The sequence below is a fragment of the Insulibacter thermoxylanivorax genome (assembly GCF_015472005.1).
GTDB classification, from domain to species: Bacteria; Bacillota; Bacilli; order Paenibacillales; family DA-C8; genus Insulibacter; species Insulibacter thermoxylanivorax.
This window is the reverse complement of record NZ_BMAQ01000014.1, coordinates 1-57671: the sequence shown is the minus strand read 5'-3', so window position 1 is coordinate 57671 and position 57671 is coordinate 1. Positions and strand designations below refer to the sequence as shown.

At 53.2% G+C, this 57671-nt stretch carries 58 protein-coding genes; 46 read left to right on the top strand and 12 right to left on the bottom strand.

What is annotated here, in order from left to right:
- Positions 1-206 precede the first annotated feature (206 nt).
- The 5 genes from PRECH8_RS07760 to rnz all read left to right on the top strand — a co-directional run bounded on the left by PRECH8_RS07760 (position 207) and on the right by rnz (position 6809).
- Positions 207-398 carry a DUF896 domain-containing protein gene (locus tag PRECH8_RS07760; protein WP_200966523.1) on the top strand — a complete coding sequence of 64 codons (192 nt, stop codon included), beginning with the start codon at positions 207-209 and terminating at the stop codon, positions 396-398.
- Positions 399-646: 248 nt separating this feature from the next.
- Positions 647-1159: a methyltransferase gene (locus PRECH8_RS07755; protein ID WP_200966522.1), complete on the top strand. Its 513-nt coding sequence runs from the start codon at positions 647-649 to the stop codon at positions 1157-1159.
- Between the two features lie 60 nt (positions 1160-1219).
- Positions 1220-2023, top strand: a complete 804-nt coding sequence (locus PRECH8_RS07750; protein WP_200966521.1) for an HAD family hydrolase — start codon at positions 1220-1222, stop codon at positions 2021-2023.
- A gap of 367 nt (positions 2024-2390) precedes the next feature.
- Entirely contained in the window at positions 2391-5840 is a 3450-nt protein-coding gene (gene metH, locus PRECH8_RS07745; protein ID WP_200966520.1) for a methionine synthase, read from the top strand.
- Between the two features lie 45 nt (positions 5841-5885).
- Positions 5886-6809, top strand: coding sequence for a ribonuclease Z (gene rnz / locus PRECH8_RS07740; RefSeq protein ID WP_200966519.1), 924 nt, complete (start codon positions 5886-5888; stop codon positions 6807-6809).
- Positions 6810-6879: 70 nt separating this feature from the next.
- On the opposite strand, the gene tlp is transcribed toward rnz, so the two are convergent.
- Positions 6880-7098: a small acid-soluble spore protein Tlp gene (tlp, locus tag PRECH8_RS07735; RefSeq protein ID WP_200966518.1), complete on the bottom strand. Its 219-nt coding sequence runs from the start codon at positions 7096-7098 to the stop codon at positions 6880-6882.
- Positions 7099-7315: 217 nt separating this feature from the next.
- Here tlp and PRECH8_RS07730 point away from each other — a divergent pair, with 217 nt between their 5' ends.
- The 4 genes from PRECH8_RS07730 to PRECH8_RS07715 are packed head-to-tail and all read left to right on the top strand — an operon-like array spanning position 7316 to position 9575.
- Positions 7316-7591 (top strand): DNA-formamidopyrimidine glycosylase family protein, encoded by a 276-nt coding sequence (locus tag PRECH8_RS07730; protein WP_242457489.1) that lies wholly within the window; start codon positions 7316-7318, stop codon positions 7589-7591.
- The gene (locus PRECH8_RS07725) at positions 7588-8427 is read left to right on the top strand and encodes a deoxyribonuclease IV (RefSeq protein ID WP_242457488.1); all 840 of its coding nucleotides are present in this window, start codon (positions 7588-7590) and stop codon (positions 8425-8427) included. Before PRECH8_RS07730 ends, PRECH8_RS07725 begins: the two co-directional genes overlap by 4 nt.
- A 45-nt stretch (positions 8428-8472) precedes the next feature.
- Positions 8473-8811 (top strand): cyclic-phosphate processing receiver domain-containing protein, encoded by a 339-nt coding sequence (locus tag PRECH8_RS07720; protein ID WP_200966517.1) that lies wholly within the window; start codon positions 8473-8475, stop codon positions 8809-8811.
- A gap of 2 nt (positions 8812-8813) precedes the next feature.
- A complete protein-coding gene (locus tag PRECH8_RS07715; RefSeq protein WP_200966516.1) occupies positions 8814-9575 on the top strand; it encodes an ABC transporter ATP-binding protein in 762 nt (253 codons plus the stop codon).
- A gap of 79 nt (positions 9576-9654) precedes the next feature.
- Here PRECH8_RS07715 and PRECH8_RS07710 read toward each other — a convergent pair whose 3' ends face one another.
- Positions 9655-9828: a hypothetical protein gene (locus tag PRECH8_RS07710; protein ID WP_200966515.1), complete on the bottom strand. Its 174-nt coding sequence runs from the start codon at positions 9826-9828 to the stop codon at positions 9655-9657.
- Positions 9829-10236: 408 nt separating this feature from the next.
- Here PRECH8_RS07710 and PRECH8_RS07705 point away from each other — a divergent pair, with 408 nt between their 5' ends.
- The 12 genes from PRECH8_RS07705 to PRECH8_RS07650 all read left to right on the top strand — a co-directional run bounded on the left by PRECH8_RS07705 (position 10237) and on the right by PRECH8_RS07650 (position 22094).
- Positions 10237-11844 (top strand): serine/threonine protein kinase, encoded by a 1608-nt coding sequence (locus tag PRECH8_RS07705; RefSeq protein ID WP_200966514.1) that lies wholly within the window; start codon positions 10237-10239, stop codon positions 11842-11844.
- Positions 11845-11987: 143 nt separating this feature from the next.
- A complete protein-coding gene (locus tag PRECH8_RS07700; RefSeq protein ID WP_200966513.1) occupies positions 11988-13169 on the top strand; it encodes a CpaE/TadZ family protein in 1182 nt (393 codons plus the stop codon).
- Entirely contained in the window at positions 13162-14415 is a 1254-nt protein-coding gene (locus tag PRECH8_RS07695) for a TadA family conjugal transfer-associated ATPase (RefSeq protein ID WP_200966512.1), read from the top strand. The genes PRECH8_RS07700 and PRECH8_RS07695 overlap by 8 nt, the downstream gene beginning before the upstream one ends.
- The gene (locus tag PRECH8_RS07690; RefSeq protein ID WP_200966511.1) at positions 14381-15133 is read left to right on the top strand and encodes a type II secretion system F family protein; all 753 of its coding nucleotides are present in this window, start codon (positions 14381-14383) and stop codon (positions 15131-15133) included. Before PRECH8_RS07695 ends, PRECH8_RS07690 begins: the two co-directional genes overlap by 35 nt.
- Positions 15130-15891, top strand: a complete 762-nt coding sequence (locus tag PRECH8_RS07685) for a type II secretion system F family protein (protein WP_200966510.1) — start codon at positions 15130-15132, stop codon at positions 15889-15891. The genes PRECH8_RS07690 and PRECH8_RS07685 overlap by 4 nt, the downstream gene beginning before the upstream one ends.
- A 128-nt stretch (positions 15892-16019) precedes the next feature.
- Positions 16020-16223: a Flp1 family type IVb pilin gene (locus PRECH8_RS07680; RefSeq protein ID WP_242457487.1), complete on the top strand. Its 204-nt coding sequence runs from the start codon at positions 16020-16022 to the stop codon at positions 16221-16223.
- A 26-nt stretch (positions 16224-16249) separates the two neighbouring features.
- Entirely contained in the window at positions 16250-17200 is a 951-nt protein-coding gene (locus tag PRECH8_RS07675) for a hypothetical protein (protein ID WP_200966509.1), read from the top strand.
- Positions 17091-19193 carry a hypothetical protein gene (locus PRECH8_RS07670; protein WP_200966508.1) on the top strand — a complete coding sequence of 701 codons (2103 nt, stop codon included), beginning with the start codon at positions 17091-17093 and terminating at the stop codon, positions 19191-19193. Before PRECH8_RS07675 ends, PRECH8_RS07670 begins: the two co-directional genes overlap by 110 nt.
- The gene (locus tag PRECH8_RS07665) at positions 19178-19840 is read left to right on the top strand and encodes a TadE/TadG family type IV pilus assembly protein (protein WP_200966507.1); all 663 of its coding nucleotides are present in this window, start codon (positions 19178-19180) and stop codon (positions 19838-19840) included. Before PRECH8_RS07670 ends, PRECH8_RS07665 begins: the two co-directional genes overlap by 16 nt.
- Before the next feature lie 86 nt (positions 19841-19926).
- Complete coding sequence (locus PRECH8_RS07660) at positions 19927-20364, top strand: A24 family peptidase (RefSeq protein ID WP_200966506.1); 438 nt, start codon at positions 19927-19929, stop codon at positions 20362-20364.
- Positions 20361-21485 carry a DUF6382 and FHA domain-containing protein gene (locus tag PRECH8_RS07655; protein ID WP_200966505.1) on the top strand — a complete coding sequence of 375 codons (1125 nt, stop codon included), beginning with the start codon at positions 20361-20363 and terminating at the stop codon, positions 21483-21485. The genes PRECH8_RS07660 and PRECH8_RS07655 overlap by 4 nt, the downstream gene beginning before the upstream one ends.
- Before the next feature lie 51 nt (positions 21486-21536).
- Positions 21537-22094 carry a thioredoxin family protein gene (locus PRECH8_RS07650; protein WP_200966504.1) on the top strand — a complete coding sequence of 186 codons (558 nt, stop codon included), beginning with the start codon at positions 21537-21539 and terminating at the stop codon, positions 22092-22094.
- A gap of 30 nt (positions 22095-22124) precedes the next feature.
- Here the strand turns inward: PRECH8_RS07650 and PRECH8_RS07645 are convergent, their stop codons facing one another.
- Positions 22125-22667 (bottom strand): hypothetical protein, encoded by a 543-nt coding sequence (locus PRECH8_RS07645; RefSeq protein ID WP_200966503.1) that lies wholly within the window; start codon positions 22665-22667, stop codon positions 22125-22127.
- A gap of 105 nt (positions 22668-22772) precedes the next feature.
- Between PRECH8_RS07645 and PRECH8_RS07640 the strand changes: the two genes are divergently transcribed.
- The 4 genes from PRECH8_RS07640 to PRECH8_RS07625 all read left to right on the top strand — a co-directional run bounded on the left by PRECH8_RS07640 (position 22773) and on the right by PRECH8_RS07625 (position 26157).
- On the top strand, positions 22773-23108 hold the full coding sequence (locus PRECH8_RS07640; RefSeq protein WP_308808474.1) for a thioredoxin family protein: 336 nt from the start codon (positions 22773-22775) through the stop codon (positions 23106-23108).
- Between the two features lie 145 nt (positions 23109-23253).
- Positions 23254-24048, top strand: a complete 795-nt coding sequence (gene thyA / locus PRECH8_RS07635; RefSeq protein WP_200966502.1) for a thymidylate synthase — start codon at positions 23254-23256, stop codon at positions 24046-24048.
- A gap of 37 nt (positions 24049-24085) precedes the next feature.
- On the top strand, positions 24086-24598 hold the full coding sequence (locus PRECH8_RS07630; protein WP_276569100.1) for a dihydrofolate reductase: 513 nt from the start codon (positions 24086-24088) through the stop codon (positions 24596-24598).
- A 35-nt stretch (positions 24599-24633) separates the two neighbouring features.
- The gene (locus PRECH8_RS07625; protein WP_242457486.1) at positions 24634-26157 is read left to right on the top strand and encodes a gluconokinase; all 1524 of its coding nucleotides are present in this window, start codon (positions 24634-24636) and stop codon (positions 26155-26157) included.
- A 65-nt stretch (positions 26158-26222) separates the two neighbouring features.
- Here the strand turns inward: PRECH8_RS07625 and PRECH8_RS07620 are convergent, their stop codons facing one another.
- Entirely contained in the window at positions 26223-26969 is a 747-nt protein-coding gene (locus PRECH8_RS07620) for an HAD family hydrolase (RefSeq protein WP_200966563.1), read from the bottom strand.
- Between the two features lie 76 nt (positions 26970-27045).
- Between PRECH8_RS07620 and PRECH8_RS07615 the strand changes: the two genes are divergently transcribed.
- Positions 27046-27537, top strand: coding sequence for a low molecular weight protein-tyrosine-phosphatase (locus tag PRECH8_RS07615; protein WP_200966501.1), 492 nt, complete (start codon positions 27046-27048; stop codon positions 27535-27537).
- Between the two features lie 60 nt (positions 27538-27597).
- Here the strand turns inward: PRECH8_RS07615 and PRECH8_RS07610 are convergent, their stop codons facing one another.
- From PRECH8_RS07610 to PRECH8_RS07600, 3 genes are read right to left on the bottom strand one after another with little or no spacing between them, the layout of a single operon-like run.
- Positions 27598-28119, bottom strand: a complete 522-nt coding sequence (locus tag PRECH8_RS07610) for an ADP-heptose synthase (protein WP_200966500.1) — start codon at positions 28117-28119, stop codon at positions 27598-27600.
- 35 nt (positions 28120-28154) lie between these two features.
- The gene (locus PRECH8_RS07605; protein WP_242457485.1) at positions 28155-29072 is read right to left on the bottom strand and encodes an RluA family pseudouridine synthase; all 918 of its coding nucleotides are present in this window, start codon (positions 29070-29072) and stop codon (positions 28155-28157) included.
- On the bottom strand, positions 29069-30052 hold the full coding sequence (locus tag PRECH8_RS07600) for a YpdA family putative bacillithiol disulfide reductase (RefSeq protein WP_200966499.1): 984 nt from the start codon (positions 30050-30052) through the stop codon (positions 29069-29071). Before PRECH8_RS07600 ends, PRECH8_RS07605 begins: the two co-directional genes overlap by 4 nt.
- A 248-nt stretch (positions 30053-30300) precedes the next feature.
- Between PRECH8_RS07600 and PRECH8_RS07595 the strand changes: the two genes are divergently transcribed.
- From PRECH8_RS07595 to PRECH8_RS07580, 4 genes are all read left to right on the top strand, one after another.
- The gene (locus PRECH8_RS07595) at positions 30301-31251 is read left to right on the top strand and encodes a peptidylprolyl isomerase (protein WP_200966498.1); all 951 of its coding nucleotides are present in this window, start codon (positions 30301-30303) and stop codon (positions 31249-31251) included.
- 80 nt (positions 31252-31331) lie between these two features.
- Positions 31332-32258: an EamA family transporter gene (locus tag PRECH8_RS07590; protein ID WP_200966497.1), complete on the top strand. Its 927-nt coding sequence runs from the start codon at positions 31332-31334 to the stop codon at positions 32256-32258.
- A 73-nt stretch (positions 32259-32331) separates the two neighbouring features.
- Positions 32332-32787 carry a Dps family protein gene (locus PRECH8_RS07585; protein ID WP_200966496.1) on the top strand — a complete coding sequence of 152 codons (456 nt, stop codon included), beginning with the start codon at positions 32332-32334 and terminating at the stop codon, positions 32785-32787.
- Positions 32784-33164 (top strand): hypothetical protein, encoded by a 381-nt coding sequence (locus PRECH8_RS07580; protein ID WP_242457484.1) that lies wholly within the window; start codon positions 32784-32786, stop codon positions 33162-33164. Before PRECH8_RS07585 ends, PRECH8_RS07580 begins: the two co-directional genes overlap by 4 nt.
- Before the next feature lie 101 nt (positions 33165-33265).
- Here PRECH8_RS07580 and uraA read toward each other — a convergent pair whose 3' ends face one another.
- Complete coding sequence (gene uraA, locus PRECH8_RS07575; RefSeq protein ID WP_200966495.1) at positions 33266-34582, bottom strand: uracil permease; 1317 nt, start codon at positions 34580-34582, stop codon at positions 33266-33268.
- Between the two features lie 344 nt (positions 34583-34926).
- On the opposite strand from uraA, the gene PRECH8_RS07570 reads away from it, so the two are divergent.
- Positions 34927-36261, top strand: coding sequence for a PDZ domain-containing protein (locus PRECH8_RS07570; RefSeq protein ID WP_207161780.1), 1335 nt, complete (start codon positions 34927-34929; stop codon positions 36259-36261).
- 47 nt (positions 36262-36308) lie between these two features.
- A complete protein-coding gene (locus PRECH8_RS07565; RefSeq protein WP_200966493.1) occupies positions 36309-36608 on the top strand; it encodes a hypothetical protein in 300 nt (99 codons plus the stop codon).
- Between the two features lie 81 nt (positions 36609-36689).
- Here the strand turns inward: PRECH8_RS07565 and PRECH8_RS07560 are convergent, their stop codons facing one another.
- Positions 36690-36983, bottom strand: coding sequence for a hypothetical protein (locus PRECH8_RS07560; RefSeq protein ID WP_200966492.1), 294 nt, complete (start codon positions 36981-36983; stop codon positions 36690-36692).
- Between the two features lie 160 nt (positions 36984-37143).
- Between PRECH8_RS07560 and PRECH8_RS07555 the strand changes: the two genes are divergently transcribed.
- The 12 genes from PRECH8_RS07555 to PRECH8_RS07505 all read left to right on the top strand — a co-directional run bounded on the left by PRECH8_RS07555 (position 37144) and on the right by PRECH8_RS07505 (position 50626).
- Complete coding sequence (locus PRECH8_RS07555) at positions 37144-38076, top strand: AEC family transporter (protein WP_200966491.1); 933 nt, start codon at positions 37144-37146, stop codon at positions 38074-38076.
- Positions 38077-38232: 156 nt separating this feature from the next.
- The gene (locus PRECH8_RS07550; RefSeq protein ID WP_200966490.1) at positions 38233-38502 is read left to right on the top strand and encodes a hypothetical protein; all 270 of its coding nucleotides are present in this window, start codon (positions 38233-38235) and stop codon (positions 38500-38502) included.
- Positions 38503-38674: 172 nt separating this feature from the next.
- Complete coding sequence (locus tag PRECH8_RS07545; RefSeq protein WP_200966489.1) at positions 38675-39769, top strand: BMP family lipoprotein; 1095 nt, start codon at positions 38675-38677, stop codon at positions 39767-39769.
- A 398-nt stretch (positions 39770-40167) separates the two neighbouring features.
- Positions 40168-40323 (top strand): hypothetical protein, encoded by a 156-nt coding sequence (locus tag PRECH8_RS07540; RefSeq protein ID WP_200966488.1) that lies wholly within the window; start codon positions 40168-40170, stop codon positions 40321-40323.
- 447 nt (positions 40324-40770) lie between these two features.
- Entirely contained in the window at positions 40771-42315 is a 1545-nt protein-coding gene (locus PRECH8_RS07535) for an ABC transporter ATP-binding protein (protein ID WP_200966487.1), read from the top strand.
- Positions 42308-43339, top strand: a complete 1032-nt coding sequence (locus tag PRECH8_RS07530; protein WP_200966486.1) for an ABC transporter permease — start codon at positions 42308-42310, stop codon at positions 43337-43339. Before PRECH8_RS07535 ends, PRECH8_RS07530 begins: the two co-directional genes overlap by 8 nt.
- A complete protein-coding gene (locus PRECH8_RS07525; protein ID WP_200966485.1) occupies positions 43329-44258 on the top strand; it encodes an ABC transporter permease in 930 nt (309 codons plus the stop codon). Before PRECH8_RS07530 ends, PRECH8_RS07525 begins: the two co-directional genes overlap by 11 nt.
- Positions 44259-44426: 168 nt before the next feature.
- Positions 44427-44561, top strand: a complete 135-nt coding sequence (locus PRECH8_RS14620) for a hypothetical protein (protein WP_276569099.1) — start codon at positions 44427-44429, stop codon at positions 44559-44561.
- Between the two features lie 130 nt (positions 44562-44691).
- A complete protein-coding gene (glsA, locus tag PRECH8_RS07520; RefSeq protein ID WP_200966484.1) occupies positions 44692-45651 on the top strand; it encodes a glutaminase A in 960 nt (319 codons plus the stop codon).
- Between the two features lie 193 nt (positions 45652-45844).
- Entirely contained in the window at positions 45845-46042 is a 198-nt protein-coding gene (locus PRECH8_RS07515; protein WP_200966483.1) for a hypothetical protein, read from the top strand.
- A gap of 76 nt (positions 46043-46118) precedes the next feature.
- Complete coding sequence (locus tag PRECH8_RS07510; RefSeq protein WP_200966482.1) at positions 46119-47750, top strand: SWIM zinc finger family protein; 1632 nt, start codon at positions 46119-46121, stop codon at positions 47748-47750.
- Positions 47747-50626 carry a DEAD/DEAH box helicase gene (locus PRECH8_RS07505; RefSeq protein ID WP_200966481.1) on the top strand — a complete coding sequence of 960 codons (2880 nt, stop codon included), beginning with the start codon at positions 47747-47749 and terminating at the stop codon, positions 50624-50626. The genes PRECH8_RS07510 and PRECH8_RS07505 overlap by 4 nt, the downstream gene beginning before the upstream one ends.
- Positions 50627-50916: 290 nt before the next feature.
- Here PRECH8_RS07505 and PRECH8_RS07500 read toward each other — a convergent pair whose 3' ends face one another.
- Positions 50917-52779: an LTA synthase family protein gene (locus tag PRECH8_RS07500; RefSeq protein ID WP_200966480.1), complete on the bottom strand. Its 1863-nt coding sequence runs from the start codon at positions 52777-52779 to the stop codon at positions 50917-50919.
- Between the two features lie 383 nt (positions 52780-53162).
- Between PRECH8_RS07500 and gdhA the strand changes: the two genes are divergently transcribed.
- Entirely contained in the window at positions 53163-54539 is a 1377-nt protein-coding gene (gene gdhA, locus PRECH8_RS07495) for an NADP-specific glutamate dehydrogenase (RefSeq protein WP_200966479.1), read from the top strand.
- A 94-nt stretch (positions 54540-54633) separates the two neighbouring features.
- On the opposite strand, the gene PRECH8_RS07490 is transcribed toward gdhA, so the two are convergent.
- On the bottom strand, positions 54634-55083 hold the full coding sequence (locus PRECH8_RS07490; RefSeq protein WP_200966478.1) for a cupin domain-containing protein: 450 nt from the start codon (positions 55081-55083) through the stop codon (positions 54634-54636).
- A 142-nt stretch (positions 55084-55225) separates the two neighbouring features.
- Positions 55226-56140 (bottom strand): C40 family peptidase, encoded by a 915-nt coding sequence (locus tag PRECH8_RS07485; protein WP_200966477.1) that lies wholly within the window; start codon positions 56138-56140, stop codon positions 55226-55228.
- A gap of 185 nt (positions 56141-56325) precedes the next feature.
- On the opposite strand from PRECH8_RS07485, the gene ilvA reads away from it, so the two are divergent.
- On the top strand, positions 56326-57603 hold the full coding sequence (gene ilvA, locus PRECH8_RS07480; RefSeq protein WP_200966476.1) for a threonine ammonia-lyase IlvA: 1278 nt from the start codon (positions 56326-56328) through the stop codon (positions 57601-57603).
- Positions 57604-57671 lie beyond the last annotated feature (68 nt).

The window sequence follows — 57671 nt, the reverse complement described above, 5'->3', positions numbered from 1 at the left end:
CGAACGTTCAGCATTGCTTTTTTTGAAGCATCGAGGAGTAAGAGGAGCCATCCTCTGGGATCATGATCAACTAACGAATAATCGCGACACAACCGCCTCTCAGCAAGGCGGTTTTTCTATGGCTAATGCCTGCTGTGCGGGTTCTCTTGACTTTCCCCATGGCGGATGTCAAAGTATTGATATGTACACAGGAGGGAGCCAAGACGATGATCACAGACGAGCAGATTAGACGCATTAATGAACTATTCAAGAAACAGAAGACCGTTGGACTGACCACTGAGGAGCTTGTCGAACAGAAGAAGCTTCGCAAGCTGTATCTTGAAGGGATCCGCGCTTCGCTGCGCGGGCATCTGGAGAACATTCGTTTCGTGGATTCGGATGATCAGCTCAAGCATTAACGGATCATACGCTTCCTATTGGATCACAGGGATCTATGATCCATGGTTTGAACCGGTTAAAGATCGAACAGACTCACGGTTCTGGATTAAACCGTTTCATCTGGATCAATCACGTAACGTGAAACTTTCTATCTTTGAAGACGGCGCTTGGACGCTTATATAATCTTCCTATTGTCCTATGATTTTATTTTAGAGGTTTGATCTTTTATAATAGAGAATATGGAATTCTACGATCAGGGGGCATAAGGATGTCATCGCGCAAATGGGAACGCATGGTCTATCGCAACCAGCAGAAAGTAAATGAATATCGCAAACGTGCCGGGCGTACAACGGTGAACAGCAAAGTGAATTATGATCTCTATACGGGACGGAGCATTTTGCTGCCGGTATTATTTATCGGCGTAGGGCTGTTATACGGCATCTTGTACTACGGCGTGCAGTCATCTGAAACGATGTATTGGATTACTTTTATCGCGTATTTGTTGTTAGGGATCTGGTTCTTCGCTTTCCGCAAGCCTTACTTGAAGGTCAGCAAGACGGATCTTGCCACACGCAAATGGGGACGAGAACGAGTGCTGAATGCGAAGGACATCGAGTTCATCCAAGTTGAGAAGCACAATATCGTGATCAAACAACGTTCATCCGACAAGCTCTGGGTGTTCAGCAAGGTGATCAATCTCTTCGATATACCGGCGATGGCTGATCGTCTGAGGGAGTTTGCCCTCAAGAATCAGATCAAATATATCAATCTGACGAAATAACGGCAGGCATCATCGCGATCGCGCCGGGGATTTCGTTAAGGTGGAGGGAGCTGGAGAACCATGACGGTGAAAGCTGTATTGTTCGACCTGGATGATACGCTGCTTTGGGATGAGCGCAGCGTCGACGAAGCATTTCAAGCGACATGCCAGGTTGCTGCCCAGGAGGCAGGCGTGGATCCTGCGAGGCTTGAGGAGGTTGTGCGCAGGGAAGCACGAGCATTGTACGAATCCTATGAGACCTATCCGTTCACGGTGAACATCGGGATCAACCCATTCGAAGGATTGTGGGGGAAGTTTGAGGCAGGCGAGGATGAGCATTTCCGCCGGCTGCAGCGCATCGTTCCGCAGTACCGCGCCGATGCATGGACGAAGGGGCTCCGCGCTCTGGGCGTCGATGATCCGGACTTAGGGAAGAAGCTAGGGGAACGGTTCCCGGAAGAACGGCGCAAACGCTCCTATGTCTATGAAGAAACCTTCGAAGTGCTGGATCAGCTCAAGCAGCGCTATAAACTGCTCCTGCTTACGAATGGTTCACCGGATCTGCAGCAGGAGAAGCTGAACGGTGTGCCTGAGCTTCCGCCGTACTTCGACCATATCATGATCAGCGGCAACTACGGATACGGCAAGCCGGATGAGCGGCTATTCCAAGAAGCGCTTCGCTTGCTTGGAGTTGAACCTCAGGAAGCCGTGATGGTCGGGGACAAACTGACGACGGACATCCTGGGAGCGAATCGGACAGGGATCGCTTCAGTATGGATCAATCGCCGCGGTATGAGCGCGGACGGGGAGATTCAGCCGCGGTATGAGATCACTACCTTGCGTGACTTACAGCGCGTGATCGATGAGATCGACAAGGCCGGATGAGGCACATAGACCTCTAGAAGACCTCCAATGTATGCACTGCATTGGGGGTCTTCTGTCTATCCGGCATGGCGAAAGTTTGGTGAAACCTGCAAATTCAGGGCTTTGCCACCATAAATCCACCTTTATCGATATGATTAATAATAGATTAATGGTATAATTGACCTATCGTTCTACGTGATCTACTTCTCACAAGAATCTACATCTGTTAAACTATAGGCTACAAGATGATCGATTGGGATGGATTTGACTGGTGCGTTCCTATGACAATGTGTGATGAATGATGCTTGTTCCATGTTCGGTACGGAACTGATGAGATGCATCATTTTATGTTAATAAACCCGTGGGTAGGAGAAGGGGAGATGATCACATGATCAAACCAGATATTCGAGAACAGTTAAAGAGAAAAATATTGATCCTCGACGGCGCGATGGGAACGATGATCCAACAGCAGAATCTATCCGCTGAAGATTTCGGCGGTGAAGCATACGACGGTTGCAATGAGCTGCTGAATGTGACGCGGCCCGATGTCATCCGCATGATTCACGAGGCTTATCTCGAGGCCGGTGCGGATATCATCGAGACCAACACCTTCGGCGCGACATCCATCGTCCTGGCGGAGTATGAGATCGCCGACCGGGCGCGTGAGCTGAATCTGGCTGCGGCGCGCTTGGCTGTGGAGGCAGCGAACAAATATTCCACAGAGGAATGGCCGAGATACGTCGCAGGCGCCGTCGGTCCGACGACGAAGACGCTCTCGGTTACAGGCGGCGTGACCTTCGATCAGCTGGTCGATTCATACTATGAGCAGACGCTGGCATTGATCGAAGGCGGGGTAGATCTCATCTTGCTCGAGACGTGCCAGGATACGCTGAATGTGAAGGCGGCGAGCATCGGCATAAGACAAGCCTTCGCAGAGTCAGGCAAGACGCTGCCGATCATGATCTCGGGAACGATCGAGCCGATGGGCACGACGTTGGCTGGTCAGAATATCGAATCTTTCTATATCTCGTTAGAGCATCTCGAACCGATCTCCATCGGTTTGAACTGCGCAACGGGTCCAGAGTTCATGCGCGACCATATCCGTACGCTGTCCACCATCGCCGGCACGGCGATCAGCTGCTATCCGAATGCCGGATTGCCGGATGAGAACGGGCATTACCATGAGTCTCCGGAATCCCTGGCAGCGAAGATGGCGGGCTTTGCAGAGCAGGGCTGGCTCAATATCGCCGGCGGCTGCTGCGGCACGACGCCGGAGCATATCCGCGTGCTGGCAGAGACGATGAAGCAGTACGAGCCGCGCAGAACCTTCGGCCAGCATCCGCCGGCCGTCTCCGGCATCGAGGCCATCTATGTGGAGCCGGAGAACAAGCCGCTCTTGGTCGGCGAGCGCACGAATGTGCTGGGATCGCGGAAATTCAAACGGCTGATCGCTGAAGGAAAGTTCGACGAAGCCTCGGAGATCGCCAGAGCGCAGGTCAAGGGCGGCGCTCATGTCATCGATATCTGTCTGCAGGATTCCGAGCGCGATGAGAAAGCCGATATGGAGAAGTTCCTGCAGTATGTGACGAAGAAGGTGAAGGTTCCCCTCGTCATCGATACGACGGATCCAGAGGTTATTGAACTTGGTCTGAAGTACTCGCAGGGCAAAGCGATCATCAACTCGATTAACCTGGAAGACGGGGAGGAGAAATTCCAGCGGGTCGTTCCGCTCATCCATCGCTACGGCGCTGCCGTTGTCGTCGGCACGATCGACGAGCAAGGCATGGCGGTGACGCGCCATGATAAACTGCGGATCGCGAAGCGTTCCTATGATCTGCTGGTGAACCGATACGGCATCAAACCGCAGGACATCATCTTCGATCCGCTGGTGTTCCCGGTAGGAACGGGGGACGAGCAGTATATCGGCGCGGCCGAGGAGACGATCGAAGGCATCCGCATGATCAAGGAAGCGATGCCCGAATGCCATACGATCCTCGGGATCAGCAATGTCTCCTTCGGGCTTCCTGAGGCGGGCAGAGAAGTGCTGAATGCCGTCTTCCTCTATCACTGCACGAAGGCCGGGCTCGATTATGCGATCGTCAATACGGAGAAGCTGGAGCGCTATGCTTCGATTCCTGAGCAGGAGCGGAAGCTTGCGGAAGCCCTCATCTTCAACACCAATGATGAGACGCTTGGGGCATTTGTTGCATACTTCAGAGAGCGCAAGGCGAAGGTAAGAGAGAATGACAAGGCGAATATGACCTTGGAAGAGAGACTGGCTTCCTATGTTGTAGAGGGCAGCAAAGACGGTCTGATCGAAGATCTGACGGAAGCGTTGAAACACTATGCTCCCCTCGATATCATCAATGGGCCGCTGATGGCGGGCATGGATGAAGTGGGCCGGCTGTTTAACAACAATGAGCTGATCGTTGCAGAAGTTCTCCAATCGGCAGAAGTGATGAAGGCATCCGTTGCCTTCTTGGAACCGTACATGGAGAAGACGGAGACGGCGACCAAGGGAAAGATGCTGCTCGCAACGGTCAAGGGCGATGTCCATGATATCGGGAAGAATCTCGTGGAGATTATCCTCTCTAATAACGGCTATGAAGTCGTGAATCTCGGGATCAAAGTCCCGCCGGAACAGCTCATTGAAGCGTATCACAAGGAGAAACCCGATATGATCGGGCTCTCCGGCCTGCTGGTGAAGTCTGCGCAGCAGATGGTGCTGACTGCCCAGGATCTCAAACAGGCGGGCATCGATATCCCGATTCTCGTCGGCGGAGCTGCCCTGACCCGCAAATTTACGAACACCCGCATCGCACCGGAATACGACGGTTTGGTGCTGTATGCGAAGGATGCGATGAACGGACTGGAACTGGCGAATCGCTTGATGAATCCGGAGGAGCGTCAGCAACTGGTGGACGAGCTGCGCAAGGTGAAGGAATCGGATGTCCAAGGTTCCGGCCGCGCGGCAGCCGCAGCAAAATCCGCCGCACCTGTCCGATCGAATGTCAGCCAGGATGTCGAAGTGATGGTACCGCCGGATCTGGAGCGCCATATCCTGCGCGACTATCCAGTGGAGTATCTGCGTCCTTATGTGAATATGCAGATGCTTCTCGGACATCACCTCGGTTTGAAGGGCAAGGTGTCGCGGCTCCTCGAGGAAGGGGACGAGAAAGCTCTGCAGTTGAAGCAGCTCGTAGATGGGATCTATGAAGAAGCGACCCGGCTGGGCGTCCTAAAACCGCAGGGAATGTATCAGTTTTTCCCGGCCCAATCGGAGGGCAACACCATCTACATCTATGATCCGGCGGATCACAGCAAGGTACTGCAGACCTTTACCTTCCCGCGTCAGCAAGTGGAGCCCTATCTCTGCCTGGCCGATTTCATCAGATCGCGGGAAAGCGGCGAGATGGATTACGTCGGTTTCCTCGTCGTTACCTGCGGTCACGGCATCATGGAACTGGCTGAACAGTGGAAGGAGCAGGGGGATTATCTCAAATCCCATGCTCTGCAGTCCATCGCCTTGGAAACGGCGGAAGCCTTTGCCGAGCGCCTCCACCATATCATGCGCGATGTATGGGGAATCCCGGATCCCGTCGATATGACGATGCAGCAGCGCTTCGCAGCGCGGTACCGGGGGATTCGCGTATCCTTCGGGTATCCAGCTTGTCCGAATCTAGAGGATCAAGCCCAATTATTCGCGCTCATGAAACCTGAGGATATCGGCGTTCATCTGACCGAAGGTTTCATGATGGATCCGGAGGCATCGGTCTCGGCGATGGTCTTCGCACATCCAGAGGCACGCTATTTTAATGTAGACAAAATCGAACGATAAATCCTGGGCATAACTGCTCGAATGGTAAAGGCAGGAGGCGCAACAATGGAACTTATCTTCCTTGGAACGGGGGCGGGAATCCCTTCACCTGAGCGGAATGTAACGGCCGTGGCCCTGGCCCTGAACGAAGAGCGGGGAACGTTCTGGCTGTTCGACTGCGGCGAGGCGACGCAGCACCAGATCATGCGTTCTCCGCTGAAGCTGAGCCGTTTGGAATATATCTTCATCACTCATCTGCACGGGGATCACATCTACGGTTTACCGGGGCTCTTGTCCAGCCGCTCGTATCACGGAGGCACAACGCCGCTTACGATCTTCGGTCCTGCGGGGCTGGCAAGATTCATCGAGACCTCTCTGCAGGTCAGCGGCTCGCATCTGGATTACGAATTGCGCATTGAGGAGCTGCAAGAAGGTGTCATCTTCGAGGACGAGCAGTTTACGATCAGCTGCGCCAGATTGGAACACCGCATCGACAGCTACGGTTATCGCATCGTCGAACACGATCTGCCGGGAAGATTGGATCGGGACCGCCTCATCGCGGATGGTATTCTGCCGGGACCGATCTACCAACAGATCAAGCTTAGCAAGGAACCGATCGCGTATGAAGGCCGTCTATTGGATCCCAAGCGGTATGTAGGACCGGATATCCCCGGCCGCAAGCTGGCGATCCTCGGTGATACCCGTCCCGCGCCGAATGCCTTGCAGCTGGCGCAAACTGTGGATGTATTGGTTCATGAAGCCACCTTTGCAGAGGCTGAGGCAGAGCTTGCCCGGCGATATTATCACACGACGACACGGCAAGCTGCGGAGATCGCAGCGCAAGCGGGGGCGGGAGAACTGATCCTGACGCATTTCAGCTCCCGTTACAACAGAGAAGATCTGGCATGGCTGATCCAGGAAGCTTCCCGTTATCATAAGCCTGTATATGCTGCTTATGATGGTTATCAGCACCCGATTCCTCGAAAGTAATATATAGAGGCGAACGATCTATAGCAATAAGGACTCCCGCTGCACGTCCAGCGGGAGTTTATTTGGCCTTTTAGTGGTCGCTTACCTCATCTTTGATCTCTTCTCGGAATCCGCGAACGCTTTCGAGCCGCCGCTCATTCTTGGCTTGCATCTGCTCGACTTGTTCCGGGTTCATCTCATCGGCATGCAGTTCCAGGTATTCCTCTGCCTCGTGGAAACGTTTCAGCGTATTTTGCGTCATCTCCTGCAGTTTCTCCACATTGTCACTTCGATCGTCAGGTTTTGTCATGGGATCGCCTCCTTGTGAATTCAATGATGGATCACCCACCTCTAAATTGCCCATCTCTCCGGAACTTATGCCGCGATCCTGCTCACATCCTCTTCCAAGAGATGACATAGATCCCCATATCCGTTGGAAGTTGCAGGAACTGGACATAATGTAGGATGGACTTTGTTATACGCTCTAACTTCACGCTCTAACTTCAGACAAGATAAGGAGGGAGACCATGCCCGAACTGCCGGAGATGGAAACTTACCGCCGCTTACTGCTGCCTCTAATTGTGTATCGCCCGATCGCTTCCGTCGAGATCCAGCGGGAACGCTCGATTAATATTCCCGTCGAACAATTCCGCGCCAAACGCACGCTGCTAAAGCCTGCACTGGTTGAGCAAAGCCGTGTCTATGATCGGGAAGGCGAGCCCTGCCCGCGCTGCGGTCAGCCCATCAATCTTGCAACCTTACGCTCACGAAAAACGTATTATTGTAGGAACTGTCAAAGGTGAGCGCGGTGTATATCGGAATCCATCTCAGCATTCGGCATGGTTATCTGGCTGCTGCGAAGACGGCGGTAAGGCTTGGTCTGAAAGCCTATCAATTCTTCGCCAAAAACCCGCGTTCCCTCACAGTCAAAGCCTATTCGGCTAAGGATGCGGAAGCCTGCCGTCAGTTCATCCGTGAGTACGATATCCGCAGCATCATCCACTCCCCCTATCCGACGAACTTAGCTGCAGAAGATGAAGAGGTGAGACAGCTTACGATTCGCTCGATCCTAAATGATCTGGAGATCTGTGATGCATGCGGCGCCTATGGACTGGTTGTCCATTTTGGCAAGTACAAGGGCGTGGACCCGCTTCGCGGCTATCAGCTCATCATCCGCAATCTGAACGAGGTCCTTGCTTCTTGGTCCGGTGAAGCGCTCATCCTCCTTGAGAACCAAGCGGGGGACAGCCGGCGCATGGGGACGACCCTGGAGGAGTTGACACAGATTCGCAAGTTATGCGCTGCACCGGAGCGCATCGGGTTCTGCTTTGACACCTGCCATGCCTTTGCGAGCGGCATCTGGAATGGTGCGAACAGCGCCGAGCTTCTCAGCCGCGGGGAAGAACTCGGCTACTGGGAACATGTTCATGCGATTCATCTGAATGATTCGGTGTATGCAAGCGGCATGCTCAAAGACCGCCATGCCCCCCTTGGCAAAGGGAGAATCGGCTGGGAAGGATTTGCATCACTTCTGTCCGATCGGAAATTTCAACAAATTCCGCACATTTTAGAAACGCCGGCACAAAATATGGATGACCACACGAAACAAATTTACCAATATCTGAGTATGATTAGATGATAAAGAAAAAGGGGTCAGAATACGGAATAAAGGAGAAAGATTTGCATGATTAATGTGTATCTGGATGATTTTCGCCCCTGCCCGCAAGGATTTGTACTCGCGCGTAATGTTGAGGAATGCATCGAGCTGCTAAAAAATTACGATGTCAATATCCTGTCGCTCGATCATGATCTGGGTTTCGGTCAACCGACGGGATATGATCTTGTCGTGCAAATGGTTGAAAACGGATACTATGCAAACGAGATTTATTTACATTCGTCCAGTGCATCGGGTAGAATGAGTATGTATCGACTTCTGCAGGCACATAAGCCGGATCATGTTGTGGTTTATGAACACCCGATGCCGGCAGAGGTGCTGAAGCGGGTATCTACAGGAGGCAGTTAGGTTTGATCAGCTTAGAGAACATTCGATTGATCCGCGAGGAGCGAGTGATCCTCGATGATGTAACCCTTCATATGAAGCCGGGGGAACACTGGGTGATCCTCGGGCGGAATGGTTCGGGCAAGTCCACGATGCTCGAGATGATGAACGGCTATCTATTCCCGACGAGCGGGAAGATTACCGTACTCGGCCATGTGTACGGACAAGTGGATGTACGGGAGATTCGCCGCTCGATCGGCTATATGAGCCAATCCCTGATCGAGAAATTCTCCCTTCGTGATCCTGTCTGGGAGATCGTGGCGTCGGGCAAACACGGCTTCTTGCGGGTCTATCAGAAGCTGCCAAGCGACACGATCGAGCAGGCGATGGAATGGATGGAACGGCTGCAGATCAGCTATCTGAAGGATCAGCCGTTGGGGACATTGTCGCAAGGGGAGCGGAAGAAAGTGCTGCTTGCCCGTTCTATGATGCAGGAGCCGCGGATCCTGCTGATGGACGAGCCCTGTGCCGGACTCGATCTCTATGAACGGGAGAAATTCCTGGCGGATATTCAGCAGCTACAGGACCGTGATTTCCAGATGGTATATGTGACGCACCACAGCGAAGAGATCATCCCCGTCTTTACCCACGCGGCATTGATTCGAGGCGGACGCATCCTTGCCGCCGGTCCCAAGGAAGAGATACTGACATCGTCTTATCTATCCGAGGTATATGATATGAACGTTACCGTGGATTGGGATCGCGGGCGTCCGTGGCTGAAGGTATAATTGATGATTCATCCTAAACAAAGGCTGTCTCTGCTGTGGCAGTAACCCATGGTTCTGCCGCAGCAGGGACAGCCTTTGCTCATCGATGGGACTGATGGTTCAGCATGGTGTAAAGCTGTTTAATCGCCGCGCGTTTGATGTAGATTTCGTTGCTGTCGAGCCCCTTGGTATATTCCTTCAGGAGCATCGAGGAGATCCGTTTCTTCAGGATCTCGTTCTGTCTGGTAAAGTTCGCATGATCATAAGATGCCATATGGTTTCCGCCCTCTCCCATTTATTAGCTTTTTGTTTTACTGGATTATTATATAACGTCTCTTATCATGTAGTAAATGGTAATTGACACCTAATAACGCAGAAGAATCGTGATGAAAATACATGATGATGGAACAAGCTAGTCCGTTGAAGTATCATATGATAAGATTGGCAAAAAACGGATCGACTGATCAAGGAGGAACTCTATCTACAGCTTCTTCATGAAAGAGGGGCGCATGATCTAATCAGATTTCTGCAAGATTTATATCAGGAACGGATGAATGCATGTTGAAATTTACTAAAATTAAGACTTGATTTCCTGGATGTGGAATGTTATTATTACCCATAAGCGGAAGCACCGCAATCCAATTTAGGGATTGTGCGTGCTTTTTTGTTTTGTTCATCGATTTTGCGACAGGGGGGAGCGGGACTGAGGAACCGATTAGCACCCGGCGATGTGCTGGCGCATCGCTACCGGGTGATCGAATGCATCGGGCAAGGCGGGATGGCTGCGGTCTATTCGGCTGAGGATTTGCGGCTTGCCGGCAAGCGATGGGCGGTCAAGGAAGTGCATTATGAATCCGCTGATGTCAAGCAGCATACGCATGAACTCCAGATGCTGCTGAAGCTGGATCATCCACGGCTGCCGAAAATCGTGGATTACTATCGGTTCGCTGAACGCGGGGTATCCTACCTGATCATGGAACTGGTACCCGGCCGGACGATCAAGCAGCTTGTGGACGAGCGAGGGCCATTAAGGCTTCGTGAAGTGATCACGTTCGGCGTAGAGCTTTGCGATGTGCTCGATTATCTGCATTGCCAGCCCGCACCAATCATCCACCGCGATCTGAAACCGGATAATGTCATCATGGATGATGAAGGGCATGCGCACTTGATCGATTTCGGCATCTCTCGAATATACCAAGAGCACAAAGTACAAGATACCATGCTGCTGGGAAGTCCAGGGTTCCTGGCTCCGGAACAGCTGCAAGGACGGCAGAGCGATGTGCGCACGGATCTGTATCAGCTGGGCGCTCTGTTATTCTACATGGCAACCGGCGGAAGAACGTTGACTTACGGCGAAGATCTCTTTTCCTATTTGTCCGAAGAGAGCTATGAGCTCGGCGTGCTGTTGGCTCATTGCATGCATAAACTTCCGGAAGAACGGCCGGCTTCTGCAGCAGAGGTGAAAGCGGCGCTTGAAGGATTACGGGGGAAGGAGCCGGATCCGAAAGAGGCGATGTCTCAGCTTGCACCAGAAGATGGAGGGGATCTGCCGCTTGCTGCAAGACGCGGTGCTTGCGTCATCGTCGGATCCTTGTACCAAGGGGCAGGTGCTACGCGCACCGCTTTAGGCATCGCTGGTGCGTTGCAAGCGGCCGGCATCTCCTGTGCCCTTGTTGAATACTCCCATGTCCCGGAATATGTCCATATGATGGGCGGCGAGGTGACAGCTCCAGACTCATATACCTATCTATTGGACCGGTCCGGAAGAGAATCGCAGGGTCACAAGGCGGCGGAATGGATGCTGGGAGACGTTGAACTGTATCCGTTGTCACCGGAAACTTCAGCACCGCGCTTCTCCCTGGAACAATGGTACCGCTCCTTGCTGTATATACGAGCAGATACGCTGATCATCGAGATCGGCTGCCATTGGCAGGATGAGTTTGCTCAGGAGATGCTGCGGCGGGCGGAATATATCGTCTGCGCGATTGATTCCCGGCAGCACAAGTGGGTTCGCCGGGATACAGAGAAGACCTTAGAGCTGATCATGCAGATGCAGCAACACCGTCCCAATATCTATATCACTGCCTATCAGCATAGTCAGGCGCGGCGGGTGCCGTGGGGGATGTTTCCGCTGCGCATCGATCTGAAGATCACCGAGAGTTGCGATCATGAACTTCAAGACGTTTACAAACGCCTCACAGCACGCTGGGGAATTCCGTATCCGAAGAGATGGAAGCGCAGATCAAGGCGGATCCGTCTGCTGCATCCGGGCCGGGGGAGACGATCGTAGTTGGTTACATGAGACGTTTGCCAACAAGATACGGCTGTCTATCATATAAGATCATCTAACATATAGAATATTTGAAAACGGAAGCACCGTCGACGTTCATCGGTTGGCGTGTGCTTTTTTTGATGGGGAGGGGGCGTTGTGTTGTGTTGGAACTGGCATTTTTGACGAGGGATCAGGAGTATGCTGAGAGATTCATTAGGTATATACAGAACAGTCCTTGGCAGGAACGGGTGCTCATCCATCGCTTCTCCGATGTGCAGAGTCTTCTTGTGTTCAGCGAGGAATTTGATTCGGAAGCGGTCTTCCTGCTCGATGAGGAAGCGGCGGAACTTCAGGAGAAGAACGATGATTCTAAGCTGGGCAAGCTTCTTCTTACCGATATGCCGGCAACCGATAAACGCGAAACCGATCAGTCTCCATCCGATAAGTCTGAACATAAGCGTGCCCGCTGGTTCGTTCTGACAGAGCGCCAAGATCCCGCTTCACCGAACCGACTATTCCGGTATCAACCGGTGTCCGAACTGCTGCAGCATCTGTACAGGGTTGGCAGGCCGAACCATTCGGCGCATCTGGAAGGCGTAACCTCTCGCAGCGGAGAGAAGCCTCAGCCGCGGCCTGCCGCCGTCATCGGCATCGTCTCTCCCTATGGCGGCAGCGGCGTGACAACCGTTTCCTGTCAGCTTGCAGGCATGCTGGCGTTGCGTCAGGAGAAGGTGCTCTATATGCATCTGGATCTGTACCCGGAACCTTCCTTAACCGCGAATGTGGAATATGATTTTTCACGATTCCTGTATGCATTAACGACCAGACCTGAGGAACTGGAAGGTTCATGGCATCGCTACTGCGGAAGGCATGCGGCGTCGGGGGTGTATTGTTTTCGGGCGCCCGCTGTACGCCGGGATCTTCGGGATGTGGAGACCGCCCATCTCAACGAAGCTTGCCGGCTGTTCGCCGGCTTGGGATTCGAGACGATCGTGCTCGATCTGGATGCCTATTTTCTCGATGATCTGCTCGAAGGACGTCTTGCCCACGATGAATGCTGGATGATCCTGCCTTGGTCCAAGCGGGATTTGCAAGGTTTTCCTGCGCTTAAGGTGTTCGCGGAGAGAAGCAGCGTCCGATGTCTCCTAAATCACGTGCACGCTCCTGCTGGCATCGGTGTCGATCCGCTGCCCGAATATGCGGAGGCTGTGCTGCCACATGTGCCCTCACTTAGGGAGCAGGAGGATCCAGCAAAGATGCCGGATGCAAGATACAGCAGCGTCCTGCAGCGCCTCATCCGGGAATCCGCCGTGTTACGCGGAGGTGCGGAGATTCATGGATGAAGCAGCGGTGATTCCATATATTCGCTCCCGCGTTCAGGAGCGGGCGGCCAGCATAGCGGAGATCGGGGACGATCAGGTGAGGCAGTGGATCGAGGATGAGGTTTTCCTCTATGCCCGGGAGCATTACCTGAACCTGGAGGATAAGCGCAGCCTCATCGAACGGATCTTCCATGCGATGCGCGGCTATGATGTCCTGCAGCCTCTGCTGGATGACGAGACGATCACGGAGGTGATGGTGAACCGCTTCGATGAGATTTTCATCGAACGTCATGGGAAGATCGAGAAGTCAGAGGTGCGGTTTGCACGTCCTGAAGATCTCGACGACTGCATACAGCTCATCGCTTCGGAGGTGAACCGCATCGTCAATACGTCTTCGCCGATCGTTGACGCCCGGCTGCGCGACGGATCGCGGGTCAATATCGTCCTGCCGCCGGTCAGCCTGGGCGGACCCACGCTGACCATTCGCAAGTTTCCAGCGTCGACGCCGGATCTCGATGAACTTGCAGCAAGGGGGATGTTGTCGCAGGAAGCGGCCGGCTTCCTCTCACAGATCGTGGCTGCCGGATATAACATCTTCATCAGCGGAGGGACGGGCACCGGCAAGACGACGCTGCTGAATGCGCTGTCCGGCTGCATCCCCAAGGATGAACGGGTCATCACCATCGAGGATTCGGCGGAACTGAGACTGCTTCATCTGGATAATCTCGTCCGTCTTGAAGCGCGCAATGCGAATATGGAGGGCAAGGGTGAGATCACGATCCGGCAGCTGATTCGGACCTCTCTTCGGATGCGGCCCGATCGCATCATCGTCGGCGAGATCCGCGGCAGCGAAGCGATTGATATGCTGCAAGCGATGAACACAGGCCATGATGGATCCATCTCCACCGGCCACAGCAACTCGATCGCGGATATGTTCTCCCGTCTAGAGACGATGGTATTGTCCGATACCGCCTTGCCGCTTCCCGTCATACGCAAGCAGATCTGCTCAGCGATCGATATCATGATTCATATCGAACGGCTTAGGGACTATTCCAGACGTGTGGTAGAGATCAGCGAAGTGGCGGGCTTAGCAGGCGATGAGATTCAACTGAATCCGCTGTTCCGCTTTCAGGAATGTGGGACGGCAGAGGACGGCCGGATCTTGGGCGGGCTGAAGCCTACGGGGAATCGGTTGATCAGACGAGCAAAATGGAACAAGGCAGGTGGTCAGGATGAAGCGCATCTGGAAGCGGCTGGCTTGGATTAGATGGTCCCGGCTGGATGTCGTACTTGCGGCCGGCGGCGGGGCAGCTGCCTATGGGATCGGTTGGATGTTCTATCAACATCCTCTCATTCCGCTGCTGCTCGTCCCCGGAGGGTGGTTTGTCGTCCCTCTGGTTCGAAGTGTTCTAGAGCGCCGCAGATATGCCCTGCAGCAATTGGAGTTTTCGCGTTTCCTGCAAGCGTTAATCTCGGCGCTCTATGCCGGGCATTCCCTGGAGTCCGCATTTCGTGAGATCGAGGGGGACCTGCGTCGGGAACATGTGCAGGAGAGAAGCGGGCTGCTGGCGATGCTAACCAAGGTGAATCAGCGGGTTATGCTGGGTGAACCATTGGAACGCGCGTTAGCGGATACCGCTGAGCTTTGGGTGACGGAGGACTGGGTGCTGTTTACCGAGACGCTGGCGGTATACCGCCGCAATGGAGGCAATCTGCTGCTGCATCTGCGCAAGACGGCGGAGCTCATCGCTGCGAAGATCCAAGCGGACCAAGATGTGCAGGTGATTATGGCGCAGAAGCAGACGGAAGGGATCATGATGAATCTCGCGCCTTATGCGATGGTCGGGCTGATCCTCATCGGTTCGCCCGAATATGCGGCGCCGCTCTACAGCGGCAGCGGGCGGCTCGTCATCACCTGCGCGCTGGCGCTGATCCTCGCAGGACATATCTGGACCTTCTTTCTGCTGCGGAGGAAACGGCTGTGACGCGGCAGAGACTTCATCTTGTGAAGGCTGCTCAGCCGGCTGCGCGGTTTATGGTACGCCGCTTCCCGGTGATCTCCTATCGGCTGACCCATGCATATCGCTTGCACAGCACTAAGCGTCAAGAAGAAGCAGCATACGCAGCGGATTGGTGGAGCCGGGTGTTGACCGTCGGGAGCATGAGCTTCCTTCTCTGCCTGCTTATCATGCTGCTTACGGGAGATGTCGTCTGGCTCTTGCTTGGATTCGTCACATTCCTCGGCTGCCCCATCCTACGCTATCGCATGGTGATTGATGCTGCCGAAGCATACCGCGAGCAGATCACTTATGAACTCCCCGAATGGCTGCAGATCTTGGTCATCTATCTCTATGCCGGTTATCCTGTGCCAGCAGCCCTTCAGCAGATGGCCAAGAAGTGGCAACACCGAACAGGTCCGCTTGCAGCTGCCCTCCATCAAGCGGCTGCGAAGCTGTCCTATCAAGCATCGCTGTCGCAAGTGCTTCATGAGTTGGCAGAACAGGCGGATACGAATGAGATGCGGTCCATCGTCACGATCCTGCTGTCGCACACCTTGCGGGGAGGTGATTCAACCCTCGATACCTTGCTCGATATCTCACGGCAGATGTGGGATAAGCGCCTTGCCTTGGTGCGCAAGCGGGCGGAGGAGACGACGGTGAAGATGATATTCCCGCTGATCGTCATCTTCATCGCAGTCTTAATCATCGTTGCCGCGCCGGCCGTGATGTTCCTGGGTTCCTAAGGGGACTGATCAGCATTAGGTCAGGCATCATTCACGGGATATTGTCTATTGTTTTCTAAGCTGCCTGCTTGCAGGCGAATGTTCTAAACCAGAGGAGATTCTGAATCGAAGGAAGTGAGGTGACATGCATGACTACGATGTTGCGGCGTTTGTGGCACAGCGAGAAGGGAATCGGCACTTTGGAGATTATCATCATCATCGCGGTTCTCGTCCTGGTCGCCTTTGCCTTCCGGCAATGGATTCTCGAATGGGTCACAGGGCTGTTCAGCGATACGGACACGACGATCAACAACATCCAGAACGATGCTCCGCCCCGCGGCTTATTCCCGTGATCAGCGGCCGCAGCGGTGCTTTCACCATGGAAGCAGCGATCGGCATGCCGATCTTGCTCCTCCTGATGATCATCGGGCTCTATGCGGGGCTGATCATCTATCAACACGCGGTGTTATTCAGCCTTGCCCAGGAGATGGCTGAACGAGCGGCCTATATATGGGATAACAGCTACAAGGAACCGGTCAGCGGCTTCGTAGAGCAGGGCAGGGACGATGGCTTGTACTGGCGGTTGACATCGGACGGCAGCCTGCCGTTCTTAACGGGAGGAATAGGTTCGCATATCATACATCTGATTCCAAGTCAAGAAGATGAAGAACCCGGGTCCCTTCCCATGCGCAAACTCAGGCGGACTGCCGTTGTTCCTTCTGGAATCCGCGGCGAGATCCGCTACGAGAACCGGATCGCTGAGAAAGTGATCACCGTGGAACTGGTTAAGCCCCTTCGCCTGCCGCTCTGGCTGCAGCAGTTATTCACAAGTGAACGGCGGGTGACAGCGGTGTATACGATCAGCGATCCAGCTGAATATCTGCGCGGCATTAATCTTATCAGAACCTATACGGGTATCGGCCGTGCGGCGATGTCGCCGGAAGAAGCAAGGTCTCTGTTTGCAGAACCTGCGGCGGACGGCAAGACCGCAAAGGTCGCCTCCCACGAGGAAGCGGCGCGATGGCTGAGGCTTCATACCGGGGGTGTGGAGAAGCGGTATACAACCTCGCATGGGGATCGCTTGATTGATAGTTATGTATCCGGGACAGCGCACCAGGCGTTTTATACCTATCGGGAAAGCCAGATTCTCTTGCAGGCGGACAAGGATGCCGAACTGCTTAAGGAAGGCGTGTTGGAGCGGGTGGTCTGGCATTTCTTCCTTGGCACCGATAACCGCAATCCGCCGCCGTCGCAGCATCTGCTGGAACAGCTGGCCGCACGGGGAATTCAAGCGGAGATCCATCTGGGAGGTGATCCTTATACGCAGTGAACGCGGTGCTGTCACCGTCTTCATCGTCGTTCTTATCGTACCCATTTATTTGTTTCAAGCGGTGTTGATCGAATTTGCCCGTTCCAAGCTGGCTCATCAGCAGATGGAATATGCGGCGAAAGCTGCATTAAGATCTGTTGGAGGTGCATATAACAATGACTTGCAGAGGTATGGGTTATTTGGCGCCGCTGACGGGCCGGAGACCCATGCGATCTTCTCACATGTATTAGAACGTAACACGGGACATGGCTGGGCATATGCGGATCAAGTCCATGGCGAGCTGAAGTTCGAGCGAAGTCTAGCCGACCTGGAAGTGTTTCGCGAGCAGATCTTAGAAGAGATGAAGTATCGGGCGCCGATCGAATATGCCGCGCAGGTCGCAAACAAGTTCCAGAAGACAGGGATCAGCAAGGCTATGCAGGACTTGGCTTCCTTCGCTGGTGAGGCCAAGGAGATGCATCGCCTCATGAATCGGCGGGAGGAGGGAATGATGAAGGTCTGGCGTGCTTATCACGAGTGGGACAACTGGATATCAGGCGATCTGGACGAACTGGCGGGTGAGATTCGCGCCCTTGAACCGGGCCACCGGGAGATGATGCGGATGGATCCCTCAGCGTTGCGGGATCAGATCAGACAATGGGAAGCAGAGCGTTCTCTGATTATGCAGCAAGCTTCACTAAGCGAGGGAGATCTCATGCTGCTGGCGCAGCTGGATCAAGCCATCGCCGCGAACCAAGCGAAGCTTGCCGATTATGAGGCTTGGCTGCAGCGGCTGAGAGACATCCGTCAGCGCTATGAGGCCATCCGCTCTCAGGTGATTCCAATCAGCGCTGAACTGCTTTCCGCGCTTGGAGATGCCGAGAAGGCAAATCGTCAGCTTCATCATCTAATCGACAGCTGGGAGATGGATCTTGGGGAAGAGATCATGCAATCCGTTGACCTCATGGCTGATGAAGATTTTGATCGGATCAGGACACGCGTCGATGTCGATCTGCGGCGATTGGATGAGCTGCGTTCGGATGTGGTCCATCTTCGCGATCAACTTCCCGAACCGGCCGCCAGTCGGATCGCGCAGTTGGTTAACGATTGGCGGACATGGTTGAAGCAGATTGCAGCCTCTGAGTCCGAGCGAAGAAGGAAGCAAGCGGAGCTCACGGCAGAGATCGAAGATGCACAAGGGCGTTTGGAAGAACAAGCGGATAAGGTGCGGAGCAGCTTAACGGGCTGTGATCCTGACCGCCGACAAACGGAACGCGAGCTGTATCAGCAATTGCAAACCAAGACCGAGACAGCGGCAGGAGGATACGGGGATCGGCCCTATGGCGAGGGGCGGGATGCACAAGCGGATGCCGTCGGCATGGCACAGATGATCGGATATCTGCTGCAACAGGTCTCAGAATCGATCTATGTGAATGAGTATGCGCTGACGACTTTTAATTATCGAACGTATCAGGCTGAGGAAAGGGGAGAAGCCCTCTCGATTCCGTCCAGTCATGCGCTGTATAACCAGGAAGCGGAATATATCCTGTACGGGTTTCATTCCTGTGCGGCGAACTATTCCGCTGCTTACTGGGAGATCTTCGCTTTTCGCTTAGCCGTACGAACCCTCGAAGCCCTGATGTCGCCTGATAAGAGCTGGCGCTTTCTGGGATCGCCGTTTCTCGCTTTGCTGCTGGCCTTTGTCGAAGGTGCGGTTAAGGCCTATCAAGATACGAAGCGAATCGCTGCCGGCGAAGAACTGCCCATCTCCAGCAAGATCGCACCTTCACTGACATGGCATTACAAAGATTATCTGCGGTTGTTCTTTCTGCTGCACAGCGCCCAGCCTAACAAATTAAAAAGGATGCAGGCGCTGATCGAAGTGAACACGGGTGTGAGATTGGCACAACATTATACCTATTGGCATACCGCGGCCGAGGGAAAGCTGCGTTCCCTGTTTCTTGGCAGGTATGTCTATCATCCGCAGGTGAAGGCGGCATGGGGATATTACTGAACCAGTTGCGCTTTCCGGATCTGGATCGATATGGGCGAACCGGCCGGGTTTGGCGGGATGACACGGGCAGCATCACCTTGGAAGCTGCGATTGCGGTGCCGCTGCTGCTTACATTCCTGCTCACGATGATCAGCTTCGTACAGCTGTCCCTCTATGAAGCCGGTCTTCGTTCAGCAGCCGCGCAAGCAGCGCACCAGCTCGCAGTACAAGCTTATCCGCTCCGCCTCCTGGGAATGTCCGCAGGCGTGGATGAACTGGCCGCTCAATTGGAAGAGTGGATGAACGAAGCGGAGGAAGGCAGGCGGGGCTTGGAGGAATGGATCGAAGAATACGGCCCGCTCATTCCGAAACCGATTCGTCAAGCCGTTGCTGAAGTTTTGAATGCTGCCGATGACATCGAACAGCAGCTGAGCGAACCGGTGAGGCGTGCTTTCGTACCGTTTGTCGCCCGCTATTTGCCCGCACATATGTCCAGTGAGCAGTTACACGTAAGGGCGATTCGCTATCCGTTTCTTAGCCGCAGCGCAGAGCCGTATGTGCTGCTGGAGCTCGAATATACCGTGCCGCTGCGCATTCCCTTCGCACGACGCAGCATCACCGTAAAGGCGGCCGCATGGGAACGCCTGTGGATCGGAAGCGGAGAATAACCATGTAGAGAATACACGACGATTGACAGAGGTGAACGTTAAGAAGTATGGCAGCAGAATTGAAATTCATTACTTGGAGCTTAATCATGCTCCTAACAATCACGGCCTTCTATACGGATCACAGGAAGATGATCATTCCGAACCGGCTGACCTTCGGCGGGATCATCATCGGTTTGGCTTGGCATGGAGTCAGCTCGGGATGGGCAGGACTGCAGTATGCATTGCTCGGGATGTTGGCATCCATGGGCTTCATGCTGCTGATCTATCTGTGCCGCGGCGTAGAAGCCGGTGATGTCAAATTCTTCGCCGCACTGGGGGCGATCGGCGGTTTCGAAATCGGAGCAGCGGGCATGTTCTATTCGCTCATCATCGCGGGCGCAGCAGGGATCATCCTCTTGCTGCATCGCCGTTTGCGAACAGGAAGAGGCAAGGGATCAGGGCATGAGCGCGTGCAGTTTCCCTTTATGTATGCCGTTCTCCCCGGCATGATCTGCAGCTTCATCATGTTGGAGGTGCCGTTATGAACGCTGTGAAGATGCTTCCATCTGCAAAAGAACGCCTGCCCTTGCAATATCGCCGGGCGGGAGAGCAGACGGTCCTGCAGGGCGAGCTTCCCATCCCGCGTGTCGACAGGATTGATGAAGCCGTACTGTCCCGCTGTCCGCCGCCGTATCTTGTCTCCCTCCGTATGCAGGTCCATGGTTCCTCCATGGAACTGGAATATCGAACGGGAATGCGCAAACCCTTAAATGAATGGCTTCGTTTCCATGAGGTGACAGAAGCAGAAGGACTGCAATTCCTGCTTCATGTGACGCATACCTTAAATCTTCTGCGCGACCATTGGCTCATCGAAAACCGCTGCCTCCTTAGCCCGGAGCAGATCTATGTGCAAGAACAACTGCTTGATGCCCGATTCATATACTGGCCGGACAGCGAAGTCCCATCTTCTGAATCCGCACTGGCACTCGGCCTGCAGAAGCTTGGCATGGAAGTGGTCAGAACCAATCGGGAAGCCCGGTTCATCCGCAAATTCATTCACTATTGCGATGATCCCATGTTCACTTTAGCCGGTTTGCGGCGCCGTCTCATCGCTTGGAACGATCAGATCCAGCATAAAGTTTCAGAGATGTCCCCTCCTCAGTCTGCAGCCCGTCCAGGCCGGATGAGTGCACGCAAGATGCTGCATCATCTGCTGGAAAGCTTATCGAACAAGAGAGGTTCAGCAGCATCCAACGCAAAGTCCAGCCCAGCTTTGAGCCGTGACGAGATCCCTCATTCGATTGCGGCAGCCAGCCATACAAGGCCGCTTACTTCTGCAGGGGAGGCGATGGGCGGGGGAAGAAAACACGCGGCACTCATCATCGAGCATGACCATAAGGCGGATCAAAGGATCGAGATTACCTCCAATCCATTCCTGATCGGCCGCGATCGCCGGGCGGTCAACGGATGCTGTGATCATCCCCTGATGTCTCGCATTCATGCGGAAATCAAATGCATCGATGGAGAGTGGTTCCTTCGCGATCTGGGGTCGAGCAACGGCACTTATGTGAACGGCCAACCGCTTGTCCCTTACACGCCGGTAAGGCTCCAGCATCATGACCGGATAACTTTCGCCGATCTAAGCGGGTATATCGTGATGGAATAAGCTGCACCTGTGGTATAATAGATACGGTAAATTACAGAGGAGGGAGATAAGATGGCTCAGACACCGTCCAATATGATTCCGCTTGGAACGCAGGCGCCTGATTTTACGCTTAAGGATGTCGTTTCGGGGGAGAAGAAGTCGCTCAGCGAACTGAAGTCCGATCGCGCGACGGTCATCATGTTCATCTGCAATCATTGCCCGTTCGTAAAACATGTGCTGGATGGGCTGTTGCAGCTGGCGAATGACTACATACCGCGGGGGATTTCCTTTATCGCGATCAACTCCAACGATGTGGAAGCGTATCCCGACGATTCTCCGGAGAACATGAAGAAATTAGCCGAGGAGAAGAAATTCCCCTTCGTTTATCTCTTTGATGAGACGCAGGAAGTGGCCAAAGCTTATCAAGCGGCATGCACGCCGGATTTCTATATCTTCGATGGCAGCATGAAGCTCGTGTATCGCGGACAGCTGGATGATTCTCGTCCAGGCAATGAGATCCCGGTAACCGGCAAGGATATCCGTGCTGCTCTTGATGCAATCCTCGCAGGCGAGCCGGTTTCTGAAGACCAGAAGCCCAGCATCGGCTGCAATATCAAGTGGAAAGCCTAATGAAAAAGGTGCCTAAACGGCACCTTTTCCTTATGGCTTCATGTTCTGATCCAGGGATTGCAGTTTCTCGGCCATTCGCTGATTGGATTGCTGGAGGCGCTTTAGCATTGCATTCAGTGCAGCAGCGATCTCATGCTCATTTTGTTCCGCAAGGGCTTGTTCCAATTGCTGCTGCAGCTTGCTGCCTTCTTCTTTCCAGGCGCGGTGTTTCTCAGCGAATTCCTTCTTTTTCTGTTGAATCATCTTCTTGAGATCTTCCTGCGTCATCTCGCCGCTGTCCAGCTTTTGCTTCAGTTCCTGCTTCATCTTTTCCTGCTTCTTGCGGTACTTACTTGAGTTTTTGTACTTGTGAAGCTGTTCTCGCAGCACAGTGCGTTTGGCCAATTCTTCCTTCCACTTCGCCGCTTGTTCCGGAGTGTACTGCTCGGCAAGCTCGAGGATTCGCATCCCCTGTTCCTGCGCTTGTCCATCTTGCTTCTCCGGCTTCATAAAGGACGCTTCAGCAGCCGCAGCCGGCGTTGTAAGCATGAGGATCAGCAATGCCGCCGCCGTCATCTGTAACCATCTTTTCATCGAATAGTCCTCCTTGACAAGAAATTTTCATTTAACATTGTGCGATATTAGGGATAAATTGATACAATAAACATTGGAATTTCTACAGGAAGGGATGAACAGACGGTGCAGGAGATCAACGAACAACAAGCGCTGGCCTTGATGACGTTTGAACATGCGGGGTGCGCGGTTTTTCTCTATACGCCGCTGTGCGGCACCTGCATGGCTGCCCGCAAGATGCTGGAAGTGCTGTATGCGATGGATGACCAATTGCCGCTTTATACCTGCAATATGAATCTGGCACCGGAACTTGCGAAGGTTTGGAAGATCGAGAGCGTTCCATGCATCGTCGTGCTGAAGCAGGGACGGATCGTTGAGAAGATCTATGCCATGGGATCCGTGCCCGCGTTATATGAACGCTTCGTCAACCATGGTCTGATGAAGGCCGGAACGCAGGCTTAAATCTTATCCCTGCGGCGCGGTTCTCTGAAGGAAATATAACGAAGTGCTGGGGACTCGGCTGAACAGCTGGAACCAATATCGGCTGTCGAAGGGAAAGCAAATTTGCTATAATAGGACCAATGACTACGTAAATTCGAGGTGTACGATGGAAGCTTATCTGAATCTCTTACAAGATATCTTGGATAATGGCACGGCGAAGGAAGACCGGACAGGCACCGGTACCATATCGGTGTTCGGCAGACAGATGCGGTTCAATCTGTCCGAAGGTTTCCCGCTTATTACGACGAAGCGGATCCATATCCGTTCTGTAGTCCATGAGCTGCTCTGGTTTCTGAGCGGCAGCACGAATATCCAATACCTGCATGATAACGGCGTGACGATCTGGGATGAGTGGGCCGACGAAGAGGGGAATCTAGGCCGCGTATACGGGGCGCAATGGCGCACGTGGCGCGCGCCGAACGGTGAGACGATTGATCAGATCTCCAAGGTGATCGAACAGATCAAGCGTGATCCGGACTCCCGCCGCCATCTGGTGAGCGCCTGGAACCCTGCGGAGATCGAGGACATGGCGCTGCCGCCGTGCCACTATGCTTTCCAGTTCTATGTGGCGAACGGCAAGCTGTCCTGCATGTTCCAGATGCGATCGGTGGATACCTTCCTGGGACTGCCCTTCAACATCGCTTCTTACGCCTTGCTTACACATATGGTGGCGCAGCAGTGTGATCTGGATGTCGGCGAACTGATCTGGACCGGCGGCGATGTTCACATCTATTCCAATCACATCGAACAGGTGAAGCTGCAGCTGTCGCGCAAACCGTATCCGCTCCCTAGATTGGTCATCAAGCGCAAGCCGGACTCCATCTTCGACTACCGTTTTGAAGATTTCGAGTTTGAAGGCTACCAGCATCACCCGGGGATCAAAGCGCCGATCGCGGTTTAACCGGGCTATCCTTTCATAAGATAAGGAAGTGAATGAATTGACGAGATTATCGATTATCGTTGCCATGGGCAAGGATCGCACGATCGGCAAGAATAACGATCTGCCGTGGCATCTTCCCGATGATTTGAAACGATTCCGCAAGATCACCATGGGCCATCCGATCATCATGGGCAGGAAAACCCATGAATCGATCGGAAAGGCCTTGGACGGGCGTCACAATATCGTCCTGACGCGCGATCCCGAATATCGGGCGGAAGGCTGCACCGTCACGCACAGCGTTGAGGAAACCCTGCAAGCGGTCCAGGATGCCGATGAAGCATTCGTCATCGGCGGAGCAGAGATCATCCGTTTATTCTTAGCGCAGACGGACCGTATCTATCTGACTTATATCGATCAAGATTTTGCAGGTGATGTGTTCCTGCCGGAACTTGCGGAAGAGGAGTGGCAGCTTGTGTCGGTGACGCCGGGAGTGACCGACGAACGCAATCCTTACCGTTTCGAATACCGCATCTATGAACGAATCCGAGCAAGCGAAGATCGGAGATCATAACCATTCCACTAGCTGCGAAAGAGGAGAGAATAACTGTGTCCCATAATACCAACGTTGTTATCGGCATTGATCTAGGTACAACCGGTGCCAAATGCGTGATCTGGTCCACCGATACGAAGGAGATTGCGGCGGAGGCGTCGAAGACCTATCCTCTCTTAAAGCCGAATCCCGGATGGGCGGAACAGGATCCGCAGGAACTGTTCGAGGCATTCATGTATTGCCTCCGTACGGCGATTGAGGAGGGCGGCATCGATCCGAAGCGGATCATCGGTGTCGGCATCAGCACGGCGATGCACACGCTGCTTGCCGTAGATGAGCAAGGGAAGCCGCTTACCAACTGCATCACTTGGGCAGATGGACGCAGCAGCGATCAAGCTGACCGGATCAAGCAAGCGTTCGACGGATTGGCGATCTACCGTAGAACCGGCACGCCGATTCATCCGATGTCGCCGCTGGCGAAATTATTGTGGATGAAAGATGAAAGACCGGACTTGTATGCCCAAGCAGCCAAGTTCGTCTCGATCAAGGAATACATCCTCTATCATCTGTATGGGGAATGGGTGGTTGACGTCTCCATCGCCTCAGCGACGGGGCTGTTCAATCTGACAACGATGGATTGGGATGAAGAGGTCCTTCGCTTGCTGGAATTGGATGCGGAGCGTCTGTCCAAACCGGTCCCTGTCACCTATGCGCTAAGAGGACTAAGGGAGGAGTTTGTACAGCAGCTTGGCATCGACCGCGACACGCCGATGGTGATCGGCAGCAGCGACGGTGTTCTGGCGAATCTAGGCGTCGGTGCCGTGCTGCCTGGGGATATCGCGGTGACCGTGGGGACCAGCGGTGCGATCCGCACGATGATGGATCAGCCGCTTACAGATGCAGCGGGTCGAACCTTCTGCTATGCGCTGGCTGAGGACCGCTTCGCAATCGGCGGCGCCACGAACAATGCCGGGATCGTCTTGCAGTGGTTGATTGAAGAGATGATGCGCGGGGATCTGACCATGGAGGAGGTGCTCCGGGAAGCAGGGGAAGCGGCGCCGGGTGCGGACGGACTGCTATTCCTGCCGTATCTGAACGGTGAGCGCGCTCCGTATTGGAATGCGAATGCCCGGGCAACCTTCTTCGGATTGTCCATCCGGCATCAGCGCAAGCATATGTTCAGAGCAGCGCTGGAAGGCATCGTCTTCTCCTTATATGGCGTGAAGAACGTCTTAGCAGAACGGCCGAGCGATGCACCGATTCACGCCTCGGGCGGTTTGGCCCGTTCCGAGTTGTGGTTGCAGATCTTGGCCGATGTCTTCGGACGCCGCGTTGTTGTGCCTAGGAGTGTAGAGGCTTCCTGTCTGGGAGCAGCCCTTGTCGTGCTGAAGAGTGCAGGCCGCATCGAGCAGTGGGAAGAGGCCAAGTCCTGGGCAGAAGCTGCTTACTCCTATGAGCCGAATATGGGCAATCACGCGAGATATGCGAAACTGTTCGACATCTACCAACAAGTGGCCGATAAACTGCAACCGGACTTCGAACGAATCACGGAGTTCCAAGTGAGCCATTCGAACGATTGATACGCTGAACTACGGGCCGCAGCCCGGCAATCGACGGGCCGCTTGGCTTTCAAGCTTGTACAATTTTAACGCGGGCGCATCGTCGACCAGTATTCTTCAATCGCCGCGGGGATCTCACGCAGTTGTCTGACGGACAGATAAGCTCCCTTTGGCTCCACATTTACCGGAATGATGTTAAAGGCCCATTCTTTCTCAGCAGGAATATGAATAGCATGGAGGCCGTTCTCAAGCGCTGGTACGATATCCGTTCGTACGGAGTTGCCGATCATCCACGTGGATGTTCGCTCGAATCCTTCCCGTTCGATGATTCGTGCCAGCGTTTCGCTGTTTTTGTGCTGTTCGATGAAGATGCGGTCTTCAAAAAACTCCGCAAGTCCCATCTGTTCGATTTTCTTCTGCTGGATCAGCACATCGCCGCCCGTGTACAGGCAGAGGAGATGGCCCTCATCTTTGAGCTGCAGCAGGGTCTCATTCATATGGGGATAGCTTTCGATCTCCTTCTCGTAGACGCTCATTCCGAGGCGCATGAGTTCCTCTACGCAGTCTTCTTCGACGTTTCTGGCAAACTTCGCAGCGAAGTACTCATAGGTATCGATCAGCGATTGCCGGAAGTGGGTGGACACGAATCCTTCCTCCTCCGTATAACGAAGGTCGATCTCCAACTGCTTGTCCATGATCTCTTCAGCGGTGAGCGGGCAGCCCTTGAGCCGATCCAGCAGCATCTCTGTGAATACTTCGATCGCTTCGTTGAAATATTTGTTGCAGTGAATCAGTGTATCGTCCATATCGAACAGCAAAGTCTGGTGCTTCATGTTGATCACCTCGCGGACTCCTAGTATCATATAGGATGGTTTCATCTTCCGAAAAATGAAGCAGAAGGGGATAGGCATGATTAAGGTTTTGTTCGTATGTCTTGGCAATATCTGTCGTTCGCCCATGGCGGAAGCGATCTTCCGTCAGAAAGTGAAGGAAGCAGGCTTCGAGGATCAGATCGTCGTCGATTCTGCCGGGACGGGGGATTGGCATATCGGCAATCCGCCGCATCACGGCACACGCCGCATCCTGGATCAGTACAAGATCAGTTATGAAGGGATTCGCGCGCGGCAGGTGGCTGAAGATGATTTCAGAGACAGCCGCTACATCATCGTCATGGACAACCAGAATATGCAAGATCTCAAGCGTTTCCAGCCAAAGGGTCTGGGGGAAGAAGCACCGTTCATCGGCAAGATGCTGGATTTTGCTTCTTCGGCTGAGCTCAAGGATGTACCGGATCCTTACTACACTGGAAATTTCGAAGAAGTATATGAGCTTCTCCAAGATTCCTGCCAGGGGCTGCTGCAGTTTATCATCGAACGGGAAGGCTTGACTGCGCGTTCATGATAAACGGTCAGCGATCGACGAATGATGGTCTGATGATCGGCTCATGATCGCCGCTTCGCTTTATCGATCATCAACATCCAGCATCTTTTCATCGAATTCGAGGGCATAGGCAAAGTCTTCGATATCATATACCTGGATCGGAATCTCCGCTTCGATAACCCGGTCGATAAAGTCGATCTGATCTGTGATCAGCGGCACCTTCTCCGTAAGTCCGCTCAGGATTAATTCCGTCTCGATCGGATCGAATTGATCGCCGTACTGGGCATTGTCCAGAGCATAGATCACCTGGAAAGTCACATGTTCATTCACGAGTATGGAGGCCTTGCGCCAAGGAACGGTCAAGGCCTTTTCTATTTTCTTGCGATTCAACGGCTCCTCGAAGAAACGGATCATCTCCTCGATCTTAGCTCGCACATGCTGCTCCTCATAGGCGTCCGGCATAAGAGGCTGCTGCTCGTCCTTGAGTTCGTATAACTCTAAGATCGTCGAGTAGGGGATGATGTATTCGACAGGTCGGTCTGGGACGAGTAATTGACCGTAGATCGCGAACATCACCGCCTCTATGGCAAAGCGCTTATGCATCTGTCATAGTGCCTCCATCTCACATAGTAATGAAGTTATGTTCGACTTCCCATCGCTTTCAGACCAGCAATCAGCTGCTGCAGGTCGTCCGGCAGCGGTGCTGTGACGGTTAAACGCTCACCAGTCCATGGGTGGGTGAATAGCAGCTGTTCACCATGCAGCGCTTGCCTTGCGATGCGGGTCTGTCTGCCGCCATACAGCGTATCTCCGGCCAAGGGATGTCCGAAAGACGAGAGGTGGACACGGATCTGATGGGTGCGTCCTGTCTCCAGACGCAGGCGAAGCAAGGTATGATCCTGATACCGCTCGATGACCTCATAATGGGTCACGGCATGCGCACCGGTCCGGCTGACCCGCCGCCGCTGCGGATGATGGCGATCGCGTCCGATGGGCCGATCGATGGTCCCCTGATCCTGTGCAACGATGCCTTCTACTACGGCAGCATAGATCCGCTCGATCTTCTTCTCGCGCATCTCCTGGTCGAACACCGCATGGGCAAATTCATTCTTGGCATACAGCACTGCACCTGTTGTGTCCTTGTCTAAGCGATGGATATGCCTGACACGGCATTCTTGCCCGGTACCCAGATAATAGGCAGCGACTTGGTTAGCCAGCGTTCCGCTTCCCTCCCGGCTGTTGGGATGAACCCCGAGCCCCGCCGGCTTGTTCACGACCATGGCAAAGTCATCCTCATACAAAATATTCAATGCTGTCCACTCTGCCACGAAATCGGGCTCTTCATAAGGGAACAGCCGCAGGTTGAGGCGGTCCCGCTGCTTCACGATGCCGTCTTCGCGAAGCAGCTTGTCCGCAATCTTCGCAGGTAAGGGAAGGATGCCTGCCAGTTCCTTAACCGACGCATCCCTAAGTGCTTCTGGAAGCTTCAATACATACCATTCTGCGGCCCGGTGACCGATAGGAGCAAGCGGCTCATGAGGCATGCGACGGGTCATGGCTGCCGGATTGCACGGATATGTTCGGCGATGAGATCGCCGTGGAATCTGCCGCTCTCGATGAAGATCTCGTTTGCGTTGCGCCCGGAAGCGACGACACCGGCGACATAGAGTCCGCGAACATTCGTCTCCATCGTCTCAGGGTTGTAAACCGGGCGATCGGATTCGGCATCCATCTCGACACCGGTCTTCTCGAGGAACTTGCGATCAGGGCGGAAGCCCGTCAGTGCAAGGACGAAGTCGTTGTCCATCTCAAGCTGGTCCTCCGGCATGCGGATGGTCACCGAATCCGGCTGGATGCTGATGACTTGCGAACGGAACATCATATGGATGACGCCTTGTTCGACAAGGCTCTTGAAGGTAGGGAGCACCCAGGGTTTGATATTGTCCGAATACTTCTCGCCGCGATAGACGACGGTGACTTCTGCGCCGACGCGCGCAAGTTCAAGGGCAGCATCGATCGCCGAGTTGTTGCCGCCGATGATCACCGTCTTCGTCCCCGTATACGGGTGAGCTTCGCGGAAGAAGTGGCTCACCTTCGGCAGTTCCTCGCCGGGGATACCGAGCATGTTCGGATTATCAAAATAGCCCGTTGCAACCACCACGCGTTCCGCTTTGTACACCCTGGGCGCACGGTTCATCGGTTGTGTCTCTAAGATAAAACAGCCGTCCTTCGGTTCGATGCTGGTTACTTCTTCGTATTGATGAACGCGAAGCTCATGTTTCTGAGCGACTTTGCGGTAGTAATGGAGCGCTTCGATGCGCGTCGGCTTATCCTGCGGTGTGGTGAAAGGAACGCCGCCGATCTCAAGTTTCTCCGCTGTGCTGAAGAACTGCATATAGGTTGGATATTGATAGATCGAATGGACGATGCTCGCCTTCTCTATGATCAGCGGATTGATTCCGATCTTCTTCAGTGCGATGGCAGCGGCAAGACCGCAAGGACCTGCGCCGACGATGATCACCTGTTCTTGTTGCATGTTGAACCCTCCGATTTTTATCAGTACTGCATCCTAATTTAATTTATATGATATTTGTCATTACAGCCTACATTGTAACACAACCGGCGATGGAGTAACATCTTTCCTGAAACGGCGTTTCAGGCAGGGACCAAGTTTGCTTTCTGAGCGAAGTCGATAAAATCGGTTTGTTGTTGATTTTTTAATGTATCTTTAATAAATTTCTGATATAGTGAGTGATGTTGGGCTTGCAAAGCTGACGAGAATCTATGAAGAAAGGAATCAAACTTATGAATGATTTCAACACCGCAAAAGGAATTCGCACGTACAAAGCCGCTCTGTTCTGGATGGGGACATCGATCGTACTGCTGATCTTGCTCATCATCGTCGCCGTCTGGAACCCATTTGCTAAAGCATCTGCCGCATCGGAGACAATCGTCACGGTGAACGGCGAGAAGATCACGAAAGATCAACTGTATGATGAGATGTATTCACAAGGGGGAAGCGCGCTCATCGAAGGGCTGATTAACAAAGAGTTGATCCGCCAAGAAGCGAAAGCGAAGAAGATCTCCGTGACCGACGAAGATATCGAGGCGGAGCTCGAGAGACAAGCAGCGAACTTCGATATGAGCGTAGAAGAGATGATGTCGATGTTCGAGATCTATGGATTCTCCTCAGAACGCTTGCGTTCGGAGATGGAATCGCAGGCGATGATGCGCAAGCTGCTTGCTGAAGAGATCAAGATCTCCGACGAAGATATCCAGCAATATTATGATGAGAACCAGGACCAGTTCACGCTTCCAGAGCAGGTAAGAGCCTCGCATATCCTTGTAGAGACGGAAGAAGAGGCGCAGGAGATCCTGAGTGAGCTGAACCGCGGCGCTGACTTTGCGGCCCTGGCTGAAGAGCGTTCGCTGGATACGGCATCTGCCGTAAACGGTGGAGATCTCGATTACTTCCCGCGCGGCCGTATGGTTGAGGAGTTTGAAGAGGCCGCATTCACGATGGACATCGGAGAGATCACTAAGGAGCCCGTGCAAACGGTGCACGGCTATCACATCATTAAGAAGACCGATCACCAAGAGGAACGCATCCAGCCGCTGGATGAGGTGAAGGATCAGATCAAGAGCTTGCTTGAAGATGAGCGATTGTATACGTTATCGACGGAGTGGATTCAAGAGAAGAGGATGCAAGCTGTTGTAGAGTACGCGAACGAATAATGGATGCACTCTAAGCAGCAGGCTGTCCGAGCGGATGACTCGGGCAGCTTTTATCATGTCCATGGGAGTGAGAGACTGCGATGTGGTTGGTATACGCTTTACTGGCTGCTTGTTGCTTCGGGGCGAGGGGGATTCTGTATCACTGGACCTCTCAGCGTCCGATTGACCGAAACTTCATGCTCTTCGGCGTCTTCACCTCCGGGGCTGTGATCAGTTTCATCGGAACCTTCGTGTCCGGACAGCAGTGGACGTGGCCGGTGGCGGCCGGGATTCTGATGGGGATCTTCTCCTTCACTGCGAATGCGAGCATGTATCGAGGATTTGCTGTCGGCAAGGCATCGATCATCGCCATCTTCACGGGTCTGCCGTCGATCGTCGTGGCAGCCTTGGCATATCTGCTGTGGGGCGAGACGCTGACTGCATGGCAGTTCGTTGCTTTGATCATCATCATCTGCGGGGTTCTCTGCATCCAATACTCCGATGATATGTCTCTCAACAATCTGCAGGGGCTGAAGTGGGGAATCCTGGCGATGCTGTTCTTTGGTTTCAACGATACCATGGGCAAACAAGCGATGCTGTGGGAAGCGGATGTGCTGCCTACTCTGGTGTGCATGTTCTCGACGGGAGCGATTCTATTCTTAACCCGTTGGTACCTGAACGGGCGCAAAACAGCCAGTGCAGCAGCGGCGGCAATCGCTAAACAGGAAACCGCCGCAAGCAGTGAAGGCGGAACAGCAGGCGCTGGAGCTGCAGCAGCTACTTGGCCGCTTAAGAAAGTATTCGCATGGGGCCTCGTCGTCGGCTTGACGAATGTGTCGGGCATGATCTTCATCCTGCCGGCCTTTAAACTTGGGGTAACGGGTTTGGTGTCTGCGGTCGTCGCTTCGAATGTCCTGATGATCCTGTTCTATACGCGGATCACGACGCGCATCAAATTCACCAGGCTGGAATTTACGGGGATCATCCTGGCATTCTCCGGCATCATCTTGCTGCGCTTGTTTATGTAAGCGAGTGCATGATCGCCCTTCTGCCTAGACATACTACCAAGTGTAGATCGATCAGGCAGAAGGAGAATGGTATATGAATCCGTTAGCAACCCACTTAAACAAACAACTGGCGAACTGCAACCTCCTCTACGTGAAATTGCAGAACTACCATTGGTATGTCAAAGGCGAGCACTTCTTCACCCTGCATGAAAAGTTTCAAGCATTGTATGAGGAGCTGCCCCCAGCGATCGATGAGATTGCAGAGCGCATCTTAACCATCGGGGAGAACCCGGCGGGAACGATGAAGCAATATCTCGAACTCGCTTCGATCCAAGAGGCTTCAGGACAGGAAGACGCGGCGGGCATGGTGGCTCAGCTCGAGCGGGACTACCGTATGCTAGTGCAAGAGATGCAGCAAGGCGTGGATATCGCTGAACAAACCGGGGATGTGGTGACCGCGGATCTATTCACAGGTCTTGCTGCTTCCTTCGACAAACAGGCTTGGCTGCTGCGTTCTTACTTAGCGCAAGCGGTGCAGCACACGTCATGATGCAGCATAAGCATATAGATGAAAGGGTGTCGAACATAACCGTGAAAGAACCCGCCATCGACCCGGAGACCTTGCTGCAAGAATGGCGCAGGATGCTGCCGGAACTGCTGCCGCCCGGGGACGGCTGTGAAGTGCATCTGGAGAATCTGCCTTACAGCCTGTTCATCCATATCGATGTCTCCGGGCACGGGATGTACAGCTTTGACTTTCGTGTGAATTACCTGGATAATCGTGAAGTCAAAGTTGAACTGTTGGATGTGCAGAAGGGAAGCGAGCATATCGATGAACGGCAGGAAGAAGTGCAGCAGCTGCTGCAAGATTATATCCGCCATATTCATGAATGTGCCCAACAATTAAAGCCCGTTATAAGTCCATAACGTTTAATCCTCTATGGCGTGAATAAATGAAACTGGGGTGCGAATTGCCGTTGTCGGCAGATCGCACCCCAGTTTATGTCAATGAAGACGGGACTGGTTGATTATTCTTGATCGTTGCTGAGCTTCAGGACCTCGATGATCTTGAAGAACAGGCTGAGCAGGATGGTAACGATCGTCGCCAGTACCATGCCCTTCAGCTCCGTGGTGCCGATCGTCAGCTTCGTACCGCTGATGCCGATGACGAGGACGACGGAAGTGAGGATGAGGTTCTTCGGTTTGCCGTAATCCACCTGTCCTTCAACTAGCATGCGGATCCCCGCTACGGCGATCACGCCGAATAACATGATCGACACGCCGCCCAGCACGGCATCCGGCACGGAAGAGATCACCGCAGATAATTTGCCGAAGAAAGAAAGGATGATCGCGATGACCGCTGCAATGCTGAGCACATAAGTGGAATAGACGCGGGTGATGGTCATGACGCCGATATTCTCCCCGTAAGTCGTATTGGGTGTAGAACCGACAAAACCGGACAGCATCGTCGATAATCCGTTGCCGAGCAAGGAGCGATGCAGTCCCGGTTCCTTGGAGAAGGGCTTCTTCACGATGTTCTCGGTAACGATTAAGTGCCCGATATGTTCGGCAAGTACGACGAGGGCAGCAGGCAAAATCGCAAGGATCGCTGTCAAGTCGAACTGCGGGAACGTAAAGGTGGGCAGGGAGAAGAACGAAGCTTCTTCTACTTGTTCAAACTTTACGAGTCCGAAGAACCAAGCGATCACGTAACCGGCGATGAAACCGATCAGGATTGGGATGATCTTCATAAACCCGCGGAACAGCACATTACCCAGGACGATGATCGCCAAAGTCAGGATCGAGACGGTCACGTGACTTGGATCGGGGGACCAGTTCACGGCAGGGTCCAGATTGTCCGGGCGAATCCATCCTGCCATCTCCGCGGCTACCGGCACGAGTTCGAGACCGATCAGCGCAACAATGGGCCCCATCGCGGCAGGCGGGAGGACGACATCGATCCACTTCGTGCCGACGGCTTTGATCAGCAGGGCGAAGAGGGTGAAGATGGCGCCTACGACGATGAAGGCTCCGAGCACCTTTGGATAGTTTGCTGTGGGGTTATCACCAAGGATCAATAGTACGGGAGCAATAAAGGCAAAGCTGGAACCCAGATAGGCAGGGATCTGCCATTTACAGATATACAGATAGAGCAGAGTTCCAATTCCGTTCATCAGCAGGATCGTTGCGGGATCCACTTTGAAGATAATCGGGACCAGCACCGTGGATCCAAACATGGCAAACAAGTGCTGCAAACTGAGCGGCAATGTTTGGACTAAGGGCGGTCGTTCATGGACTTGAATTTCGCGGCTCAATGTTTCTTCCTCCTTGGTAAAATATGGCATATGCAGGTCCTATTTATGTAAGTCGTATTACATCATAGCAGATGACGACCATTCGTGCATGATATTTTTTTATCCTGTTCGACATCAAACGTCACAGACATAAGACTGAACTTGTGCTTTACAGCGCATGGGCTGTCCAAGCAGCGGCCCAATCGATTTCGAACGCCTTCTGCCGTCCCGCATCTCTGAGCGGTTTTCTTGTGGACGCGCGGGCAGATGCCACGCTATGATAGTATGCTATGATAGTTATGTATGTTTTAAAGGGAGATGAAGCGATGAGTTCTAGACGAAGATCAACGCATTCGACATATTCTGCGATCTTTTATCGAACAGGCCTTATCCTGTTGGTTATCGCGATCATATTCGGCCAACTCATATGGGTTTTCGATCCGTGGCGGTTCGGAGGTCTGTATCTTATAGATTATATTCCGCAGTTGATTGCAGCTTGCGCCGTGATTCCGCTCCTGTGGACGATCGGAGCTGTTCATGCTTGTTTGAGGGAGCGGCGCGGGAAGCTGAGCTGGCTGCTGATCGCTGTCCGCGTTATCATGATCATCCTCTCATTGATCGCAGTTTATACGCTGTGGACGAATCCGCGGCAATTGCTGCAGCTCGGGTTCAGCTTCGCAGCGGCTTTGGCAGCGGTATGGGCGGATCTCATCATCACCGACGGGCTGGAGCGCAGGGCATTCCCCGGCAAAGGGGTAATCTGGTCGATCAGCAGCGCCGTCATCCTGGCTTTGCTGTTATGGCCGACCAATTACCTCGTCACTTATCCCGGGATAACGATGAATATGCAGCGATATGTACAAGTGGATGACGGCCATCCGCAAGGAGAGATCGCCGGTGTCCTGATCTTCCAACGGCCGGCTTTTCCCGTTGATTGGCTGTATGCTGCCGTCTTTCCTCACTATACCTTTGAGAAGCAAGAAGAACTCGGCATGCCTCTTGATCAGTATAACCAGATGGTACGCCGTATGAAACACGATGCCAACACGATCGCAGCGGCGATCGCTCTTGAGAAGGCGGGTCTTGGCAGAGGCGTTATTCATATCGGTGTGCTGGTCATCGATGTGGTCAAGGACGGGCCGGCTGAAGGCGTGCTGCAACCCGGGGATCTCATCGTCGGCGCGAATGATGTGGAAGTTCACCGCACCGATGAACTCATGCAGGTGATCAGCGGGCTGGAACCCGGAGACCACCTGGAGGTAGTCGTCGTGCGGGAGGGGGAGACACGGCATCTGACCCTGCAAACGGCAGCGAGGGAGGATGACCCGACGAGGCCAATGGCGGGCATACAGATTACCGACGAGGTCGTCTATGACGTGCCGCTGGATATCCAATATACCCAATACCTGCTCCATGAGGGCGGGCCCTCCCACGGCGGGGTGCTCACCCTTACGATCATCGATCAGTTGACTCCCGGAGGGGTAACGCAGGGCAATTACGTTGCCGCAACGGGCACCATCCGTGCCGACGGTTCGATCGGACCGATCGGCGGGATCAGGCAGAAGGCCTTCACTGTCGCGCGCAGCGGCGTCGATGTATTCTTCGTGCCGGCGGGGCAGGAGGAGGAAGCGCGGCTGGGGGCGAAGAATCTGCAGATCGTTCCTGTACAGACGATAGATGAGATCTTGGAATGGCTGGCCCAGCATGCGAAACAGACGGAGGATGGATGACAAGATTAACACGATAACGATCAAAACTGGAGAAGGAGACAACAGAGATGGCTTTTGGGATCACGCGGCAGCAGCTGACGGAATGGAAGAAGCAAGTGAGACGAGGGGAGATCGCGTATCTGACGCATTATTGGATCGATGAGAGGTTTCCAGGGATCACCACTGTCACCAAGGTGGGCTGCTGTGATCTGGACAAGCTGCGGGCATGGTGCCGCCGGCATCGTCTGAATCCGCAATATATTCATATGCATGAGAAGTATCCGCACTTCGACCTGATCGGTCCCAGGCAGAAGCAGATCCTGATGGAAGAGCAGCTGTGGGACCATATCAGGCGGTTTAAATTATGAGCAAGATCGTATGATGAGAGAGTTCGTCCGTTTGGGATGCGAGGATCTGCTCGGCAACAAGACCGTGTATCGGCAGATCACTTAGATCAGTTTGATCACATGGACAATCTTCGTTGCAGGAGTGACCTTAATGAGATGCTGGCGCGCATCGTATGCCACGACGCCCGACCCCACGTATACCACAGGATCCGCACCTAAGGCATAGAAGAGGTCGTCGGACAGGGTGCGGATGCAGTCCATGCGTTCGTTTCTGGCCAGATTGAGCCAGTCTGAACGCTCCATTTCGAAAAATTCATAACAATCGTCGATTGTCGCGATCGCAGCGGCCAATTCCTCTGAGATCTGCTTGTATTCGCGGTTGTATTTGACACCCATCGTCTCACATTCCTTTACTTATATTTTATATTGCTTTATCTATATTTTATATTGCTTCATCATATCAAGATCAGACTGGGATTGAAAGATGTTTGTGATCCGATTATAGTATTTAAAGGCATTAAACAAAGACAGAAAGAGTTGAAAACGGAGCGCTGTTATGAGTATATTCTTACACATCTTGGTCAATAACGTTCTGCCGCTTACGGTCATGATCGTAATCGGCATTATTCTGCAGAAGGCTTTTTCACTGGATATTAAAACGTTGTCGAAGTTGAATTTTTATCTTTTTTCTCCGGCTGTGATTTTCAATCTGCTCTATACGACGGAGATCTCCGCCATGCTGGTGGGGCAGGTGTTATTATTCTTCTTCCTCTTCATGTTTGCTCAGTATCTAGTGCTTGAACTGGTCATTCGCCTTAGAGGGTATAAGGGCGGCATGATCGCTTCGATGCGCAACAGCGTGCTGTTCTATAACAGTGCGAACTACGGCATTCCGCTGAATCAGCTGGCTTTTGCCGGCAACGCTTATACGCTGTCCATTCAAATCCTGATCATGATGATGCAATCCTTGATTCCGAATACATACGGGATTTACGCTGTAAACGCTCATCGAGCAAAGTTTCGCGACATCTGGCGGACCATCGTCTCGATGCCGGTCATCTATGTGATTCCCCTGGCTTTTCTGCTGAGAGGTTTTGAGGTTCAGATTCCAGACTTCTTGGCAACGCCGATCGGTTATCTGTCGAATGCCTTCATCGGTACGGCGCTGATCACGCTGGGCGTGCAGCTGGGCAGCATGTCGTGGAGAATCAGCCGCTCTCTCGCAACGGATATCAGCATCTCTTGTACGCTGCGGCTCGTTGTTGGACCCATGCTGGCTTGGGTGATTGTAACACTCTTAGGGCTGCCGGATCTGATGAGTGCGGCGCTTATCGTCTCGTCCTCAGTGCCGACCTCGCTCAGCAGCGTGCTGTTAGCCGTGGAATTCGACAATGAGAAGGAATTTGCTTCCCAAGCGGTATTCGTCTCAACCTTATGCAGCATCATCACGGTGACCGGTGTGATCTATCTCTTGGATATCCCGCTGTGATCGGTCCCAAACCAAGCGTATCCATGAACAGGTAAATCGAATGAAACAGATATTTCAATGAAAAAACTCGAAGGTGTGAACATTTCATGAATATTTGAGTGAATCATTCATTTTTGTGCATAATAAAAAATATACCGTCTTGACGGGAGGGTAAGTATGAAGATTATGATAAGGAATGTCCATGCCGGTCGAACGGAGGACGAACATTACATCGGGCAGGTCGAATTTACAGTGGACGGTCACCAAAGGCCGTACGAGATCTTCTTTCACAGCAAGGACGGTCGAGACTGGGGGTATTCCCTGCGATTCCTAGGTGAATCGGGACCGGAAGAGGAGATCGATGCGGTGGACCGCTATCTGGAGGAAAACGACGAAGCCTTCGACATGCTGCTGGATGCGGTAATCGATGCATATGATGAGGTATAGGATCAGGCATGCGATGATACATAAGATTTAGGTATGCGATGGAACATAAGATTGAGGCATGCTGAGCAGATGCTGATTACTTGGGGGTCATCCAGTCCATAATGTTCCTTAGGCGCCTTATTCGCGCTTACAGGATAGATCTTAGACAGAGATAAAAAAGGGTGGACGAGAAATGCAAAGAAAATCAATCTATGCGGTGATCTCTTTGATCACGGCGCTGGTGTTTCTGCTGGCGGCTTGCGGCGGCGGAAACAACTCGAACAGGGCGAATCCGAACAACGGCGCGAATGGTGCCGCGGATGAGCAGACACAGGACGGAAAAGCCGGTGAACCGACGGCGAAGGTGGCTATCGTGTTCGCGACCGGCGGACTGGGTGACCGCAACTTCAATGATGTGGCTTACGCAGGGATTAAGCGAGCAGAAGCTGAACTCGGCATCGAGTTTGACTTTGTTGAACCGCAGGCAATCGCTGAATTTGAGACGTTTCACCGGGATTTTGCCAGCAGCGGGGAATATGATCTAATCATCGGCATCAGCTTCGACCAGCTCGACGCGATTACGAATGTCTCGGCGGAGTTTCCTGATCAGAAGTTTTACCTGCTTGATACGGCATTTACCGGCGATGCTCCGAATGTCGCTTCCGCGGTATTCAAAGCGCAGGAATCTTCTTTCCTTGCAGGGGCAATCGCAGCAAAACAATCCCAGACGAAGAAGATTGGATTCATCGGCGGTACGGATAACGAGCTGATCAATGAATTCCTGTCCGGCTATATGGCAGGAGCCAAATACATCGACCCTTCCGTCGAAGTGCTGTACAATTACACCAACGCTTGGGATAACCCGAACCTCGGCAAAGAAATGACCGTTTCGATGTACGAGAGCGGTGCGGATATCGTCTATGCTGCCGCCGGCGGTTCCGGAAACGGTGTGTTCACTGCGGCGAAGGAACAGGGCAAATGGTCGATCGGCGCCGATATGACACCTGCTCAAGAACCGGATAACATGATCATAGGTACGCTGAAACATATCGACAATGCCATCTTCGATAATATTAAAGCAGTCATCGACGGCACATGGGAGCCGGGGCTTATGAGCCTTGGCTTGGAAGACGACGGCGTTGGATATACAGTGGAAGGCAGCGAAATCGAGATTCCGCAGGAATACCTCGATCTCGCAGAGGAACTGAAGGAGAAGATCATCAGCGGCGAGATTGTAGTTCCGCGCACGCTTGCCGAAGTCGATGCCTTCTTGGCAAACCAATCTTAATCTATGGATAAGGGTATGGGAGACCATACCCTTCTTTTATATTTGGATTGGCAGAGGCGGAAGCGCAAGAACTGCCTTCCCATGTTGCGATGATGAGATGGGATGATGATGAGATGGGGCGAAACAGCGTCAAGATGCGTTGGGATGCAATAGGTTCGGCATGATGGGTGAGTCAGCCAAAATCGTATCAGATCATGCGTATCAGGTCATGAAGGATGAATCAGTGTCAGATTGTGTTGAAACGCAATAGTGGAAGCTCAACTTCCCTTATTTCGGGATTTACCGCGGTTTTGATGAAATAGCAGAAGCCAGATTTCCGTTATTCTCGAAAAATCCATTAAAATAAGCAGAAATCAGCACATATAGATCAAATAAGAGAAATTTGGCTTCCGTTATTTTTGGATTTTCGAGGTTTTGGAGCAAATAAGGGAAATATGATTTCCGTTATTTTCTGCATCCATGCTGGTGATATGCAGGAAGAGACGGTTGCTGCCATCGGAGGCTCCAGCTTCGGCATCATGAGCAAGGGCTTTGGCTTTTTGTACGAAATTTAGGATAAAGCCTTTATTACCGCGGCCTGAATTACTATGTTTATACGAATTTTAGGACAAAATCCGTTTGCCGAGACGTCTCAGAATCACTTTTATACGAAATTTAGGACAACATATGCAAAACGCGTCTCTACATCAACCTGTATGTCCCAAATTTAGGACAAAACACAAAAGGACCATTAGATTGACCAATTCAGTATATGTTGTGATAACATAAAACACTTTCGTACATACTAAAAGGTACCAATTATGCCATAAGTTAACCATCCATCAGTGCCGGTTGCAAAATTTCTGATGCAGAACCAAAGTAATAAAATGACGATATTCCCGTCTGCATAAGAAATTCTAAGCCTGCTCCTGCGTCTTCGACTTGGCTCAGGCCAAGAATTTCTATATAATAATCACATTATTTTTGACAAGAGGCGGAGAAAATTGGAGGATCAATCTGTTATGTATGCAGTTGAGATGTTGGGCATCACGAAACGCTTCGCCAAAACGGTGGCCAATGATTCGGTGAATCTCACCGTGCGGGCCGGCGAAATTCACAGCCTTCTCGGGGAGAACGGTGCCGGCAAGACCACCTTAATGAAAATCCTGTACGGCATGCAGCAGCCGGATGAGGGCGAGATCCGCATTAACGGCGTGCCGCAGGCTATCACCAGTCCGACGGCGGCGATCCGTCTTGGGATTGCGATGGTGCATCAGCATTTTATGCTGATCGATGCTTTGACTGTATCAGAGAACGTTGTGCTTGGGTATGAGCCGAAGAAAGGGATGTTCTTCGACAAGTCCAAAGCGATGCAAGAAGTGCAGACCTTATCGGAAACCTACGGCCTAAAAGTCGATCCCAGGCAGCGGGTCGAAGAACTGCCCGTCGGCACCAAGCAGCGGGTTGAGATTCTGAAAGCCTTGTATCGCAAGGCGGATATTCTCATCCTGGACGAACCGACTGCGGTGCTTACGCCGCTGGAAGTTGTCGAGCTATTCCGCGTGCTGCGCGATCTGAAGAAAGCCGGCAAGACGATCATCATGATCACCCATAAGTTGAATGAAACGATGGAGTTGGCGGACCGCGCTACGGTGCTGCGGGCCGGCAAGCTGGTCGGAACCGTTGAGATCGCGGAGACAAGCCAAGCGGGGCTTGCTGAGATGATGGTTGGGCGCAAGGTTTCCTTCGCCAAGGCCCCGCCTTCGACCTATCCGGAGCGGAACAAGATCTTGGAGATCAAGCACGGGACCCTCGTTAAGAACCGCGTCCCTGTGCTGAATGATCTCCATCTGGAACTCTATACCGGAGAGATTCTGGGCTTGGCAGGGGTAGAAGGCAATGGCCAGACCGAGCTGATCGAGGCGCTTACCGGTCTTACCCCGCTGCATGAGGGGAAGATCCTGTTCCGCGGCAAAGATATCACGAAGCAGTCGCCGAATGAGATGATCACTTCCGGCATCGGTCATATTCCTGAAGACCGCAATAAGCTGGGGCTCGTCGGCGAATTCTCCATCCGCGATAACCTCATGCTCGGTTATCAGAACAGGCCGTTCTTCCAACGCAGGAAAGTGCTGCGCATGAAGCAGCTGAAACAACATGCTGCACGAATCCGGGAGCAATATCGGATCCGTTCGGAAAGCATCGATACCAAAGTCAGCGCCTTATCCGGAGGCAACCAGCAGAAAGTGGTCATCGGCCGTGTGTTATCGCAAGATCCGCAGGTGATCATCGCTGCTCAGCCGACCCGCGGCGTGGATATCGGTGCCATCGAATATATTCATGAGCAGCTGGTTGCCATGCGCGATCAAGGCAAGGCGGTGCTGCTCATCTCTGCGGAGCTCGATGAGATCCGCAAGCTGAGCGATAAGATCGCTGTGATCTATGAAGGAAGGATCGTCGCTTACGGAGCGGCGGATTCCTTCGATGAGTTTGAACTGGGCGAGTATATGACCAGCGGCAAGAACAGCACCGAGCATAGGAAGGAGACGGCAACTGCAGATGAATAGACTAATCACCTTAATCCTGTCCCTGTTCGCAGCATTCCTGGCCGGCGGGCTGATCTTGGCGGCGGCCGGATATGATCCGATAGAGGCCTATCGTGCTCTGATCATCGGCGCCTTTGGCAGCACCAATGCTTGGGCGAATACCTTAGCGAAAGCAACGCCCCTGATCTTCACAGGGCTGGCGGTGGCCGTGGCTTTCCGCGGCGGACTGTTCAATATCGGCGGCGAAGGCCAGCTGCTTATGGGAGCGATGGCAGCGGCTCTGATCGGCGTCTTCTTCAACGGTTTGCCGGGGATCTTGCTGGCGTTCATCGCTTTGCTTGCAGCCGGCATCGTCGGCGCTCTGTGGGCGGGGATCGCCGGTTATATGAAAGTGAAGTTCGGCGCCCATGAAGTCATCGTGACCATCATGCTGAATTACATAGCAGCTTCGCTGACGAACTATCTCGTGAACTATCCTTTCAAAGCAGAAGGCATGGTGCCGCGCACCGAAACGATTCCCGCCGGCATGCAGCTGACGCGGCTGATCCCGCCGAATCAGCTGACGACGGGCATCTTCATCGCTGTCATAGCATGCCTTGTAATATATTGGATGTTCAACCGCACCGTCTATGGATATGAGATCCGCGCCGTCGGTTTGAATCAAGATGCGGCCCGCACTGGCGGGATCAACATCGGCAGGCGGATGATTCTGGCGATGCTCATCAGCGGTTTCATCGCAGCCCTGGCCGGGGCTGTCGAAGTGCTCGGCGTATACCGCTATTTCGTGGCCGGCATATCTCCCGGCTACGGCTTCGACGGCATCGCCGTCGCTGTCCTGGCCCGCAATCATCCGCTGGGCGTGCTGCTGTCGGCACTCCTCTTCGGCGCTCTGCGCAGCGGTTCGATGACCCTTGACCGGCTGACGGACGTGCCGACGGACTTCGTCGTCATGATCCAAGCCTTGGTCATCATTTTCGTGGCCATCCCATGGGTCGTGAAGCGCATCAACCTCATGAGAAAGCGGGGCGAGAGCATTGGATCTTAACATAGACATGATCGTATCCCTGCTCGCGAGCACCCTGCGCATCTCCATCCCGATTGCCTTCGCGGCGCTTGGTGCGATCTTCAGCGAACGGGCGGGTATCGTCAATATCGGCCTTGAGGGGATGATGCTGGCGGGAGCTTTTGCCGGTGTGTGGGGTTCGTATCTAACGGGAAATGCATATGTCGGGCTGCTGTTCGCCATGCTTGCCGGGGCGTTATTCGCACTCATCCACGCCGTTCTGACTATTCAGCTGAAGACCGATCACATCATCAGCGGTTTGGCTATTAACCTGCTTTCCCTTGGTTTCACCACGGTGATGCTGGAGAATATCTGGGGCAACCGCGGCCGTTCCGCTCCTGTTGCGGGACTTGGCAATCTGTCGATACCGGGACTTCGTGATCTTCCGGTGATCGGTCCGATCTTGGGCAATACGTCGATACTGTTCTATCTCTTAATCGCATGTTTGGTGCTTGGTTGGATCGTGCTGTACAAAACCGTCTTTGGCCTGCGCATGCGCGTCATCGGGGACAATCCGCGGGTGGCGGATTCCCTCGGCGTGAACGTCTATATGATGCAGTATATTGGTGTGATCACCTGCGGCGTGCTGGCCGGCATCGGCGGTGCCTATCTGTCCATCGGCGATATCAACATGTTCTCGAGGGACATGGTCGCTGGAAGAGGGTATATCGCGCTGGCAGCACTCATCTTCGGCGGCTGGAATCCGCTGGGCGTCTACTTAGGAAGCTTGTTGTTCGGTTTTGCGCAAGCGCTGCAGATTCGTCTGCAGGTGTTTGAGATTCCGGTTCACTTCGTCGAGATGCTGCCGTATATCGTGACGCTGCTGGTGCTCATCGTCTATCGCAACCGCGCGCGTGGACCGATCGCCGCGGGCAAGCATTTCCGGCGCGGGGAAACCTAGTCTGCGCATCTCAGGCAATGATTCAGGGCGCTCATTCAGGTGTCGTGTCAATTCGCGGACAGCTGAATATCTTCTATCAATAGAAAATCCGTTTAACGACCTGTTGAACGGATTTTTTGTATATCCCGCGTTTATAAAAGTACATTCTAAAAGAATAGGAGGGGTACGATGACGAATATTCGGAAGATGCGTCTATTCGATAAGGACAATGGCGGATTATATTGCGGGGATGATTCCTATGCGGAGAAAGTATACAGTGAATTGTACGCCAGCCGATCGGGTTCCATCTACGAAAGAGATTGACCTCGCCTTATGGATTCATTCCAGCACTGCCGGCGCGGTTGCCCCGTAACTGCCGCAGATTTTCTTAGATATCTTCAATATCAACATAGGTATCATCCATACAGGTATCTTCTATCGAAGGAGCGAAACCATGACGAAGGATGCTCATTATGACGCTCAATATGATCTATATGATCTCGAGACTTTGCAGGAAATGCTGGAGAAGGCCAGACCCTTTGCTAAGCAGGGGAAAGTCGCCGATTATATCCCGGAGCTGGCCAAGGCATCGCCCGAGACCCTCGGTGTAACGGTGATGCCGATCGGCCAAGCGCCGCTTAGTGCAGGTGACTGCGGGGTTCCCTTTACGATGCAGAGCATCTCGAAGGTGTTCACGCTGCTTCTCGCCCTCATCGATCATGGGGAGGAGAAGCTGTTCGAGCATGTAGGCATGGAGCCGACGGGGGATCATTTTGATTCGATTGTGCGGCTGGAGCTGGCCGAGCCGGGCAAACCCTTCAATCCCATGATCAATGCCGGAGCGATCGCCGTCACTTCGCTGATCCGCGGCAGCACTCCGCAGGAGAAAACAGATCGTATCCTGGCCTTTGTCCGCAAGCTTGCTGCGGATGAATCTATAGCGATCGATGAAGCGGTGTACCGCTCGGAGGCAGTGACGGCAGACCGCAACCGCTCGTTGGCTTATTTCCTAAAGCATAACGGAGTGATCGGCGGCGACGTGGAGGAGCATCTGGAGGTGTATTTTCGCCAGTGTTCCATCCGCGTCAACTGTGTGCAGATCGCTCGCATGGGCATGATCCTGGCAAACGGCGGCATCGATCCGGACAGCGGTGAAATCTTGATCCCTGAGCGTTACGTGCGGATCGCCAAGGCATTCATGCTCACCTGCGGCATGTACAACGCGTCCGGAGAATTCGCCATCAAAGTCGGCATCCCCGCTAAGAGCGGCGTGGCCGGAGGCATCTTAGCAGTCGTGCCGGGCAGGATGGGGATCGGTACGATTAGTCCGGCGCTGAACGAGAAGGGTAACAGCGTCGCCGGATGCCGTATCCTTCAGGAGCTTGCTGCCCGTTGGAGATTAAGCATCTATTAGCGCGCATGGATCGCAGATACGTGAAGGGCAACATGGAGCTACATCGATCGTGCTTAGAACGGTGTGCAGAGCGAGTTCACCCTTGCAGGTTCAGGCGCCCTGTGTCACAATCAGAATAGACGATGAGATGCAATTTGTGCGGAAGAAGGTGGGTTGCATCAAGCAGGCGAGGAGAAAGGGAGGTTGACGCGTCATGCTCAGCACGAAGCAGAAACAGCTCATCTTGGCCATTCTCACCAAAGAGCGGGGCCGCTTGTTCTCTAAGTACAGAGGCAAGCTCCTGGATCAGACGATTGCGGATCTCAGCCAGATGCTGCGCAATGAACAGGTCAACAGCAACGGCAAAGGCTTTAGCAACGTGGTGTCCCTCGAAGATCGGAAGAAGCGTTAAGACATGATGCTGATCAGATGCTTCAGGTTAGGATTCTGCTGATCTCGTACTGAGGGGAAGCGGAGGGATTGAGGGTTTGAACATCGACAAGAATGAGATCGTCAGCTTGCAGATGGATATGATCAAGCGATTCAGCGAACTAGCGATGCAGAGCGGTTGGAGAGCGCATCAGTCCGGTGCAGTACACCATGCAGAGCGGCGCGGCGATGCGGTGGTTGCAGACGTTTACAGCGAGCAAGGCATCCATCATGTTCAACTGCATATCATCCCCTTTGATCGAAGCAGCTGCACATGTGGAAGCAGGAGATACTGCAGCCATATGGCCGCTGTATTTTTCTATGTATATGCGATGCACGAGAGGCGCACGGAACTGTTCCTTATGCAGCATCAGCAGATGCGTCTGCTCAGGAACAAGGAAAAGGCCAATAAGAAAAAGCAAACCGAACGCAAGAGCCAGGGAGCGGATGCACGATGGCTGGAGCAGCATCGCTTGATTCTCGCAACCGATTTCATTGGACGTTGGAGACAGGATCTGGAGAAGAAATTTGCCGGCTATTTTCAAGCTCCGCCGCATCAAGTAGAATCCTTCTACCGGGAAGTCATGTCCTATGCTCTGCAGATCTCAGCAGAGTGGTCTACACACGTTCGTGACGCCTACCTTATAACGGTGCAGCTTTGCATCTTCATGATGGCAGAAAATCGCTATCTCGCGCACCTGGAAGGGTATCAGCCGACACAGATCCACAGCGGATTTGAGCGGTTGTTTCTGCAGTGTTGGAAAGGATATAAGCGGTATATGAACAGATTGGACATGGCTGCGCTTGCCTCATCGCCTCAGGCGGAATGGAGCCGGGAGATGCAGGAGTGGATTCACAAGGCTGCTTTCCGCACAGGGCAGCATGCGGCACTGCATTGGCTGAATATATACCGTCTATTCATACGGAAGTTATCCGAGCATGATCCGAGTGTGATCGACAAGGAACGAGAATGGCTGAAGCTGCTGCGGCAAGCTGCCTCCCCGCCGCAAAAGCAGCTGCCTGCGGCCGTACGATTCGCCATGCTCCATCTCGATCTCTTGGCAGGACGGGAGGATGCTTATTCGGAGCTGATTCATTTTGCGGCGGAAACAGGAGATCTTAGGCACTGCTTCCATTACGTCGAGCACAGCATACATAGAATGGACTGGTCTAAGGCTGAGGAGCAGCTTCTCAAGCTCCTTCCAGAGGTGAAGCAAGCCGATGGCGCGGTCCATAAGCAGTATCTGGCCTATTGGGAAGAGCTGGAGCCTCACCTCAACCTGCAGCAATCGGATTCGTATCTCACTGTGCTCAAGTTGATGCTGCCTTATAGCTATGAGCCTTATGCTCAGTATCTGGAGGCCGCGGGGATGTACCGCGAGTGGGTGGATTTGCAGATCGCAGCGGATCTTACCCCTTATGATGTGGATCGCAATCTGCTGCTGGAGATCGAGCAGCGCGATGCCGGCACGCTCCTGCCTTTCTACCACCAGAGCGTGGACAAGATCATCGCGGAGAAGAAGCGCGAAAGCTATCGCAAAGCAGTGGTTCTGCTTAGAAATTTACAGTCCTGTTATGCGCGTTTGAACCAGGAAGCAAGGTATGAGACTTACATAACGAAACTTGCAGCCAAGTATAAAACGTTGAGAGCGTTTATAGAGGAATTAAGAAAGGGTCATCTGATCACATGAACAGGTTGCATACGACGACAATCTATGCTCGCTGGCTGGACAAGGGTTATTTTGTGCTGTGGCCGGAACCGGCAGAACCGCCCAGGCAGCTGATTCGCAAATTGTTCGCCTACCATGCTCCGTCCTTCTACGGAAACTTCGTCGAAACGGAATGGATCGGCATCCGCGAGATGATCGTGCTGCCCGCGGCTTGGGCTTTGGATTACTGGACAGAGCTTCCCGTCAATCTACATGCGTCATTCCGCTGGAGTGAAGAAGTGCGTCAATATATCTCCCTCGCGGGTTTCCTGCGTAAGATGCTCGAAGAAGGACGAATCATGCCGGATTACGCCAGTTGGAGGAGCGGCAAGATCAGCTGGCGGATCGCTTGGAGCGAGCGGAAGGAACCCAAAGAGGCAAGCGGGTCTGAAGCCTATTCGCTCGATGATCAGTGGCTAGCTGACCGCTGGTTGTCTCATATCGTCAATGATCGGATCCAGAACCAGGAAGGAGAGAAGCCCGAAGGAAGCTGGCAGATAACCGGCTTGGAACGCTGCATCACGGCCTATGAGAAGATGCGAAAGATGGAGCCGGCGGAATGGCTGGATGAGGAAGAATGGCTCTTGACCTTGGGTTGGAAGCAGGACCCGGCTCCCTTCCTCCTTGCGCTGCAGCTGTCTGAACCCGACCCGGCGGGGCAGTGGCGATTGTCGATCCGTGTACAGGATCGGAGCGACCCGGAGCGCGCCATTACCTGTGCCCCGGACGGCACGGTGATTCAAGGAATATGCCCGTCGGATTGGGAACCGCTGCTGGAAGAACGCATCTATCGCGAGACGCAGAAGTATATGAGCATCGCTGAAGAGTTGCGTGATCCCGATAACGCAAGACAGATGCGGCAGGTGCTGGATGATGATCTCGCCTGGTTATTCCTGATGGAATGGAGTGCGAAGTTTATCAGTTACGGCATCCCCATCCTCTTGCCGGCTTGGTGGGAGCAAATCAAACGCGCGCGGCCGGTACTGCATGCCCATATCCGTTCGCCGGTGCACGCGCGGGGCGAAGGGGTGCTCGGTATGAAGCAGCTGATGCAGTTTGATTGGAGGGTGTCGATCGGCGATCTCGAACTCAGTGAGGAGGAATATCAGCGGCTTCTACAGGAGGAGAAACCGCTGATCTCGATTCGCAGCCAGTGGATGATCATCGATCACGAAACCCTGCGAAGCATCCATCGGCGGCTGAGGAAATATCGCCGCGAAGGCGGGATGCCGCTGCATGAGGTGTTGGAATACGGCTTGTTAAAGGATCGGGGGAATCCTGAGACCCAAGATGCGCCGTATTGGCGTGAGGAGAGGCCGCTCCCAATCGAGATCGAATGGGATGCGGATCTGGAGCAGTTCTTGCAGCAGCTGCGACGCATCCATGAGCCGCCGCTGGTCCCTCTTCCGCAGCAGTTGAACGGGCAGCTGCGGCGTTATCAGCATGAGGGCGTATCGTGGCTGGCGATGCTCCGGAAGCTAGGATTCGGAGGATGTCTTGCGGATGATATGGGACTGGGCAAGACGATCCAATGGATCGCCTATCTCTTGCATCTGCAAGAGACCATCAAGCCGGATCGGCCGTCTCTGTTGATCTGTCCGACTTCGGTCCTTGGCAATTGGCAGAAGGAGTTCGCCCGATTTGCACCTAAGCTGCGCGTTCACCTGCATCACGGGCCTGCGCGGCTTAAGGAGGAAGCGTTCCTGCGAGCAGCGCTCAGCGCCGATGTGGTGATCACCTCTTATGCGCTTGCTCATATCGATCAGCAGCAGCTGACTGCCCTGCGCTGGGATACCGTCTGCCTCGATGAAGCGCAGAATATCAAAAATGCGTATACCAAGCAAGCGCAAGCTGTCCAGAAACTTGAAGCGAATCAACGGGCCGCGCTGACCGGCACGCCGCTGGAGAATCGGTTGACAGAACTCTGGTCGATCATGCATTTCGTTAACCCTGGGTATAACGGCTCCTTGCGCGCTTTCTCACGCTTCGCGCGGATGGTGGAGAAGCATCAGGATGAGGCGAGTATCCGGCGGCTGCAAACCGTTATCAGGCCGTTCCTGCTGCGCCGCGAGAAGCATGATCCGAAGATCTCGCTGGATCTTCCTGACAAGGAAGAGATGAAGCGCTACATCACGCTGACGCCGGAACAGAGCATCCTCTATGAACAGCAGCTGGATCGTCTATTCCGTCAGATCGACGGGTTGGCGGTGATGGAGCGGCGCGGGGCAGTGCTTTCGACGATCATGCGATTGAAGCAGATCTGCGATCATCCGGCATTGCTTCAGGGAAGTGAAGACCGCTCAACGGAGCATCTGCTTCAGCAGTCGAACAAGCTCCTGCTCCTTGCGGAGATGGTGGAGGAAGTGCGCCGGAACGGGGAGCGCTGCATCATCTTTACGCAGTTCATCGAAATGGGCAGACTCCTGCAAGCCGTACTTGAAGATCAGCTGAGCGAGAAGGTGTCTTTCATGCACGGCGGCATCCCCAAGCCGATGCGGGATCAGATGATTGCCGTCTTTCAGCAGGAAGAGCAGGAGGAGAGCGGCGTCTTCATCCTCTCCCTCAAAACCGGCGGCACCGGTCTCAACTTAACGGCAGCAAATCATGTGTTTCATTATGATCGCTGGTGGAATCCCGCTGTGGAGAATCAAGCATCGGATCGCGTCTATCGCATCGGTCAGCAGCGCAACGTTTTCGTCCACAAGTTCATATCGATCGGCACGATCGAGGAGAAGATCGATGAGATGCTGGAACAGAAGATGGGACTAAGCCGCAGGATCGTGGGCAGCGGGGAGCAGTGGATCAGCGAGTTGACGAATGAGGAGCTGAGGGAAATCTTGGAGCTGAGGCGGTCTTAGGATGCGGCAGCCTGGCCATACATAACATGAAGAGCATGAAGAGGAAGCAATCCGTTTTCCTTGACAGAAGGAGCCGGCGAGCATGAGATGCTCAGCCGGCTCCTTTGCATTAGTATGTTTTGCGGGGAAATGATCAGGATGACTATTTCCCGGGCGAGCGCAGAGCTCGACGGAATGCATGGATTTTAGACATGGGGTGATCTTCCTGGATGTTTAGAACCATTCAACCAGTGTCATTCCGTGTCGCAATGCTCGATTCTTGTACGTTCGTTCAGTATACAGAGAGAAGTTTAATCCTCCGTACGGTCCGGCAGCTGCATCACATAGCTGTCTGATAGGTGCAGAAGGGCCAGCGCCCGGTTGAATTCATCCTTTGTTGCCTCCGGCCGTTCCAGACCATTGCCGGAAAGCGGATAATGTTCGCCGTCTTCATAACCTGCGCCGGATAAGAACAGCTCTTCGCTGTTTAAGAAAGAACCCGTCGGCAGATAATAGCGCTGCGGCAGCAGGTTGAACTCCGTATGGTTGAGCAAGTCTTGGCCGAAGTGCAGATATCCGTCCAAGGAAATCCCCAAGAGGTTCGCCAAGGTCGGCAGGAGATCCACTTGCCCGCCTAATTGATCAAGCACGGCCGGATAGGTGAAGTCCTCCGAGATGATCACCAGCGGGATGTTAATCATATCCGTGTACGTATAAGGTCTGCCGTAGATCTCTTCCAACAGCTCTTCGTCTTCCTGATTCAGGGAATACATCGGCAATCCGAGATGATCGCCGTACAGCACGATCAGGCTGTCCTCCCAAAGCCCGCGCCGTTTTAATTCCTCGATGAAGATGCCCAAGGCATAATCCGCATAGTTCTGCGCTGTTAGATATTCACCGACGAGGGTGCCCTGGTATCGTTCGGGCAGTTCAATCAACCGCTTCTCTTCCGGCAGAGTGTAGGGATGATGGGCGGACATCGAGATGACATGGGCGTAGACCGGCTGGCCCTGTTTAGCGAGCTTATCCAAGGCATAAGCTGTCTCCGGATACAGGATTTCGTCCGAAGCACCGAAGAAGAGCACGTCTTTCTCTCCGAAATATGCTTTGTCATAGATATGTTGGAATCCAAGCCCTTCATACAGCTTGTGGCGGTTCCAGAACTCGACATCGTTCGTATGGAATGTGGCCGTCACATACCCCGCTTCCTGCAGCAGCTTCGGCAAGCTGGGCAAGTCCTTGTTGCCGTAGACTTGGGTCGCAGCGCCGCGCGGCGGAATATAATAGGAGGTGTTGACGACAAATTCCGCATCCGAAGTATTGCCTTGGCCGACCTGCTGATAGAAGTGCGGGAAGTAAAAATGCTCCCGTGCCAGGCGGTTTACAACGGGCGTTACCTCGATCCCGTCGATCTCCAAATCGATGACGAAATTCTGCAGTGACTCCATCTGGATGAGGATGAGGTGCTTGTCTTTGGCAGCTTCCCAGTACACCGGTTCGGTTGGTTGTTTAATGCCTTTAAGCTTATTAATCGATTGCTGTGTGATCTGATCCGCTTTGACGAGCTGGGGCTGTGCTTCCGCAAAAATCGTATAGAGTTCATAGTTCAGGATGCCCATCTGCTCGGCTTTGATAATCTCATTGAGACTCGGCCGATTCGGCAGGATAAAGGCGATGCTCATGATCAAGCAGCAGGCGAAGACAGCGGCCAGCAGTTTTCTGTCTATGGCATAAGCCGCACGAACCTTCCAGCGCTGCGCCGATTTCCTGCTAAGGAAGATCACGGCGAAGATGATGATATCAACGAACATGAACAGGTAATAGGGATCAAGCAAAGAGAAGATGCTCGTCTTCACCGTGCCGACTTGGTTCACTTGCGCGAGCGCATGGTAAGTGACGATTACGCCGTAATATTTGTAGTACATGATTGCAGCGAAGAATATGCCCGTGAAGAGCAGGTTCGTAAGCAGGTAATACAGCAGCTTATTCTTGTTTGAGAACCGTTCGATGATGATAAACACCATCATGATCACGGATAATTCCTTAACAATCGTAGACCAATCCGGACCCCCGAAGATGACCGTCCAAGCAAGCACGCTCTTGCACATCAAGATGATGGAGAAGCTGAAGAGCGGATGCAAGAAGAACGATTGGAGCTTAGATTGATGCGACATGTCATCACCTTCCAATCCCTGTGTTTTGTTAGAAAACACAAACTTAACAATACCATAAATATTAACGAAGGTGTAGAGATGAATGTTTCACATGTACACTAACATGTATCCTTAATTATACAATGAATGATGCGGATGACCGTTAATTATGTCTTATGATCGTCAGTTTTTTGAACAATCTCCGAACCATCAACCCGTTGTAAAGGTGGATGCTTCGCTTCTAACGCAGGAAAATAAAGATTTTCAATGGTAATCATAAAAAAGATCTATCAAATTAATGGACTTAAATTCTTTACAAAAAGCCGCTCTTGTAATATCGTGAACTAACATAAAGGAACTTCATCCAACAAGATCTTATTCTAAAGATAGTGGAGTTGAGAAAGATGGTCTTACAAACACGAACAGCAGCTAAAGCAGAGGTCAACGAGTATATCCAAAGGGTCTTGGATACCGTCATCCAAAGAAATCCTGGTGAATCTGAGTTTCACCAAGCGGTGAAGGAATTCATGTACTCTATGACTCCAGTATTGGAAAGAGATCCTAAGTATATCCAATATAATATTCTGGAAAGAATCGTCGAGCCTGAGCGCATGATCACCTTCCGCGTGCCTTGGGTCGATGACCAGGGACGGATTCAAGTTAACCGCGGCTATCGCGTCCAATTCAACAGTGCGATCGGTCCCTATAAGGGCGGGATTCGCTTCCATCCCAGCGTAAATGCAGGCATCATCAAATTCCTTGGTTTCGAGCAAACCTTCAAGAACTCCCTCTCGGGCATGCCGATCGGCGGCGGTAAAGGGGGAAGCGACTTCGATCCGAAGGGCAAATCCGAAGGCGAAGTGATGCGCTTCGTGCAGAGCTTCATGACCGAGCTGTATAAGTACATCGGGCCCGATGAAGACGTGCCTGCGGGGGATATCGGTGTCGGTCCCCGCGAGATCGGCTATATGTTCGGCCAGTACAAACGGATCTGCGGCGGTCATGAGGCGGGTGTGTTCACCGGCAAAGGACTGACGTACGGCGGCAGCCTGGTGCGGAAGGAAGCGACGGGGTATGGATGCGTGTACTTCGTTGAAGAGATGCTGAAGGAGAAGGGAATGTCGCTCGAAGGTCGTACGGTGGTCGTCTCCGGATCGGGGAATGTGGCCATCTATGCCATGGAGAAGGCGATGCAGCTGGGTGCGAAGGTCGTGGCATGCAGCGATTCCAACGGGTATGTCTATGATCCGCAGGGAATCAATCTCGAGACGGTCAAGCAGCTGAAAGAGGTCGAACGGCGGAGAATCAAGGACTATGTTCAGGAACATCCGCATGCGGAATACCATGAGGGCTGCTCGGGCATCTGGACGATTCCATGCGATATCGCCTTGCCTTGCGCGACGCAGAACGAGATCTCTGAGGAATCCGCAAGCATCCTCGTCAAGAATGGCGTGATCGCCGTTGCCGAAGGAGCGAATATGCCTTCGACGCTGGAAGCAATCGACATCTTTCTGCAGAATGACGTCCTCTTCGGACCGGCAAAGGCGGCCAATGCCGGCGGCGTCTCCGTGTCGGCTTTGGAGATGTCCCAGAACAGCATGCGCTTCAACTGGACCTTCGAAGAAGTCGATGCCAAGCTGCGTCAGATCATGTCAAACATCTATCGGAACAGCATGGCGGCAGCCGAGGAATACGGCTATACCGGCAATCTCGTGGTTGGTGCGAATATCGCCGGCTTCTTGAAGGTTGCCGATTCCATGATCGCTCAAGGCGTGGTCTAAACCTGCGCATAAGGAACGCAGTTATCTCAGTCGAATACCAGCTCTAAGCAAAAAATACTTGGCATCCCGCCAAGTATTTTTTGCTGTCCGGTGATCACTCTTCAATTAATCGGAAATCATCGAAATGAAACCCCGGCGCTACGATGCAGGTGACCAGGGCGGGCTCATCCCCAAGCGGCCTTGCGGTCTGCCAGACGGTGCCGGGTACGAGCACCTGCGGTCTTTGGCGCGCAGCGACGTCCATACCAAGGACGATCTCTTCCTGCGCCTCGGGAGCATCGCCGCTGCCTCCTAAGGTTAACAGCACGGGGCTGCCCGCATGCCACAGCCACAGCTCGTCCGAGACGACGGTGTGCCACTGCGACACCTCGCCGGGATGGAGCAGGAAATAGACTGCGGTTGCCGCCGGCCTAGGACCTGTATAGGGAGCGCCCAATACTTCCTTAGGGATCTGGAAGGAAGCTTTCCATGTTTCTGCGTACCAGCCGCCTTCGGGATGAGGCTGCATGCCTAATGCATCTACAAGCGGAGAACGTGTTGTCATTCCATTCACACCTCTTCGATCACAATGATATCTTCTATAAGATACCCAAAGCTGAGCGGCAATCGCAAGCCGGTAACGGATGCAGAGGAAAAAAACCGGAGCAAAAGCTCCGGCATAAAGTGTTGTAAGATGGAAAGGATGATTACAGCACTCTTCTTGCGCTGACGTATTTGTCTTTCCAATAACCTGTATTCAGATTATCAATCGCCACCCCATTGGCGGAAGGCTTATTATGAATGAAGGTTCCGTTTTCTATGTATATGCCTACGTGATTGATCGAGCCGCCCTTCGTGGAGAAGAAGACGAGATCGCCTTTCTGCAGATTGCTCTTGCTGACCGCCTTGCCTGCGTCCTTCTGATATCGCGTGCCCCATTTGAGATCAACGCCGTATTTTGCGAAGACATATTGGGTGAACGAGGAGCAGTCGAAGATCAATTTGCTCGTATTGCGCGTCCCGTAATCGTAGGTGACTTTCCCCATGAGACTTTTGGCGAAATTGATGATCTGGTCTGCCTTGGCGCTTGGATTGCTTGGAACTTTGACCGAACCTCCGCTGTTACCGCTGCTGCCGCCGGAAGTGCCGATGGAGATGTAATTCGACGATACATAACCGACTTTGCCGTTGTGCTTGATCTTCACCCACCACTTATTCGTAACCTCAAGGACTTCGACGGTGGTGCCCTGCTTGATCGAGCCGATCTTGTTGTTGGCAACTTTCGGCGAAGAGCGGAAGTTTACGCCCTTAGTAATCTTACCGCTTCCGCTTGTTGCTTCCTGCTGCCCATTGTAATCGGTATATTTGCTGTTCGCGGAGATATAGCCGATCTGACCGTCCTGCGTCTGAACCTGCAGCCAATGGCTGTTCACTTCCTGGATGACATGTATGTATTCGCCCTTAGGCAACATGCGATAGATGTGACCATTGGTGCTGGGCTCTGCGCGGTAATTGACGCCCCATTCCACCTTGGTTTCATAGCCTGCCGGCGCAGCCCAAGCAGTAACCGTCGGGGCTGCGATCATCACAGCTAGTGCGATGGGTAAAGCCTTCTTGAACATGTAGATTCCTCCTTAAAACTAAATCTATTAACATCGTAACCAAAGGAAACCTCTCAGGTCATTAGTAGACTGCTGGAAATCTTCGCTCAAAAAAGTGCCAAATCACCAGCTGATGCAGCGGAATTTGACATCGGAATCGGATAAGAGTATATATGTTGGTATCGAAAATAAGGATGGGATTCAAGATGAAACGAACATACGGTGACGAATCTTACACGGAACAAGTAAAAATCGAAGAGATCCTGCATGCGAGTCAGGTGCTGAAGGACGTCGTCCGCCGTACGCCGCTGCATAAGGACAATGTGCTGTCCGCCATGTACAAATGCAATGTCTATCTCAAGCGGGAGGACCTGCAGATCGTACGCTCCTTCAAGATCCGCGGTGCATACCATTTCATCCGCTCGCTTCCAGAAGAGAAGCTTGCGCGCGGCGTCGTCTGTGCCAGCGCCGGCAATCACGCGCAGGGCGTAGCTTATACATGCAATGCCCTTCAGATCAAAGGGCAGATCTATATGCCTGCCACCACGCCGCGGCAGAAGGTTTCGCAGGTGGAGTTTTTCGGCGGTCCCTATGTGGAGATCGTGCTGGTAGGCGACACGTATGATGATGCTTTTGCCGAGGCAATCCGCGCTTGTGAAGAACACGGCATGACCTTCGTCCATCCCTTCAATGATCCGAAGATCATCGCCGGAAACGGTACGATCGCGATGGAGATCATGCAGGAGATGGAGGGGAACGTGGATTACCTCTTCACGGCGATCGGCGGCGGAGGTTTGGCTGCAGGACTCAGCCTCTATGCCAAAGCCGTCAGTCCAGCGACGAAAGTGATCGGCGTTGAACCTAGCGGCGCTGCTTCGATGAAGCATGCTTTCGCGCGGGGCGCTGTAGAAGGTTTGGAGGCCATCGATAAGTTCGTCGACGGTGCAGCCGTGAAGCGCGTTGGTGAGCTGACCTATGCGATATGCAAGGAATCCCTGGATGATCTAGTTGCGATTCCTGAGGGCAAGGTCTGTTCGACGATCCTCGAGCTGTACAATCGCAGCGCGATCATCGCTGAGCCCGCCGGGGCGCTGTCCGTATCCGCACTGGATGTATACAGGGAACAGATCAAGGGCAAGAATGTCGTATGCCTCATCAGCGGCGGCAACAACGACGTCGACCGCATGCAGGAGATCAAGGAGCGGTCGCTCATCTATGAGGGATTAAAGCATTATTTTACGATTAATTTTCCACAGCGGGCGGGGGCGCTGCGAGAGTTTCTCGACAAAGTGCTGGGGCCCAATGATGATATTACCCGCTTCGAATACACGAAGAAGAACAACAAAGAGAATGGTCCGGCCCTTGTCGGCATCGAGCTGAAATCCCGCGATGACTATGAACCGTTATTGGAACGGATGCGCAAGCACAATTATAACTTCATCGAGCTGAACAAAGACCCTGTGCTGTTTGACTTACTGATATGACGAAAACACCAAATATCATTAAACATTAACGGCATTAAATAATAATAATCCTAAATTTCGAAAGTAAC

What these genes read in the sequence shown, in the direction of transcription:
- PRECH8_RS07760 (WP_200966523.1), top strand. Translation starts at nt 207, where the DNA reads ATGATCACAGACGAGCAGATTAGACGCATTAATGAACTATTCAAGAAA.
- PRECH8_RS07755 (WP_200966522.1), top strand. Translation starts at nt 647, where the DNA reads ATGTCATCGCGCAAATGGGAACGCATGGTCTATCGCAACCAGCAGAAA.
- PRECH8_RS07750 (WP_200966521.1), top strand. Translation starts at nt 1,220, where the DNA reads ATGACGGTGAAAGCTGTATTGTTCGACCTGGATGATACGCTGCTTTGG.
- metH (WP_200966520.1), top strand. Translation starts at nt 2,391, where the DNA reads ATGATCAAACCAGATATTCGAGAACAGTTAAAGAGAAAAATATTGATC.
- rnz (WP_200966519.1), top strand. Translation starts at nt 5,886, where the DNA reads ATGGAACTTATCTTCCTTGGAACGGGGGCGGGAATCCCTTCACCTGAG.
- tlp (WP_200966518.1), bottom strand. Translation starts at nt 7,098, where the DNA reads ATGACAAAACCTGACGATCGAAGTGACAATGTGGAGAAACTGCAGGAG.
- PRECH8_RS07730 (WP_242457489.1), top strand. Translation starts at nt 7,316, where the DNA reads ATGCCCGAACTGCCGGAGATGGAAACTTACCGCCGCTTACTGCTGCCT.
- PRECH8_RS07720 (WP_200966517.1), top strand. Translation starts at nt 8,473, where the DNA reads ATGATTAATGTGTATCTGGATGATTTTCGCCCCTGCCCGCAAGGATTT.
- PRECH8_RS07710 (WP_200966515.1), bottom strand. Translation starts at nt 9,828, where the DNA reads ATGGCATCTTATGATCATGCGAACTTTACCAGACAGAACGAGATCCTG.
- PRECH8_RS07695 (WP_200966512.1), top strand. Translation starts at nt 13,162, where the DNA reads ATGGATGAAGCAGCGGTGATTCCATATATTCGCTCCCGCGTTCAGGAG.
- PRECH8_RS07690 (WP_200966511.1), top strand. Translation starts at nt 14,381, where the DNA reads ATGAAGCGCATCTGGAAGCGGCTGGCTTGGATTAGATGGTCCCGGCTG.
- PRECH8_RS07680 (WP_242457487.1), top strand. Translation starts at nt 16,020, where the DNA reads ATGACTACGATGTTGCGGCGTTTGTGGCACAGCGAGAAGGGAATCGGC.
- PRECH8_RS07675 (WP_200966509.1), top strand. Translation starts at nt 16,250, where the DNA reads ATGGAAGCAGCGATCGGCATGCCGATCTTGCTCCTCCTGATGATCATC.
- PRECH8_RS07665 (WP_200966507.1), top strand. Translation starts at nt 19,178, where the DNA reads ATGGGGATATTACTGAACCAGTTGCGCTTTCCGGATCTGGATCGATAT.
- PRECH8_RS07660 (WP_200966506.1), top strand. Translation starts at nt 19,927, where the DNA reads ATGCTCCTAACAATCACGGCCTTCTATACGGATCACAGGAAGATGATC.
- PRECH8_RS07655 (WP_200966505.1), top strand. Translation starts at nt 20,361, where the DNA reads ATGAACGCTGTGAAGATGCTTCCATCTGCAAAAGAACGCCTGCCCTTG.
- PRECH8_RS07650 (WP_200966504.1), top strand. Translation starts at nt 21,537, where the DNA reads ATGGCTCAGACACCGTCCAATATGATTCCGCTTGGAACGCAGGCGCCT.
- PRECH8_RS07645 (WP_200966503.1), bottom strand. Translation starts at nt 22,667, where the DNA reads ATGAAAAGATGGTTACAGATGACGGCGGCGGCATTGCTGATCCTCATG.
- thyA (WP_200966502.1), top strand. Translation starts at nt 23,254, where the DNA reads ATGGAAGCTTATCTGAATCTCTTACAAGATATCTTGGATAATGGCACG.
- PRECH8_RS07620 (WP_200966563.1), bottom strand. Translation starts at nt 26,969, where the DNA reads ATGAAGCACCAGACTTTGCTGTTCGATATGGACGATACACTGATTCAC.
- PRECH8_RS07615 (WP_200966501.1), top strand. Translation starts at nt 27,046, where the DNA reads ATGATTAAGGTTTTGTTCGTATGTCTTGGCAATATCTGTCGTTCGCCC.
- PRECH8_RS07610 (WP_200966500.1), bottom strand. Translation starts at nt 28,119, where the DNA reads ATGCATAAGCGCTTTGCCATAGAGGCGGTGATGTTCGCGATCTACGGT.
- PRECH8_RS07605 (WP_242457485.1), bottom strand. Translation starts at nt 29,072, where the DNA reads ATGACCCGTCGCATGCCTCATGAGCCGCTTGCTCCTATCGGTCACCGG.
- PRECH8_RS07600 (WP_200966499.1), bottom strand. Translation starts at nt 30,052, where the DNA reads ATGCAACAAGAACAGGTGATCATCGTCGGCGCAGGTCCTTGCGGTCTT.
- PRECH8_RS07595 (WP_200966498.1), top strand. Translation starts at nt 30,301, where the DNA reads ATGAAGAAAGGAATCAAACTTATGAATGATTTCAACACCGCAAAAGGA.
- PRECH8_RS07590 (WP_200966497.1), top strand. Translation starts at nt 31,332, where the DNA reads ATGTGGTTGGTATACGCTTTACTGGCTGCTTGTTGCTTCGGGGCGAGG.
- PRECH8_RS07585 (WP_200966496.1), top strand. Translation starts at nt 32,332, where the DNA reads ATGAATCCGTTAGCAACCCACTTAAACAAACAACTGGCGAACTGCAAC.
- PRECH8_RS07580 (WP_242457484.1), top strand. Translation starts at nt 32,784, where the DNA reads ATGATGCAGCATAAGCATATAGATGAAAGGGTGTCGAACATAACCGTG.
- uraA (WP_200966495.1), bottom strand. Translation starts at nt 34,582, where the DNA reads ATGCCATATTTTACCAAGGAGGAAGAAACATTGAGCCGCGAAATTCAA.
- PRECH8_RS07565 (WP_200966493.1), top strand. Translation starts at nt 36,309, where the DNA reads ATGGCTTTTGGGATCACGCGGCAGCAGCTGACGGAATGGAAGAAGCAA.
- PRECH8_RS07560 (WP_200966492.1), bottom strand. Translation starts at nt 36,983, where the DNA reads ATGGGTGTCAAATACAACCGCGAATACAAGCAGATCTCAGAGGAATTG.
- PRECH8_RS07555 (WP_200966491.1), top strand. Translation starts at nt 37,144, where the DNA reads ATGAGTATATTCTTACACATCTTGGTCAATAACGTTCTGCCGCTTACG.
- PRECH8_RS07550 (WP_200966490.1), top strand. Translation starts at nt 38,233, where the DNA reads ATGAAGATTATGATAAGGAATGTCCATGCCGGTCGAACGGAGGACGAA.
- PRECH8_RS07545 (WP_200966489.1), top strand. Translation starts at nt 38,675, where the DNA reads ATGCAAAGAAAATCAATCTATGCGGTGATCTCTTTGATCACGGCGCTG.
- PRECH8_RS07535 (WP_200966487.1), top strand. Translation starts at nt 40,771, where the DNA reads ATGTATGCAGTTGAGATGTTGGGCATCACGAAACGCTTCGCCAAAACG.
- PRECH8_RS07530 (WP_200966486.1), top strand. Translation starts at nt 42,308, where the DNA reads ATGAATAGACTAATCACCTTAATCCTGTCCCTGTTCGCAGCATTCCTG.
- PRECH8_RS14620 (WP_276569099.1), top strand. Translation starts at nt 44,427, where the DNA reads ATGACGAATATTCGGAAGATGCGTCTATTCGATAAGGACAATGGCGGA.
- glsA (WP_200966484.1), top strand. Translation starts at nt 44,692, where the DNA reads ATGACGAAGGATGCTCATTATGACGCTCAATATGATCTATATGATCTC.
- PRECH8_RS07515 (WP_200966483.1), top strand. Translation starts at nt 45,845, where the DNA reads ATGCTCAGCACGAAGCAGAAACAGCTCATCTTGGCCATTCTCACCAAA.
- PRECH8_RS07505 (WP_200966481.1), top strand. Translation starts at nt 47,747, where the DNA reads ATGAACAGGTTGCATACGACGACAATCTATGCTCGCTGGCTGGACAAG.
- PRECH8_RS07500 (WP_200966480.1), bottom strand. Translation starts at nt 52,779, where the DNA reads ATGTCGCATCAATCTAAGCTCCAATCGTTCTTCTTGCATCCGCTCTTC.
- gdhA (WP_200966479.1), top strand. Translation starts at nt 53,163, where the DNA reads ATGGTCTTACAAACACGAACAGCAGCTAAAGCAGAGGTCAACGAGTAT.
- PRECH8_RS07490 (WP_200966478.1), bottom strand. Translation starts at nt 55,083, where the DNA reads ATGACAACACGTTCTCCGCTTGTAGATGCATTAGGCATGCAGCCTCAT.
- PRECH8_RS07485 (WP_200966477.1), bottom strand. Translation starts at nt 56,140, where the DNA reads ATGTTCAAGAAGGCTTTACCCATCGCACTAGCTGTGATGATCGCAGCC.
- ilvA (WP_200966476.1), top strand. Translation starts at nt 56,326, where the DNA reads ATGAAACGAACATACGGTGACGAATCTTACACGGAACAAGTAAAAATC.